Source organism: Stenotrophomonas rhizophila (assembly GCF_000661955.1).
GTDB lineage: Bacteria > Pseudomonadota > Gammaproteobacteria > Xanthomonadales > Xanthomonadaceae > Stenotrophomonas > Stenotrophomonas rhizophila.
Genome location: NZ_CP007597.1, coordinates 3,691,142 through 3,747,207, shown reverse-complemented (window position 1 = coordinate 3,747,207; position 56,066 = coordinate 3,691,142). Strand labels below are relative to the sequence as shown.

Annotated in this window: 52 protein-coding genes (1 of these 52 cut by a window edge); 22 read left to right on the top strand and 30 right to left on the bottom strand. The window is 68.7% G+C overall.

Features of this window, described 5'->3' with window-relative positions:
• Positions 1–438 carry the 3' portion of an alpha/beta hydrolase family protein gene (locus DX03_RS16425; protein WP_038690478.1) on the top strand. The gene continues 2,088 nt to the left of window position 1, outside the view, so 438 of the gene's 2,526 nt are visible here — the last part of the coding sequence; the start codon falls outside the window, past its left edge; its stop codon occupies positions 436–438.
• Between the two features lie 379 nt (positions 439–817).
• Complete coding sequence (gene ppc, locus DX03_RS16420) at positions 818–3,529, top strand: phosphoenolpyruvate carboxylase (RefSeq protein WP_038690476.1); 2,712 nt, start codon at positions 818–820, stop codon at positions 3,527–3,529.
• A gap of 274 nt (positions 3,530–3,803) precedes the next feature.
• Here ppc and DX03_RS16415 read toward each other — a convergent pair whose 3' ends face one another.
• Both DX03_RS16415 and metK read right to left on the bottom strand, forming a co-directional pair.
• Entirely contained in the window at positions 3,804–4,304 is a 501-nt protein-coding gene (locus DX03_RS16415) for an acyl-CoA thioesterase (RefSeq protein WP_038690474.1), read from the bottom strand.
• A 147-nt stretch (positions 4,305–4,451) separates the two neighbouring features.
• Positions 4,452–5,663, bottom strand: coding sequence for a methionine adenosyltransferase (metK, locus tag DX03_RS16410; protein ID WP_038690472.1), 1,212 nt, complete (start codon positions 5,661–5,663; stop codon positions 4,452–4,454).
• A gap of 225 nt (positions 5,664–5,888) precedes the next feature.
• Here metK and DX03_RS16405 point away from each other — a divergent pair, with 225 nt between their 5' ends.
• Positions 5,889–6,971 carry a metal-dependent hydrolase gene (locus DX03_RS16405; protein WP_038690471.1) on the top strand — a complete coding sequence of 361 codons (1,083 nt, stop codon included), beginning with the start codon at positions 5,889–5,891 and terminating at the stop codon, positions 6,969–6,971.
• A gap of 19 nt (positions 6,972–6,990) precedes the next feature.
• Here DX03_RS16405 and DX03_RS16400 read toward each other — a convergent pair whose 3' ends face one another.
• From DX03_RS16400 to DX03_RS16365, 8 genes are all read right to left on the bottom strand, one after another.
• On the bottom strand, positions 6,991–7,977 hold the full coding sequence (locus DX03_RS16400; RefSeq protein ID WP_038690469.1) for a glycosyltransferase: 987 nt from the start codon (positions 7,975–7,977) through the stop codon (positions 6,991–6,993).
• Entirely contained in the window at positions 7,974–9,866 is a 1,893-nt protein-coding gene (locus tag DX03_RS16395) for a DUF7657 domain-containing protein (protein ID WP_051598888.1), read from the bottom strand. The genes DX03_RS16400 and DX03_RS16395 overlap by 4 nt, the downstream gene beginning before the upstream one ends.
• A gap of 151 nt (positions 9,867–10,017) precedes the next feature.
• Positions 10,018–10,845 carry a methyltransferase domain-containing protein gene (locus DX03_RS16390; RefSeq protein ID WP_038690467.1) on the bottom strand — a complete coding sequence of 276 codons (828 nt, stop codon included), beginning with the start codon at positions 10,843–10,845 and terminating at the stop codon, positions 10,018–10,020.
• Positions 10,846–10,884: 39 nt separating this feature from the next.
• Positions 10,885–11,904 carry a tRNA dihydrouridine synthase DusB gene (gene dusB / locus DX03_RS16385; RefSeq protein WP_038690465.1) on the bottom strand — a complete coding sequence of 340 codons (1,020 nt, stop codon included), beginning with the start codon at positions 11,902–11,904 and terminating at the stop codon, positions 10,885–10,887.
• A 172-nt stretch (positions 11,905–12,076) separates the two neighbouring features.
• Entirely contained in the window at positions 12,077–12,823 is a 747-nt protein-coding gene (locus tag DX03_RS16380; RefSeq protein WP_038692489.1) for a SagB/ThcOx family dehydrogenase, read from the bottom strand.
• Between the two features lie 14 nt (positions 12,824–12,837).
• A complete protein-coding gene (locus DX03_RS16375) occupies positions 12,838–14,175 on the bottom strand; it encodes a YcaO-like family protein (RefSeq protein WP_038690463.1) in 1,338 nt (445 codons plus the stop codon).
• Positions 14,172–14,750: a hypothetical protein gene (locus tag DX03_RS16370; RefSeq protein ID WP_038690461.1), complete on the bottom strand. Its 579-nt coding sequence runs from the start codon at positions 14,748–14,750 to the stop codon at positions 14,172–14,174. The genes DX03_RS16375 and DX03_RS16370 overlap by 4 nt, the downstream gene beginning before the upstream one ends.
• Before the next feature lie 51 nt (positions 14,751–14,801).
• Positions 14,802–15,716 (bottom strand): hypothetical protein, encoded by a 915-nt coding sequence (locus DX03_RS16365; RefSeq protein WP_185753372.1) that lies wholly within the window; start codon positions 15,714–15,716, stop codon positions 14,802–14,804.
• 85 nt (positions 15,717–15,801) lie between these two features.
• Between DX03_RS16365 and DX03_RS16360 the strand changes: the two genes are divergently transcribed.
• Positions 15,802–16,377: a phosphatase PAP2 family protein gene (locus DX03_RS16360; protein ID WP_185753371.1), complete on the top strand. Its 576-nt coding sequence runs from the start codon at positions 15,802–15,804 to the stop codon at positions 16,375–16,377.
• A gap of 467 nt (positions 16,378–16,844) precedes the next feature.
• Here DX03_RS16360 and DX03_RS16355 read toward each other — a convergent pair whose 3' ends face one another.
• Both DX03_RS16355 and DX03_RS16350 read right to left on the bottom strand, forming a co-directional pair.
• Positions 16,845–17,810, bottom strand: coding sequence for a ribokinase (locus DX03_RS16355; RefSeq protein WP_038690455.1), 966 nt, complete (start codon positions 17,808–17,810; stop codon positions 16,845–16,847).
• 26 nt (positions 17,811–17,836) lie between these two features.
• Positions 17,837–19,135, bottom strand: coding sequence for a NupC/NupG family nucleoside CNT transporter (locus tag DX03_RS16350; RefSeq protein ID WP_038690453.1), 1,299 nt, complete (start codon positions 19,133–19,135; stop codon positions 17,837–17,839).
• Positions 19,136–19,328: 193 nt separating this feature from the next.
• On the opposite strand from DX03_RS16350, the gene DX03_RS16345 reads away from it, so the two are divergent.
• From DX03_RS16345 to DX03_RS16325, 5 genes are all read left to right on the top strand, one after another.
• Entirely contained in the window at positions 19,329–20,297 is a 969-nt protein-coding gene (locus tag DX03_RS16345; RefSeq protein WP_038690452.1) for a potassium channel beta subunit family protein, read from the top strand.
• 250 nt (positions 20,298–20,547) lie between these two features.
• Positions 20,548–20,745, top strand: a complete 198-nt coding sequence (gene hemP, locus DX03_RS16340) for a hemin uptake protein HemP (RefSeq protein WP_019182448.1) — start codon at positions 20,548–20,550, stop codon at positions 20,743–20,745.
• Positions 20,746–20,963: 218 nt separating this feature from the next.
• A complete protein-coding gene (locus DX03_RS16335) occupies positions 20,964–23,204 on the top strand; it encodes a TonB-dependent hemoglobin/transferrin/lactoferrin family receptor (protein ID WP_425598282.1) in 2,241 nt (746 codons plus the stop codon).
• 5 nt (positions 23,205–23,209) lie between these two features.
• Positions 23,210–23,806, top strand: coding sequence for a ChuX/HutX family heme-like substrate-binding protein (locus tag DX03_RS16330; protein WP_038690450.1), 597 nt, complete (start codon positions 23,210–23,212; stop codon positions 23,804–23,806).
• Between the two features lie 43 nt (positions 23,807–23,849).
• Positions 23,850–24,791, top strand: coding sequence for a DUF6607 family protein (locus DX03_RS16325; protein ID WP_038690448.1), 942 nt, complete (start codon positions 23,850–23,852; stop codon positions 24,789–24,791).
• Between the two features lie 500 nt (positions 24,792–25,291).
• Here the strand turns inward: DX03_RS16325 and DX03_RS16320 are convergent, their stop codons facing one another.
• Entirely contained in the window at positions 25,292–27,778 is a 2,487-nt protein-coding gene (locus DX03_RS16320) for an ABC transporter permease (protein WP_038690446.1), read from the bottom strand.
• Complete coding sequence (locus DX03_RS16315; protein ID WP_038690444.1) at positions 27,775–28,377, bottom strand: ABC transporter ATP-binding protein; 603 nt, start codon at positions 28,375–28,377, stop codon at positions 27,775–27,777. Before DX03_RS16315 ends, DX03_RS16320 begins: the two co-directional genes overlap by 4 nt.
• A gap of 120 nt (positions 28,378–28,497) precedes the next feature.
• On the opposite strand from DX03_RS16315, the gene DX03_RS16310 reads away from it, so the two are divergent.
• From DX03_RS16310 to DX03_RS16300, 3 genes are all read left to right on the top strand, one after another.
• Entirely contained in the window at positions 28,498–29,148 is a 651-nt protein-coding gene (locus DX03_RS16310; protein WP_038690442.1) for an arylesterase, read from the top strand.
• Positions 29,149–29,237: 89 nt separating this feature from the next.
• The gene (locus tag DX03_RS16305) at positions 29,238–29,951 is read left to right on the top strand and encodes a response regulator transcription factor (protein ID WP_019182442.1); all 714 of its coding nucleotides are present in this window, start codon (positions 29,238–29,240) and stop codon (positions 29,949–29,951) included.
• Between the two features lie 153 nt (positions 29,952–30,104).
• The gene (locus tag DX03_RS16300; RefSeq protein ID WP_038690440.1) at positions 30,105–31,376 is read left to right on the top strand and encodes a sensor histidine kinase; all 1,272 of its coding nucleotides are present in this window, start codon (positions 30,105–30,107) and stop codon (positions 31,374–31,376) included.
• A 481-nt stretch (positions 31,377–31,857) separates the two neighbouring features.
• Here the strand turns inward: DX03_RS16300 and DX03_RS16295 are convergent, their stop codons facing one another.
• On the bottom strand, positions 31,858–32,562 hold the full coding sequence (locus DX03_RS16295; protein WP_038690439.1) for an SGNH/GDSL hydrolase family protein: 705 nt from the start codon (positions 32,560–32,562) through the stop codon (positions 31,858–31,860).
• A gap of 287 nt (positions 32,563–32,849) precedes the next feature.
• On the opposite strand from DX03_RS16295, the gene DX03_RS16290 reads away from it, so the two are divergent.
• The 8 genes from DX03_RS16290 (at position 32,850) to DX03_RS16255 (ending at position 38,411) form a co-directional block, all read left to right on the top strand.
• The gene (locus DX03_RS16290) at positions 32,850–33,230 is read left to right on the top strand and encodes a diacylglycerol kinase (protein ID WP_038692485.1); all 381 of its coding nucleotides are present in this window, start codon (positions 32,850–32,852) and stop codon (positions 33,228–33,230) included.
• Between the two features lie 42 nt (positions 33,231–33,272).
• Positions 33,273–34,022 carry a TerC family protein gene (locus tag DX03_RS16285; protein ID WP_038692483.1) on the top strand — a complete coding sequence of 250 codons (750 nt, stop codon included), beginning with the start codon at positions 33,273–33,275 and terminating at the stop codon, positions 34,020–34,022.
• Positions 34,023–34,108: 86 nt separating this feature from the next.
• Positions 34,109–34,750 carry a LemA family protein gene (locus DX03_RS16280; RefSeq protein ID WP_038690437.1) on the top strand — a complete coding sequence of 214 codons (642 nt, stop codon included), beginning with the start codon at positions 34,109–34,111 and terminating at the stop codon, positions 34,748–34,750.
• Between the two features lie 4 nt (positions 34,751–34,754).
• The gene (locus DX03_RS16275) at positions 34,755–35,657 is read left to right on the top strand and encodes a TPM domain-containing protein (RefSeq protein ID WP_038690435.1); all 903 of its coding nucleotides are present in this window, start codon (positions 34,755–34,757) and stop codon (positions 35,655–35,657) included.
• Positions 35,657–36,145, top strand: a complete 489-nt coding sequence (locus DX03_RS16270) for a TPM domain-containing protein (protein ID WP_038690433.1) — start codon at positions 35,657–35,659, stop codon at positions 36,143–36,145. Before DX03_RS16275 ends, DX03_RS16270 begins: the two co-directional genes overlap by 1 nt.
• An 84-nt stretch (positions 36,146–36,229) precedes the next feature.
• A complete protein-coding gene (gene lgt, locus DX03_RS16265) occupies positions 36,230–37,120 on the top strand; it encodes a prolipoprotein diacylglyceryl transferase (protein ID WP_038690431.1) in 891 nt (296 codons plus the stop codon).
• Complete coding sequence (locus DX03_RS16260; RefSeq protein ID WP_038690429.1) at positions 37,117–37,911, top strand: thymidylate synthase; 795 nt, start codon at positions 37,117–37,119, stop codon at positions 37,909–37,911. Before lgt ends, DX03_RS16260 begins: the two co-directional genes overlap by 4 nt.
• 5 nt (positions 37,912–37,916) lie before the next feature.
• Entirely contained in the window at positions 37,917–38,411 is a 495-nt protein-coding gene (locus DX03_RS16255) for a dihydrofolate reductase (protein ID WP_038692481.1), read from the top strand.
• A gap of 192 nt (positions 38,412–38,603) precedes the next feature.
• Here DX03_RS16255 and DX03_RS16250 read toward each other — a convergent pair whose 3' ends face one another.
• The 11 genes from DX03_RS16250 to DX03_RS16200 all read right to left on the bottom strand — a co-directional run bounded on the left by DX03_RS16250 (position 38,604) and on the right by DX03_RS16200 (position 49,245).
• A complete protein-coding gene (locus tag DX03_RS16250) occupies positions 38,604–39,185 on the bottom strand; it encodes a hypothetical protein (RefSeq protein ID WP_185753370.1) in 582 nt (193 codons plus the stop codon).
• 26 nt (positions 39,186–39,211) lie between these two features.
• Entirely contained in the window at positions 39,212–39,877 is a 666-nt protein-coding gene (locus DX03_RS16245) for a DUF1287 domain-containing protein (protein WP_051598887.1), read from the bottom strand.
• A complete protein-coding gene (locus DX03_RS16240; protein WP_081797259.1) occupies positions 39,874–40,884 on the bottom strand; it encodes a symmetrical bis(5'-nucleosyl)-tetraphosphatase in 1,011 nt (336 codons plus the stop codon). The genes DX03_RS16245 and DX03_RS16240 overlap by 4 nt, the downstream gene beginning before the upstream one ends.
• Positions 40,885–40,897: 13 nt before the next feature.
• Positions 40,898–41,281: a Co2+/Mg2+ efflux protein ApaG gene (gene apaG / locus DX03_RS16235; RefSeq protein ID WP_038690425.1), complete on the bottom strand. Its 384-nt coding sequence runs from the start codon at positions 41,279–41,281 to the stop codon at positions 40,898–40,900.
• Between the two features lie 121 nt (positions 41,282–41,402).
• The gene (gene rsmA / locus DX03_RS16230; protein WP_038690423.1) at positions 41,403–42,236 is read right to left on the bottom strand and encodes a 16S rRNA (adenine(1518)-N(6)/adenine(1519)-N(6))-dimethyltransferase RsmA; all 834 of its coding nucleotides are present in this window, start codon (positions 42,234–42,236) and stop codon (positions 41,403–41,405) included.
• Positions 42,233–43,213 carry a 4-hydroxythreonine-4-phosphate dehydrogenase PdxA gene (gene pdxA / locus DX03_RS16225; RefSeq protein WP_038690421.1) on the bottom strand — a complete coding sequence of 327 codons (981 nt, stop codon included), beginning with the start codon at positions 43,211–43,213 and terminating at the stop codon, positions 42,233–42,235. The genes rsmA and pdxA overlap by 4 nt, the downstream gene beginning before the upstream one ends.
• A gap of 10 nt (positions 43,214–43,223) precedes the next feature.
• The gene (locus DX03_RS16220) at positions 43,224–44,573 is read right to left on the bottom strand and encodes a peptidylprolyl isomerase (protein ID WP_038690419.1); all 1,350 of its coding nucleotides are present in this window, start codon (positions 44,571–44,573) and stop codon (positions 43,224–43,226) included.
• On the bottom strand, positions 44,570–47,026 hold the full coding sequence (gene lptD / locus DX03_RS16215) for an LPS-assembly protein LptD (protein ID WP_038690417.1): 2,457 nt from the start codon (positions 47,024–47,026) through the stop codon (positions 44,570–44,572). The genes DX03_RS16220 and lptD overlap by 4 nt, the downstream gene beginning before the upstream one ends.
• A gap of 120 nt (positions 47,027–47,146) precedes the next feature.
• A complete protein-coding gene (locus tag DX03_RS16210) occupies positions 47,147–48,058 on the bottom strand; it encodes a histone deacetylase family protein (protein WP_038690415.1) in 912 nt (303 codons plus the stop codon).
• A 34-nt stretch (positions 48,059–48,092) separates the two neighbouring features.
• Complete coding sequence (locus DX03_RS16205; RefSeq protein ID WP_038690413.1) at positions 48,093–48,647, bottom strand: cob(I)yrinic acid a,c-diamide adenosyltransferase; 555 nt, start codon at positions 48,645–48,647, stop codon at positions 48,093–48,095.
• A gap of 13 nt (positions 48,648–48,660) precedes the next feature.
• On the bottom strand, positions 48,661–49,245 hold the full coding sequence (locus DX03_RS16200) for a hypothetical protein (RefSeq protein WP_038690411.1): 585 nt from the start codon (positions 49,243–49,245) through the stop codon (positions 48,661–48,663).
• A gap of 94 nt (positions 49,246–49,339) precedes the next feature.
• On the opposite strand from DX03_RS16200, the gene ubiH reads away from it, so the two are divergent.
• Positions 49,340–50,545: a 2-octaprenyl-6-methoxyphenyl hydroxylase gene (gene ubiH / locus DX03_RS16195; protein ID WP_038690409.1), complete on the top strand. Its 1,206-nt coding sequence runs from the start codon at positions 49,340–49,342 to the stop codon at positions 50,543–50,545.
• Positions 50,542–51,717, top strand: a complete 1,176-nt coding sequence (locus DX03_RS16190) for a UbiH/UbiF family hydroxylase (protein ID WP_038690407.1) — start codon at positions 50,542–50,544, stop codon at positions 51,715–51,717. The genes ubiH and DX03_RS16190 overlap by 4 nt, the downstream gene beginning before the upstream one ends.
• Positions 51,718–51,817: 100 nt before the next feature.
• On the opposite strand, the gene DX03_RS16185 is transcribed toward DX03_RS16190, so the two are convergent.
• From DX03_RS16185 to DX03_RS16170, 4 genes are all read right to left on the bottom strand, one after another.
• The gene (locus tag DX03_RS16185) at positions 51,818–52,213 is read right to left on the bottom strand and encodes an EF-hand domain-containing protein (RefSeq protein ID WP_038690405.1); all 396 of its coding nucleotides are present in this window, start codon (positions 52,211–52,213) and stop codon (positions 51,818–51,820) included.
• A 61-nt stretch (positions 52,214–52,274) separates the two neighbouring features.
• On the bottom strand, positions 52,275–53,321 hold the full coding sequence (rlmM, locus tag DX03_RS16180; protein WP_038690403.1) for a 23S rRNA (cytidine(2498)-2'-O)-methyltransferase RlmM: 1,047 nt from the start codon (positions 53,319–53,321) through the stop codon (positions 52,275–52,277).
• Positions 53,322–53,345: 24 nt separating this feature from the next.
• Positions 53,346–53,906, bottom strand: coding sequence for a nucleoside deaminase (locus tag DX03_RS16175; RefSeq protein WP_038690401.1), 561 nt, complete (start codon positions 53,904–53,906; stop codon positions 53,346–53,348).
• Between the two features lie 195 nt (positions 53,907–54,101).
• Positions 54,102–55,850, bottom strand: a complete 1,749-nt coding sequence (locus DX03_RS16170) for a glutamine--tRNA ligase/YqeY domain fusion protein (RefSeq protein ID WP_038690399.1) — start codon at positions 55,848–55,850, stop codon at positions 54,102–54,104.
• Positions 55,851–56,066 lie beyond the last annotated feature (216 nt).

Genomic DNA, 56,066 nt, shown 5'->3' with positions numbered 1-56,066 from the left:
ATCGGCGGGCATTCCTACGGCGCGTTCATGACCGCCAACCTGCTCGCGCACACGCGCCTGTTCAAGGCCGGCATCGCCCGCAGCGGTGCGTACAACCGCACGCTGACCCCGTTCGGCTTCCAGGCCGAGGAGCGCAACTACTGGCAGGCCCAGGACGTGTACCAGAAGATGTCGCCGTTCAACTACGCCGACAAGATCAAGGACCCGATCCTCTTCATCCATGGCGTGGACGACAACAACTCCGGCACCTTCCCGATCCAGAGCGAGCGCATGTTCGCCGCGGTCAAGGGCCTGGGTGGAACGGCGCGTCTGGTGATGCTGCCCAACGAATCGCATGCGTACCGCGCACGCGAATCGATCATGACCATGCTGGCCGAAAGCGAGCGCTGGCTGGAGCAGACCGTCGGCCCGGGTACGCCGATCAAGAAGAAGCGCTGAAAAGCACCCGGTAGGTACCGGCCGCTGGCCGGTACCTGAAATGATCGGCACCTACCGGCTGCTGGCCCGTTTCCCGCAATCGGTAATGCCGGCCACTGGCCGGCTCCCCGCAATGCAGGTGACCGGTAGTGCCGGCCGCTGGCCGGCTCCTCGCAATGCTGGACATCACGTGGAGCCGGCCAGCGGCCGGCAATGCACCGGCGCCCGTCAGATATGCATGGAGCCGGCCAGCGGCCGGCAATGCACCGGCGCCTGTCAGATATGCATGGAGCCGGCCAGCGGCCGGCACTACCAGATGTAACTATTTGCGCGACGCAGCATTGACCCGATTGTGGGTTAGGCTTGAGCGGATTCCGTTCCCGAGGCCAGTGCGTCGCAGATGAACGAGTACCGCAGCAGCATCGTCTTTGCCACTCCCGATATTCCCCTGCGCGACGACGTACGCCGACTTGGCGCACTGGTCGGCGACCTGCTTGCCGAGCAGGTGTCCACGCAGTTCTTCGATGACGTGGAACAGGTGCGCACGCGCGCCATCGCCCGCCGCGAAAGCGACGCCCCGTTGTCCGACCTCAACGATGCGCTGACCGGCCTGCCGCCCGAGCGCGCCGAAGCAATGGTGCGTGCGTTCAGCACCTACTTCCAGGTGGTCAACATCGCCGAGCGCGTGCATCGCATCCGCCGTCGCCGCGACTACCAGCGCGCCGGCACCGCCGCGCCGCAGCCCGATGGCCTGCAGGATGCGCTGCTCAACCTCAAGGCGCAGGGCGTGACCCTGGCCGAGCTGGCCGAGTGGCTGCCACGCATCGACATCGAGCCGGTGTTCACCGCGCACCCGACCGAAGCGGTGCGCCGCGCGCTGCTGGAAAAAGAGCAGCTGATGGTCGCCAGCCTGGTCGACAACCTCGACGGCCAACGCACCCCCGGTGAAGCCGCCGCCGACGCCGCGCGCTTCCGCATGGCGCTTACCGCCTCCTGGCAGACCACCGATTCCTCGCCGGTGCGCCCCACCGTGGACGACGAGCGCGAGCATGTCGGCTTCTATCTGGTGCAGGTGCTGTACCGGGTGATTCCGGTGCTGTACGAATCGCTGCAGCAGGCGCTGCTGGATACCTACGGCGAAGACCTGCCGCTGCCGCGCCTGCTGCGCTTCGGCACGTGGGTGGGCGGGGACATGGACGGCAACCCCAACGTCGACGCCGGCACCATCCGGCATACCCTGGACGCGCAGCGCCAGGCGGTGCTGGGCCGTTACCAGAAAGACCTGCTGCAGCTGGCCAGCCTGCTCAGCCAGTCCACCGAGCGGATCGCGGTGAGTGCCGCGCTGCAGGCGCGCGTGGCGCACTACGAACAGCTGCTACCCCAGGTGAAGTCACGGCCACGCCATGCCGACATGCCGTACCGCCTGCTCAACGACCGCATGCGCGCGCGCGTGCAGGCCACCCTGGACGATGCCGACGGCGCCTATGCGTCGCCGGAGGAACTCGAGCACGACATCCAGTTGATCCTGGACAGCCTGCACGCCAACAAGGGCGACCATGCCGGCGGCTTCGCGGTGCGTCGCCTGCTGTGGCGGGTGCGCACCTTCGGCTTCCACCTGGCGCGGCTGGACGTGCGCCAGGAGTCGAGCGTGCACGGCCGCGCACTGGCCAGCGTGCTGGATGGCCAGGACGTTTGGGACGCGGCCGATGCGGTCACCCGCGCGGCCCGGCTGGCGCCGTTCGCCAGCGGCGAGCAGGCGCTGCCGCCGAGCACCGAGGAGGGCGGTCAGCGCCTGGACGCGGTGTTCGCCGCACTGGCCGATGCACGCCGCCGCCACGGTGCCGACGCGCTGGGCAGCTACATCATTTCGATGGCGCACGACCGCAGCGACGTGCTCGCCGTACTGGCCCTGGCCCGTCGGGGCGGGCTGGTCGACGACGCCGGCGCGGTGCCGCTGGATATCGCCCCGCTGTTCGAAACGGTGGACGACCTCAAGCGTGGCACCGACACCCTGCGCGACCTGCTGGCCGACCCGGTCTACCGCACGCACCTGGCCGCGCGCGGGGATGTGCAGATGGTGATGCTGGGCTATTCGGACAGTGGCAAGGACGGCGGCATCGCCGCCTCGCGCTGGGGCCTGCAGCGGGCCCAGGTGGAACTGCTGGAGGTGGCCGCCGAGAACGGCATCCGCCTGACGTTCTTCCATGGCCGCGGCGGCTCGATCAGCCGCGGGGGCGGCAAGACCACCCATGCGGTGGACGCCTCGCCACGCGGCAGCATCGACGGCCGCCTGCGCGTGACCGAGCAGGGCGAAGTGATCCATCGCAAGTACGGCATCCGCGCGCTGGCGCTGCGCTCGCTGGAGCAGTCCACCGGTGCGGTGCTGCGTTCGAGCCTGCGCCCGCGTGCAGCAGAACCGCGCGAGGAACAGTGGCGCCCGGTGATGGATCGGGTGGCGGAGAAAAGCGCCGAGGCTTACCGTGCCTTCGTGGGCCAGAAAGACTTCATGCAGTACTTCCGGCAGGCCACGCCGATCGACGTGATCGAGCGGATGACGCTGGGCTCGCGCCCGTCGCGGCGGTTGGGCGAGGATGCCGCGCTGTCCAACCTGCGCGCCATTCCGTGGGTGTTCGCCTGGAGCCAGGCGCGCGCGGTGATTCCCGGCTGGTATGGCGTGGGCAGCGGCCTGCAGGCCGCGATCGAGGCCGGCCACGCGGACACCCTGAAGGAGATGGCGCGCGACTGGCCGTTCTTCAGCACCTTCCTGGACGACATCGCGATGGTGCTGAGCAAGGGCGACATCACCATTGCCGAGCAGTTCTCGCAGTTGTCCGGACCGTTGCACGGCACGTTCTTCCCGCAGATCCAGCGCGAGCTGGACCTGACCGCCCAGCAGATCCTGGCGCTGACCGGGCAGGACGAACTGCTGCAGCACGACCAGCGCCTGGCGCTGTCGATCCGCCTGCGCAACCCCTACATCGACCCGATCAGCGTGCTGCAGGTGGACCTGCTGCGCCGCTGGCGTGCCAGCGGCGGCGAGGACGACGATGTCCTGCGCGCGCTGGTGGCGTGCGTGAACGGCGTATCGCAGGGCGTGCAGAACACCGGGTGATGGCGGGCAATGCGTACCGACCAACGGTCGGTACCTACCGGGAAATCCATCGCCACGCACGGTAGGCCATGACCGTTGGTCATGGCACGCGATGCCCGACCCCGGTAGGCCATGACCGTTGGTCATGGCACGCGATGCCCGACCCCGGTAGGCCATGACCGTTGGTCATGGCACGCAATGCCCGACCCCGGTAGGCCATGACCGTTGGTCATGGCGCGCAATGCCCGGCAATGAAGGCGGCCCATACCGACCAACAGCCATTACCCGCGGTGGGTTACTCCGGCGACGGCGGGTTGGACGCCAGCAACTCCAGATGGCGCTGCTCCATCTCTTCGCGCAGCTGCCGGCGGATCAGCGCGGCGGCGTGGCGGCGGCGTTCGTCGCTGGTCTCCAGTTGCAGCGGCGGCACCGCGGTGGGTTTGCCATCTTCGTCCACCGCGACCATGGTGAAGAAGCAGCTGTTGGCGTGGCGCACGCTGCGCTTGAGGATGTCCTCGGCCACCACCTTGACCCCGATCTCCATCGACGAGGTGCCGGTGTAGTTGACCGAGGCCAGGAAGGTGACCAGCTCGCCGACCGCGATCGGCTGGCGGAACATCACCTGGTCCACCGAGAGGGTGACCACGTAGCGGCCGGCATAGCGGCTGGCGCAGGCATAGGCGACCTGGTCGAGCAGCCGCAGGATCGCGCCGCCGTGGACCTTGCCGGAGAAATTGGCCATCTCCGGCGACATCAACACCGTCATGGACAGCTGGTTGGATTTGAATTCGGACATGGCGGCAGTGTAGCGCCGGTTGCCCGCCCGGTAGAGCCGACCGTTGGTCGGCTGGGCGGGGTGCCCGAACGACGACGGGCCGCTTTCGCGACCCGTCGTTTTGTTTCGATCAAAGGCAGCCGACCAACGGTCGGCTCTACCGATTGATTATTTCAACTTCGCATCCGCACGCAGGGCGGCGGCGCGATCGGTCTTCTCCCAGGAGAAGGCGGTCGCGTTGACGGTTTCGCCAGCAGCGTTGAGGTAGCTGAAGTCCTTCGGCTTGCGGCCGAAGTGACCGTAGGCGGCAGTCTGCTGGTACATCGGGTGGATCAGGTCCAGCATCTTGATGATGCCGTACGGGCGCAGGTCGAAGTGCTTGCGGATCAGCTTCTCGATCTTGTCATCGCTGATCTTGCCGGTGCCGAAGGTGGTGACCGAGATCGAGGTCGGCTCGGCCACGCCGATGGCGTAGGAGACCTGCACTTCGCAACGGTCGGCCAGACCGGCAGCCACCACGTTCTTGGCGACGTAACGGGCAGCGTAAGCGGCCGAACGGTCGACCTTGGACGGATCCTTGCCCGAGAACGCACCACCACCGTGACGGGCCCAGCCGCCGTAGGTGTCCACGATGATCTTGCGGCCGGTCAGGCCGCAGTCGCCCACCGGGCCACCGATCTCGAACTTGCCGGTCGGGTTGATGTGGAACTTGGTGCCCTTGTGCAGCCACTTGGCCGGCAGCACCGGCTTGATGATCTCTTCGCGGACGGCCTCGATGAGGTCCTTCTGCTTCACGCCCGGGGCGTGCTGGGTGGACAGAACGACCGCGTCGATGGCCGAGACCGCGCCGTTTTCATAGCGCAGGGTGACCTGGCTCTTGGCATCCGGGCGCAGCCAGGACAGCGGCGAGTTCTTCTTCTTGCGGATCTTGGCCTGCTGCTCGACCAGACGGTGCGACAGGTGGATCGCGGCCGGCATGTAGCTGTCGGTCTCGTTGGTGGCATAGCCGAACATCAGGCCCTGGTCGCCAGCGCCCATTTCTTCGGGCTTCTTGCGGTCAACGCCCTGGGCGATGTGCGGGGACTGCTTGCCGATCAGGTTCAGCACGCCGCAGGTCGCGCCGTCGAAGCCGACGTCGGAGCTGTCGTAGCCGATGTCCAGGATCACCTTGCGGGTCAGGGCTTCCAGGTCGATCCAGGCGCTGGTGGTGATTTCACCGGCCACGATCGCCACGCCGGTCTTGACCATGGTCTCGCAGGCCACGCGGGCGCGCTGGTCCTGGGCAAGGATCGCGTCCAGCACCGCATCGGAGATCTGGTCGGCAATCTTGTCCGGATGGCCTTCGGAGACCGATTCGGAGGTGAACAGGTAGCTGGACATCAGGCGTAATATCCTTTGATTCGGATGGAAAGATGGGCGCGAATGATACACGGCAAGTCGCGCCGTTGCATTGTGCGCCACGGGGAGTTGCCGGTGGTTAAGCCCGCGTGCCCGGCGCAGGGGCCGTCAACACGCGATTGGGCCCCAGCGTCGCGGCCCAGTGTTCCACCAGCGTGACAGCCACGAAGCCGCCACGCCGACCTTCACACCCTATACCATCGGCCGATGGACTCCCTAAGCCAGATCGTACTGGGCGGCGCCGTTGCCGCCGTCATCGCCCCCGCCGGCCACCGCCGCGCCGCCCTGCTGGCCGGTGCTGCGCTGGGCACGCTGCCGGACCTGGATTCCCTGCTGCTGGCCTTCACCGCCGCCGACCCGGTGGCGCTGATGACCGAACATCGGAGCTATAGCCATTCGCTGCTGGTGCTGCCCTGGGTGGCCGCGCTGATCTGGTGGCTGTTCAAGCGCTTCGGCCATGGCCGGGTCGCGCAGGCACCGGGGCGCTGGTTCTGGGCGATCCTGCTGGCGCTGGTGACCCACCCGCTGCTGGACGCCTTCACCGTGTACGGCACCCAGCTGTGGTGGCCGTTCACCCCGGCGCCGACCATGTGGTCCAGCGTCTTCATCATCGACCCGCTGTACACCGTGTGGCTGCTGATCGGCTGCGCGGTGGCCTGGTTCGCCCGCGCCCGCCCGGTGGCGCAGAAGGCGCTGGTGGCCGGGCTGGTGCTCAGCTGCGGCTACCTGGGCTGGTCGCTGCTGGCCAAGCACAGCGTCGAGCGGCAGGCCGATCGCGCGCTGGCGGCGATGGGGCTGGGCGATGCGCCCCGCTTCTCGGTGGCCACCCCGTTCAACACGCTGCTCTGGCAGGTGGTGGCGATGACCCCCAGCGGCTACGTCATCGGCGAGCGCTCGCTGGTGGCCGACAACGGCCCGATGCATTTCCAGGGCTATCCCTCCAACGTGCAGGCGCTGCGCCAGGCCGAGGCGGCGGGCATTCCGGCGGTGCAGCGGCTGCAGTGGTTCAACCGGGGCTTCATGCGCGCCCAGGTGGTGGACGGCCGGTTGCTGCTCAGCGACCTGCGCATGGGCCTGGAGCCGGATTACACCTTCACCTTCGCAGTGGCGCGTGCGCAGGGCGGGCAGTGGACCGCCATCGTGCCCGAGCAGCTGCGCCCGGCCTACGAAGGCGAACAGGGCAGGGCGCGGGTGAAGCAGCGGTTCGCGCAGATGTGGGCGCGGATCTGGCAGGCGCCGCATGGTCAGGCGGCGGCCGCCGACAGCGCAGCGGCCAACACCGTGCGCTGATCCGGCGGCGGCCCGCGCGTTAGCGCGGTCGGGCCGCCGGCGGCGCTGCGCGGTTGACCTGGATGGACCGGTGCAGGACCTGGCGCGGCACGTTGGCGATGTCGAAACCGGTGAAGGCCAGCAGGAACTGCAGCCCGGAAATGAGGGCGACCATGACGATCATGATGGTGCCTACCGGGGTGGTGACATCGGCGGATGCCGACGCGATCCAGTGGTACAGGCCGAAGATGCTGCCGAACGCGAGCAGGCCAAGGCCGGCAATCAGCTCCAGTGACGCGATGGACAGGTCGCGCAGGAAGTAGTTGTAGCCGATGCGCTTGAGCGTATTGCGCACATGCTTGAAGGCAAATTCCCCGAGGATGCGGCTCACGCGCAGGTTGCTGGTCTCATCGGCGTAGCGCGCGTCCATGGCGACGTCCTGGACGACGGCCCGGATGGTGTTGAGCCGGAACAGCATGTCGGTCTCGAAGAAGTAGCGGTCGCTGACCGCATCCAGGCGCAGATGGCTGGCCACGCGGGCATGGATGGCGGTGTAGCCGTTGGTGGGGTCGAACACCTGCCAGTAGCCGGACGAGGCCTTGGTCATGAACGACAGCATCAGGTTGCCCACCCGCCGCAGCAGGGGCATGCGCCGGATATGGCTGAGGTTCCAGAAACGGTTGCCCTTGGTGTAGTCGGCCGTGCCGTCGGCAATGGGTGCCACGAAGTCCATCAGCAGCGCCGGATCCATCTGACCGTCGCCGTCGACCTTGACCAGAATGTCCATTCCGTCGGCGATGGCGGCCTGGTAGCCGGTCTTGATCGCCCCGCCGACACCGCGGTTGTGCGGATGGAACAGCACGGTGACGCGCGGGTCAGTGGAAGTGGCCTGGATCAACGCGCCACTGCCATCGGGGCAGGCATCGTCCACGCAGTAGATGGCGGCCACGGCGTCGTCGATTGCCGCCAACACGTCCATGACATGGCGGGTGACCTTGTAGCAGGGGATGACGACAGCGATCTTCACGGCGCATCCCCGACCGGCAACGGCGCCGGCGCGCAGTCGGCCGGCACCTTCCGGGTGCAGGGTTCGGCCAGCATCGCTGCGGCAGGCACTTCCACCAGATCGGCATACATCGACCGGGGCTCGACCACATCGCTGACCATCACGTGGTGGTAGCGGTTGAACGTGGTGTTGAAGGCCTCCTCGGACATCTGCGGGAAGCGTTGGCGGAAGTAGGCCAGCTGCGGGAAGTACAGGGTGTGGTTGACCGCCGGGATGCCGATGCCGGAGAACATCGCCCCGTATCGCCCTTCCACGACCAGCGAACCGTCCGGTGCCCGCTGCCCGCCGCGGGCCTGCATGGACTCGAGCACGGCATCGCGGTCCATGGTGAAGATCGGCTGTGCCGACTGCACCGGGTTGAACAGGCCGTTGATCAGCACGTTGCACAGCATGGCGACCGCCAGCACCAGCGCCGCCGGGTGCGCGGCCAGCCGCGGCCGCCGTGCGGCCAGGGCCAGCACGCCCACGCACAGCAGCGGCCAGGCATCGGCGGTGGCGTGCAGCCGGCTGAAACTGCCGTCCCCGAACGCAAGCTTGGCCAGGCTGCCGACCACCAGCAGTGCGGCCAGCAGCAGCAGGCGGCCGCGGCTCAGGCGCGTGCCGCCCTGTACCAGCACGATCGCACAGCCGATGTTCAAAAGCAGGCCAAACGCCAGCACGGCGCGGCTGGGCGGCACCATGGACAGGCCGGTCACCTTGCCCACGGCCAGCGGCACCGGCAGGAAGACCCAGCAGGCGATCAGCAGCGTGCCACCGACCAGCATTGCCACCGACAGGCGGTTGGCGCGGGCCCAGCGCACCACCTTGGCCCAGTCGGCCAGTACCGCGGTGAACAGTGGCAACAGGCTGCCGAGCACGGCGATTTCGCAGGCGTTGGAATAGTTGAAGGCCGGCAGCGGATAGAAGCCGCGGGTCATCAGGTTGGGGAAGAGGTGGGCCATCAGCGTGATCCAGCTGACGCCACCGCCGGCACTTTCGCGATGCCCGGGGTAGACCGTGTTGCGGATCACCTCGATCGCGTCGTGGAAGTAGCCGACGAACACCGCAAGGGCCAGTGCACCGGCCAGCGCGGCATCGAACAGGCGCGGCAGGGTCAGTGCATCGCGGCGGAATGCCAGCACCAGCACGGCCATGGTCAGCAGGGCAGAAATGATGAAGGGCGGGTAGGCGATGGCCAGCAGCCACACCACCAGCGCGTAGGCACTGGCCAGGATACGCAGCCAGCGGGTGTCGATGCGCAGCCAGGCCACGGCCGCCCACGGTGCCAGCGCGAAGGCGCCGGCGTTGCTGGTCCACCAGACCTGCACATAGGGCGAGAAATACAGCGTGAGCGCGATCAGCACCGCGGCCAGCGGCGGCAGCCGCAGCTGGCGCAGGAACAGGGCCCAGCCGCACAGGAAGGCCATCGACATGAACATGAAGAAGAAGGAATAGGCGTTGGCCGGCGGCAGCACGAAAAACGCCCAGTGGTATGGCTTGAACGGCAGCCCCCAGTCCAGCAGCGGCAACGCCTGGAACGAGCGCAGGGTCTCGTGGTACGGCGAAAACGCGTTGGTCGGACCGAAGTCGTTGGCCACGGCGATCTGCACGTAGGGTGTGTAGACCATCCATTCGTCCATGCGGATGCCGCGCGCCCTGCCCAGCAGCGGCTCGATCGGTGCCAGCCCCAGGTACTCGCTGGCCATCGCGTAGGACGAGGGCGTCAGGGCAAAGACCACATAGAGCACGCACAGCACCGCGATGACCGCCATGCAGATACGCGCCTGGCGCGGATCGAGCCCGCTCAACAGGCCGGTGTCATGGGCGGGCTGTGGGAGCCGGACAGTCCCGGCCAACGTGCGTTCTTTCATGTGGCTTCCCTTCGGGCGCAGAGCTCGGTGCACCACGACTGCAGTGGCAGCACGGCGAGGATCTGGCGCGCGCCTTCCTGGGCACCAACCTGAGGCCGATTCTAACCGGTTGGCTCAAACAGATAGCAGAAGGGAACCACGTAGCGGTGGGTCAGTAAACGGTGGCGCGTGCCTGCACGAACGAGAAGAAGAACACCGCGTTGGGGTCGTTCTGGACCAGGCTGAATTCCCGACGCATGCCGTCCACGGTGTCGCGATCGACCAGCCCGGCCTCCAGCAGCGGGTCGGCCGCCGACAGCAGCAGCTGTTCCCAGAACGCGATCATGGTCTTGCGCCGCGCCGGCTCGCGGTTGTCCAGGTGGATGGTCTTGATCTCGGTGTGCACGTCGCGGAAGCCGCCGGCCAGCAGCAGGTTGCCGAGCTTGGCGCCGACGAACGGGTCGCCCCCGTGGTCGTACTGGAAATCATTGAACGCCATCCAGTAGCGCCAGATGTGCGGCGAGTACGGGTCGAGCAGGAACGAGGCGTTCATCACTTCGGTGATGTACACCGGCGAGCCCGGCGCGAGCACGCGGCGCACTTCGCTGAGCACGCGCGCCGGTGACGGCACATGTTCCAGCACCCAGCACAGGAACGCCGAATCGAACTGGCGCGGGCCGAACGGCAGGTCGCCGGCATCGGCCTGCTGCAGGGTGTACCGCTCGCTGCACCACGGGGTCTTTTCCAGGTTGGCGCGTGCGGTATCCAGCTGCGCCTGGCTCAGGTCCACCCCGGTGACGTGCAGCTCGGGGAAGCGGCGCAGCAGGATCTCGGTCTGCGCGCCGACGCCGCTGCCCACTTCCAGCAGCCGCTGGGCGTTGCTGTAGTCGATGCCGCTGAAGATGCTCGATTCGAACAGACGGGCCTGGGTGACCAGGCGGTGCTGCTCGGTATCGGAAAAACCGTGCAGGTAGGTGGGGGCGGTGATCGGCGGGGTCATGGGAGCAGGGTCACGTAGCGTCGAGCGTGGCTCGGCGGATCAAAGGGCAACGGCAACGTGCGCGTCGGTAGTGGCGTGGGCAAGCGGCAGGCCGGCGGAGAGCGCGTTGAAGTAGTCGGTGGTCAGCGCGATCTGGCTGGCCGCGTCGTCAGCGCGGTTGACCACCGCGCGGAAGGCGGCATTTTCCGGCCGGTCCTTGGCGTACCAGCCCAGGTGCTTGCGCGCGATGCGCACGCCCTGCGGCTCGCCGTAGAAGTCGTGCAGCGCGTGCAGGTGGCCCAGCAGGATGTCGCGCACCTCGTCCAGCGAAGGCGGGGCGAGCAGTTCACCGGTGGCCAGGTAATGCGCCACTTCGCGGAAGATCCAGGGCCGGCCCTGCGCGGCGCGGCCGATCATCACCGCATCCACCCCGGTCACGGCGAGCACGTGGGCCGCCTTCTGCGGCGAATCGATATCGCCGTTGGCCAGCACCGGAATGCGCAGCGCGGCCTTGATCGCGGCGATGGTTTCGTACTCGGCCTGGCCGGTGTAGTGCTGGTCGCGCGTGCGCCCATGCACCGCCAGCGCGGCAATGCCGCTGTCTTCGGCGATATGCGCGATGCGTGGGCCGTTGCGATGGTCGCAGTCCCAGCCGGTGCGGATCTTCAGCGTCACCGGCACGTCCACCGCCTGCACCACGGCAGTGAGGATGCGCGCCACCAGTTCTTCATCGCGCATCAGCGCCGACCCGGCCCACGCGTTGCAGACCTTCTTGGCCGGGCAGCCCATGTTGATGTCGATGATCTGCGCGCCGTGGTCCACGTTGTAGCGCGCCGCGTCGGCCAGCTGCTGCGGCTCGGTGCCGGCGATCTGCACGCTGATCGGGTCCGGCTCGCCGGCATGGTCCATGCGGTGGAGGGACTTGCGGGTGGTCCAGAAGCGCGGGTCGGAGATGGTCATCTCCGAGGCGGCCAAGCCCGCGCCCAGCCGTTTGCACAGCAGGCGGAAGGGCTTGTCGGTGACACCGGCCATCGGCGCCAGCACCACGTTGGGCCGGATGTTGTAGGGGCCAATCTGCATGCGCGCATTGTAGAACGCCCCGGCCGCGCCGGCCGCGCGCGGGGGCTGCCTGTTCAGGCCGATCCGGAAGGGCCTGATGCGCTCCGGTCATGAGCATATGCTTGACCCTTGGTTCCTCCGCCCCCAGTGGACGGGGATGCTGGGGAGTTGGGTGCTGCGACGCCGGCGGTGGTCAAAGCGCCGGACCACACGCATAGGCCAACACGGCCAGATGCCGCTGTGGGTCGAGCCCGAGCAGGGCCAGCACCGCGGCATCCTCAAAGGAGCCGATCGCGCAGCCGGCGGCGTTCATCGCGGCCACTTGCTGCCCGAGCGCGCCCAACCAGACCCCGGCCTCGATCAACACGAAGCGGCCACCGCGCTCGCCGTACTTGGTCAGCGTGCCGGCCGGCTCGGCGATCAGGAACAGCACGGCCGCCGGCCGCTCCGACCAGTCCACCCCAAGCAACCTGGCCAGCGCTGGCCACGCGGGGCAGGGCGCCACCGGCACCAGCGCATGCTGCAGCGGGTCGTACCAGCAGATGCCCTGGTCTGCGGCGATCGCATCGTCGGCGCCGTACAGCGCGGCATAGGCCTGGATCGGATACTTGGCCCCACCGGACGGCAGGCGCCGGGTGTCACTGTCGCCGGGTCGGGCCCGCAGCGGGGCGAGCACGCGGCCCAGCTCCTGCGCGCCCCAGCGTGCGTCACCGAAGCGGCGGCCACTGTGGCGCTGCGCCAGGGCGTCACCGGGATGCACCGGGTCCGGCAGGGCGATGCCGGCGGCCGCATGCATCGGGCGGGGTGGCGACCAGGGGCGTGCGGCATCTTCGGCGATGCGCGTGCGCATCACCTCGGCGCGCGCTGGATTGAGTTCGCCGTTGTGCCAGAACAGATGGAACAGCGGGGCATCGTGCCAGGGGGAGGGCGGTGACGGCATGCGGACCTCGTGCATCAGCCCAACGGATGCGGAAAGGGAGTGGGGAACGCGCCGCTGTGCGGCACGCCGGGGTACCGCCAGGCCACGTCCTGGCACCGGCCGCCGAGGAACGGTGCACGCTCGTCGGCATGCAGGCCACTGAGCTGCGGCGACAGCACCCGCATCACCCGCAGTCCGGCCGCGGCCACATCGGTCGTGGTCAACTCGCGGTAGTACAGCGCAATGCCGGCACTGCCGAGCCGGCGCCGCAGCATGTCCAGCTCGGCAATCGCGCGCGGCGCGGCGGGGCGGACCGCTGCGCCCGGCGGGGGCAGCTTCAAGGTGCTGTCGTCCGCCGCCCGCAGCAGCGGCAGCTGCGGCCACAGCTCCGGGCGCAGGGTGTAGAAGGCGGCATGTTCGTCGAAGCTGCGCAGGGCGGCGGGATCGCGCGGCAGCCGGGCGCTTTCGCGCCCGCACAGATGCGCGGCAAAGGTCAGTGCCTGCTGCCATTCCAGCAGCGCTTTGTGCAGTGCCTCGCCCGGATCGGCGCGGCAGGCGATGCCGAGGACGTAGCGGGGGCGGCCGTCGAACGGCATGCCGCCGGCGACCGCGATCACCGGGTGCGGGTTCCAGTGCTGGGTCAGGTCGAACGCCTGCAGTTCCCCCCCGCGCGCGTCCACATGGGCGTGCCAGTGCGCCGGCAGCGCGATGCGCCGGCCGGCCACGCCATTGAGCCATGTCACTGCCAGCGCATCGCGCTCCAGCAGCTCCTGGGCCGCGCGCAGCAACGCCAGCCACGCGCCATCGCGACCATCACGCCAGGCCGCCAGCCCACTGGACGTTGACGGCACGCGCGCCACGCCACTGCGCGGCCCGAGGCCCACCAGTTCCTGCGGCACCCAGGCCTCGCGGTTGTCATCCAGCGCATGCACCGCGGCGAACAGATCGCCGTCGTGTTCGGGCATCGGCCACGGGAAGCCGGGGGTCGCACGTTGGCGTGTCGAGAACAAGGCGAAGGCCGATTCGTCCAGGCGTTGCGCGGGCGTCAGCGCATCCCGGCGGCGCACCTCGAATCCCGCCTGCGCCGCTGCCAGCCGCTCCAGTGCCTCGGCGACCGCGCCGTCGGCGGCTGCATCGGCATCCAGTGCGACCGCGCCTGACACGCCCTGCCAGGGATTGGCCGGGTCGGCCGGGGTGGCCGCATTGTGTACGCGCCGTCCCTCGAACAGCGGGCCGGTCCAATCGCAGGCGCTGGCGTCGATGGCCTGCGCCGGGCGCACCAGACCGCAGCGCGGACGCGCCGCGCCATGCAGCAGGTGCGAAGACAGCGTGGGCGTTCCGGGCTCCGCCGCATCGACGGCGGAGCGGCTCATTTCATCACGCTCAGCCAGAGCATCATCTCGAGTGCGCCGACGGCGAACAGGCCCAGCAGCAGGCCGATGCCGATGCCGATGCCGCGCCCGAACGACCGCCCCGAGCGCTCGTAGACGAAGGCGTACAGGCCGACGTACAGCCCGACGGCGACGAACAGGCCGAAGATCGGGTTGGCGGTGCCCATGAAAATGCCGCCACCGACAGCTGCCAGCGGCAAGGCGAACAGCCCCAGCAGTATCCGACCCGTGCGGCTCATCCCGACCACCGGCGCGGCCGATGTGGCGGGTGCGGCCAGGTCCGGATCCGGGGCGATGGCCGGTTGCTGCAGCGAGGGCGGTGGCGGGGTGTGGAGGTCGGTGTCCGTTGCGACGGTATCGACCGTGGCGCGTGTTTCGCTGCCGGCGGCGGCGGGCGCGATCGGTTCCAACCCGCCAAGCACCACCGCCGACAGCACCGAGGTGCCGAGCAGGGTCACGATGCAGGAACTGCAGGTGGTCGAGGTTGAGCCCCCGCCTGCGGCGGCAAGGTCCTGGCGCGAGGCACTGGCATCGAACTGGGTCGGCAGGCGATACATACGGTCACTCCATTGACCGAGGCGGAAACGCCCGGCGCGTAAGCCACATTATCACGGGCGCTGGAGGTCCCAGGGCAAGGACAGCGGCGGCGCCATTGCGGCTTCGCCGCCCTGGCAGGCGGGGCACCACGGCAGCCGCAGCACCCGGTCGCGCTCGCCGTGCAGGCGATGCAGGTCGAGCCAGACGCTGCGTTCGAGATAGCCCAGCAACAGGGCGGGCTGATCCAGCAGCGGCGCGACCAGCGCCGCGATGCGCGCCGGCTGCGCTGCGACCGCCGGCATCGCCGGCACGACGGCTTCGCCCCAGCGGCGCAGCACCCGGTTGCCCAGGCAATACACGCAGGCGGTCTGGCCGGGCACCACATAGGGGCCGAGCGCCAGTGTGTGGTGATAACTGATGTCCACCAGCAGATGCGGTTGTGCCGGCATCTGCGCGCGGTAGCGGGCCAAGGCCTGTTCCCAGCCGAGCCCGTGCCGGACCAGCACCCGCAGGTCGGCCTCGGCGGGCGCATCGACGCGCTGCAGATCCGCGCTGGCATGCTGGTCGAAGGCGTCGGTCAACCCGGGCAGGGGCGTGCCGAGCCAATCGAGTGCATAGCGCTGCACCCTGCGCGCGGCCGCCACCGGCACCAGCACACCCAGGCGCATCAACTGGCGGATCGCCGGGCCGCAGTCAGCGTCGTCCTGCACTGCCGCCAGGGTGTCGTTTTCCCAGTGGCCAAGGATCCGTTCGACGACGGTCGGCGTATCGGCCTCATCCACCACGTACACCTCATCGGCGCCACCGGAGACCAGCAGCAGCTGGCGCTGCGCATGGGTCTGCGAAAACAGGGCCCAGGCCGGATTGCGCGTCCAGCGCGGTGCGTCCGCGTGCGGGCCTGCATGTTCCTGACTGCCTGCTGCTGCCACTGCGTACAGTCCCTGTATCGGCGAAAGCGCAAGAATAGCGGCAAACAGGCGGGCCACGTTCTGCTACGGTGCGCGCGTGCCCCTACCGCCTGTTGCCACCGCTCCGGTCCCCCAGCCGCCCTGGCGCGAGGCGATGCTGTGGATGCTGCTGCTCGGCGCGATGTTCATCCATGGCTACAGCTGGACCAACCAATGGGCCGCCAGCCAGCCCCATACCTACAGCCTGCACGGGCGCTGGGATGATGCGATCCCCTTCTGGGCGTGGACGATCTGGCCCTACCTGGCGCTGAATCTGCTGTACCCGCTGACGTTCTTCATCTTCCCGACCCGATCGGCCCTGCGCCGCCATGCGCTGGCCATCGCCCTGGTGCAGGCCGCCTGCATGCTCGCGTTCGTGTGCTGGCCGACCGGCAATGTCCGTGTAGTGCCACAGCCGGATGGCGCGAGCGGGCTGTTGTTCGCACAACTCCGGGCCTTCGAAGCGCCGTTCAACATGGCGCCGTCGCTGCATGCGGCGGTTGGGGTGCTGGTATGGCAGGCATGGCGGCGCTGGTTGCAGGCCGACGCGGCGCCCCTGCGTTGGCTGTGGCACGGTGCCTGTGGCCTGATCCTGGTGTCGACCGTGACCACCTGGCAGCACGATCTGCTGGACGTACTTGCCGGACTGGTGCTTGGGGCGCTGGCGCTGTGGATCACGCGGGCCCCAGTTTTGCGGTAGGCATCGTGCATTCACCGCTCCACGATGAGTACCTGCCGCCTCTCGCGTATGGCCGTGTGTGCAGGCGCCGTTTGGTTCGGCGGGCGTATCCGATCAGGCCGGTCGCGAGCGTGAGGGCCCCGTAGCCGCCGGTAGGCCCCTGGTGCAAATGTCCCCCGGCCGCGGGGCGGCCTCCTCCTTTATTTTGCCCAGGAGCCTACCGGCGGCTACGGGGCTCGGCTTGCGGTGCAAGCGAGAAGCCGTGCTCTTTTGGTGGCCGTTGGCGGGTCGGTCGCTGGGCCCCGATGCCCTTGGAGGCGAAATAAAGGAGGAGGGGGCGGCCGCAGGCCGACGCCGGGGGACATTCGCCGGAAAGGGCATCGGGGCCCAGCGACCGACCCACCAACAACCGCGCCTGCAAAGGGTCAACGCAGGCTTAAAAAAAAGGCCAGCGCGAACGCTGGCCTTGGGATACGCAACCGTGACGCTTACTTGCTTTCGGCATCACCCGGGGTGAAGTGCGGCATCGCCACGGCGGCGCCTTCCTTCTCGGTGGAGCGGCCGGCGAACTGGTTGGCAAAACGCACGTGGCGGATGAAGGCCGCGTCCGGGTCCTGCGCGATCGAGGCGCACAGGGCGCCGTTGAAGGCATCGCCGGCACCGGTGGTGTCCAGTACCTGCACCTGCTCGGCGCCCACCCGGTAGTACGGCTGGGTATCGCCGCGCGGATTGTCTTCGGCGTGGGACACGAACACGCCCACCGAACCCAGCGTCACCACCACGGTGCCGGTGCCGGTGAGCTTGCGGCACAGCGCATGCAGGCTGGCACCGTCGAGCGCGGCCACGTCGTTGGCATCCACACGCTCGCCCACATGGCGGCCGAGCAGGGCGGCGAACTCGGTCTCGTTGGGGGTCAGCACGTCGGCCAGCTTGAGCAGGCCGATGCTGGACGGGGCGTCGGCCGGGGCCGCGTTGAGCACGGTGGTGACACCGGCCTCACGGGCCAGCGCCAGCGCCGCTTCAATGGTTTCCACCGGCGATTCCAGCTGGGCCAACACCACCTTGGCGCCGCCCAGCAGCTCGCGCTGGGCCTGCACGAAGTCCACGCTCAGCGCGGCATTGGCGCCCGGGCCGATCACGATGGTGTTGCGGCCGCGGGCATCCACGTAGATGCCACCGGTGCCGGTCGGCTCGGTGCTGGCCTCGGCGGTCAGCGCGAAGCCGTCCTGCGCGGCCAGGCCACGTGCCATCGCACCGCCGGCATCGTCGCCCAGCGCGCACAGGAAGGTGGTGGCGGCGCCAGCGCGGCACGCGGCCACGGCCTGGTTGAAGCCCTTGCCGCCGGGGCCGGTGCTGTAGCGCCCGGCGATGGTCGCGCCCGGAGCCGGGAGCGACTCGCAACGCCAGACATGATCCACGTTGAAGGAACCGACGACGACGACATTGCTACTCATAAAGACTGTTTCTCAAAGAACGGATATCAGCTGAAATGCGTCAGCACGCCGGCAATGGTCGCCGTCATGAAGGTGGCGATGGTGCCGCCCAGCACCGCACGCAGGCCGAACTTGGCCAGGTCGTGGCGGCGTTCCGGGGCCAGTCCACCAATACCACCGATCTGGATGGCGATGGAGCTGAAGTTGGCAAAACCGCACAGCGCGTAGGTGGCGATCAGGCGGCCTTCGGACGACAGGCTCATGCCCGGCACCTGGCCGTTGACGATCTTGGACAGCTCCGAGTACGCCACGAACTCATTGATGACCACCTTCTGGCCGATCAGCGAGCCTACCGTGGTGGCATCGGCCCAGGGGGTACCGATGACCCAGGCGATCGGGGCCAGCACATAGCCGAAGATGGTCGACAGGTCGGTCGGACGGCCGATCATGGCCTGCAGGCCGCTGATCTCGCCCAGCCAGGTCAGCGGAGCGTTGAGCAGGGCGATCAGGGCGATGAAGGCCAGCAGCATCGCACCGATGTTCAGCGCCAGCTTGAGGCCGTCGCCGGCACCGGCCGCAGCGGCGTCGATGATGTTGCTGGAGGTCTTCTCCACTTCCATCTTGACCGTGCCGCGGGTCAGCGGGGTGCCGGTTTCGGGCACCAGCAGCTTGGCCACCACCAGGGTTGCCGGGGCCGCCATGATGCTGGCCGCCAGCAGGTGCTTGGCGTAGAAGGCCTGCTGCACCGGATCGTTGCCGCCCAGCATGCCCACGTAGGCCGCCAGCACGCCGCCGGCGATGTGCGCCATGCCGCCGATCATCATCGTGATCAGTTCGGACTGGGTCATCTTGGCGATGTACGGGCGCACCGTCAGCGGCGCCTCGGTCTGGCCGATGAAGACGCTGGCGCAGACGCTGGTGGTTTCGGCACCGGACACGCGCATGATCTTGGTGATCGCCCAGGCCATGCCGCGCACGATCGCCTGCATCACGTTGAGGTGGTACATGACCCCCATCAGCGCCGAGAAGAAGATGATCGTCGGCAGCACCTGGAAGGCGAAGATGAAACCGAACTGCTCGGTGTTCATCAGGCTGCCGAAGATGAACTTGGAGCCTTCGTTGACGAAGCTCAGGATCTTGACGAAGCCCTTGCCCAGCGCATCGAACACGTCGCGGCCACCGGGCACCAGCAGCACCACCGCCGCAAAGGCGATCTGCAGCGCGATGCCGGTTACCACCAGACGCCAGTCCACAGCGCGCTTGTTGTTCGAGAACAGCCACGCGATGCCGATCAGCACCGCCAACCCGAACAGGCCGAAGCCAATCCTGCCCAAACCTTCGACCATGAGACTTCCCTTGGGGGTGCCGCGAAAAACGGGAAGCCTATAGCGGCGGCAGGGGCGGGGCAAGGAAAAGCGGCGTCTGCGGGTCGATCGGCCGTGATCGGGCAAGCATCGGCAAGGGTTTGCGGGCGGCGGGCGGCTACACTGGCCGGCACCGTTCCGGCCCGGTTGCGGGCCTGCAGCAGAGGACAATCCCATGCAATACCGACGTCTTGGATCCACCGGCCTGAAGGTGTCGGCCCTGTCCTTCGGGGCCTGGGTCACCTTTGGCGACCAGATCGGCCGCGACGAGGCCCGCAATCTGGTCGCCAGCGCCTGGGACCACGGCATCACCTTCTTCGACAATGCCGAGGGCTATGCGCGCGGCCGGGCCGAACAGGTGATGGGCGATGTGATCGCCGACCTGCGCCTGCCGCGCGACGGCTTCTGCGTGTCCAGCAAGGTGTTCTTCGGCGCCGTGGACGACCCGCGCCCGACCCAGCACGGGCTGTCGCGCAAGCACGTGACCGACGCCTGCCACGCCGCACTCAAGCGGCTGCGGGTGGACTACCTGGACCTGTATTACTGCCACCGCCCGGACCCGGACACCCCCATTGCCGAGACCGTGCTGGCCATGGACACCCTGATCCGCCAGGGCAAGGTGCTGTACTGGGGCACCTCGGAGTGGTCGGCGGCCCAGCTGCAGGAGGCCGTGGCCGTGGCGCGCGCGCAGAACCTGCACCTGCCCTCGATGGAGCAGCCGCAGTACAACCTGCTGCACCGCGAGCGCGTGGAACAGGAGTACGCCCCGCTGTACGCCGACCCGGGCCTGGGCACCACGATCTGGTCGCCGCTGGCCTCGGGCCTGCTGACCGGCAAGTACAACGACGGCGTGGACGCGCAGTCGCGGCTGGGCCAGGAACAGATGGGCTGGCTCAAGGACATGGTGCTGGACCCGGCCGGCAACCGGCTGGACAAGGTCCGCCGCTACACCGCGCTGGCCGACGGCCTGGGCCTGTCGCCGGCGCAGCTGGCCATTGCCTGGTGCCTGCGCAACCCGAACGTCTCCAGCGTGATCCTCGGCGCCAGCCGGGTCAGCCAGCTGGAAGAGAACCTGGGCGCGCTGGACCTGCTGGCGCAGGTGGACGAGGCCACCTGGCAGCAGGTAGAGGCGATCTTCGCCTGATACGCGTCCCGGCGCGCCCCCCGTAGAGCCGGGCTCTGCCCGGCTGGATTGGCCGATCAACCGGACATCCCGGTGGCCCAGCCGAGCAACGCTCGGCTCTAACGCGCGGTTCGTGCGCACCTTGCGATTGATGCGATCAATCGAAAACAGCAAATCAATCATCAATGCCATCAATCAAAGTGAGAATGGTTGTTGATTGTCAACTGAGAATCATTATCATTTGACTCGCCCCTCGCACGAGTCCAGACGAATGAACACTCAAGCTGCTGTACTGCTGCGCCCCGAAACGCTGACCCTCCGCGACCGTCCGGTGCGCGTGGTCCCGCCCGAAGAAGTGATCGACAGCGAAGCCCTGCTCAAGGGACGCCGCGAAATCCTGATCCAGCACGGCGACCGCTTCTACCGCCTGCGCCATACCAGCAACGACAAGCTGATCCTGACCAAATAGAGCCGGGTAGAGCCGACCGTTGGTCGGCTGTCTACCGCCAGGCAGCCCAGCTGCACCGCTACCCGCCCGCGCATGGCCCATCGGGTCCGCACCTCCCCCCGGACCCGGCGGGCACGCCATGCACCACCGCTCTCTCCCCCTCGATTCTTCGTCAGCGGCTTGGGTCGCTGGCGTCGGTCGGGGGTCTCCTTCCGCGTCACGCCAATCGCCCGCCCTCCATGAAGAACCGTCCGACTGCCCTGAGCGCCGCCTTGTGGCTGGCCTTGCCGATGGCCGCGCATGCGGCTGCCGATGCTGATGCTGCACCCGACGCGCGCCAGTTCGATCCCGTGCAGGTCACCGCCACGCGCACCGCACGCGCGCTGAGCGACGTGCCGGCCACTGTCGATGTGATCGACCGCGAGCAGCTGGACAACCACCTGGTGCGCGACCTCAAAGACCTGGTGCGCTACGAACCGGGCCTGTCGGTAACCAGCAGCCCGGCGCGGTTCGGCCTGGGCGGTATCCGCATCCGTGGCCTGGACGGCAACCGCGTACTGATCCAGACCGACGGCATCGCCATGCCCAAGGCCTTCGCGATCGGCAGCTTCTCCGATGCCAACCGCAACTTCACCGATCTGGAAACGCTCAAGCGCGTGGAAATCGTGCGCGGACCCGCCAGCGCGCTGTACGGGTCGGACGCCCTGGGCGGCGTGGTCGCCTTTGTCACCAAGGACCCGGCCGATTATCTGAAGGACGGCAAAAACAGCTACGTCGGCCTGAAGTTTGGCTACGACGGGCAGTGGGACGGGCTGCTGGGCAGCGTCACCACCGCCTTCGGCGGCGACCGCTGGAGCGGCATGGTCAACGTCAACCACCGCCAGGGCCAGGAAACCCAAAGCATGGGCGACCGGCGCAGCAATGACAGCACCCGCACCGCGGCCAACCCGCAGGACCGCGACGGTCGCAGCGTGCTGGGCAAGCTGGTGTTTGCGCCCAGCCAAGACCAGCGCTTCAAGCTGACCGTGGAAGGCAACGAAGACAGCGTGGACACCAACGTGTTGTCGTCGGTGGCGCCCCCTGCGCCGGTGATCGCCGCCGCGACCACCACCGCGATGAAGGCGCGCGACCACCAGACCCGGGCCCGCGTGTCGTTCGGCCACGAGATGGACAACCTGGGCCAGGGCTTCGCCGATGACCTGTCCTGGCAGGTGTACCGGCAGGACAGCGAAACCACCCAGCGCACCTATGAAAACCGGGGCAGCGGCGACAACGCCAGCCGCCGCGAGCGCGAATTCAATTTCGACCAGCGCGTGTACGGCCTGCAGGCGGTGTTCCACAAGGGCCTGCAGACCGGGTCGGTCGAGCATGCACTGACCTACGGGCTGGAAGGCACCTGGACGGAGACCCACCAGAAGCGCGACGGCTTCCAGGTCAACGCCAAGGGCGTGGTGAACACCACGATCCTGCCCGACACCTTCCCGGTGCGCGACTTCCCGATCAGCAAGACCACCGAGCTGGGCCTGTACGTGCAGGATGAAATGCGCTTCGCCGATGGACGCCTGTCGCTGGTGCCCGGCGTGCGCGTGGACCATTACGAACTGCGCCCGGAAGCCGATGGCATCTTCAGCACCGACAACCCCGGCGTGGCCGTGTCGGACCTGACCAAGACCAGTGTGTCGCCGAAACTGGGCCTGGTCTGGCGCTTTGCCGACCAGTGGTCGCTGTTTGCCGGGTACGCGCATGGCTTCCGCTCGCCGCCGTTCAATGACGTCAACCTGGGCTTCACCAATGTGCAGTTCGGCTACACCGCCATTCCCAACCCGGACCTCAAGCCGGAAACCAGCGATGGCCTGGAACTGGGCGTGCGCTTCATCGGCGCGGCCGCGTATGCCAGCGTCAGCGGCTACTACAACCGCTACAAGGATTTCATCGAGTCGCAGGGTTTTGTCGGGTTCAACAACCAGGGCCTGCAGGTCTTCCAGTCGCGCAACGTGGCCGACGCGGACATCTACGGCGCCGAGCTGAAGGCCGGGATCGAGTTCGGCCAGCTCAGCAGCGCGCTGGACGGCTGGTCGTTGAACGGTTCGGTGGCGTGGGCACACGGCCAGAACAAGACCGAAGACGTGCCGTTGTCAACCATCGACCCGTTGCGTGGCACCGTGGGCCTGGCCTTCGACCGCGACCGCTGGGGCGTGGAACTGGTGGGCACCTTCGCCCGGCGCAAGGACCGCCTGCCGCCGGCCGCCGTGGCCAACACCACGCCGTTCGCCCCGGCCGGTTACGGCGTGCTGGACCTGATGGCGCACTGGGACTTCGCGCCGGGCGCGAAGATCAACGTCGGGGTGTTCAACCTCGGCGACCGCCGCTACATCGACTATTCCGGGATCACCTCGTCGCTGGTGTCCACCAGCAGCGTGGCCGATCGTTTCACCAACCCTGGCCGCACCGTGTCGGCCAGCCTAGCCGTGAGCTGGTAGCCGCCATGAGCCGAGCCCTGTCTGCCGTACGTTCGTTCGCCGGTGCACGCAGTACGGCACCGTTGCCATCGCCAACGCAGCTGGCGGCGTTGGGCACCGTGCTGTGCCTGTACCGGCCCGACAGCAGCGAGCTGGGCGGCTGGAAGCACGCGGTGTCGGCCCATGCCTGCCAGGGCATGGACAGCGAGGGCATCCGCGAAAGCCTGTGCTTCGCCGATGCGCGCGGACGCTGCTGCTGGCGGCTGTACCTGCTGCCCGACAGCGATTTCCTGGCCTGGGACCGGCTGGTGACGGCCTTCCCGGCGCGCCCGGAGCCGGTCAACGATGGCGGCGTGGCCGAGCGCCTGTGGCGCCGGCTGGCCACGCGCCTGGGCGGCGAGCCATGGCGGATGTGCGCGCTGCGCCTGCATGCCAACGACGGCCAGGGGCTGTCGGCCAGCCTGGCCTCGCTGTCGGCACTGGGTGCGACGGCGGCGCGGCGGATTGCACGGGTGGAAGGCGCAGACGGTGAGCTGTGGGTCGACGACTGCTGCTGCGCCACGGCGGCGCGCCAGGCGCCGACGCCACTGGACCGCAGTGCGCCGCCGCTGGTGCGGCTGTAACCAACACGATGCGACGCAAGCCAACCTTGAAGGAACTCCTTGGATGAAACACCAGATAGCCAGTGCGTGCCTGCTGCTTGCCGGCAGTGGTATGGCCCACGCCCAGCCCTCGAACCTGCAGCGCGACCACGACAGCATCGTGGCGATGAAGGGCGAATACGTGGTCGATTTCGCCTTCGACGAGACGGTGCTGTTGAAGCCGGGTTACGAGCGCGCGCCGGCCGTGCGCAGCGGCGGCAACGAGGTGGTGATCGTGGTGGAGGACAGCCCGACGCGGGTGGTCCTGCAGCACCTGCTGGTGGATCCCAAGAGCGGCCATGTGACCAAGCACTGGCGGCAGGATTGGGGGTACGAAGCACCGCACCGGTTCGAGTTCAGTGCCGACCAGACCTGGCAGGTGCGCACCATCCCGGCCGCGGTCAACGCCGGTGCCTGGACCCAGTGCGTGTACGAAGTGAGCGATGCGCCGCGCTACTGCGGCACGGGCACCTGGGTCTACGACAACGGCGTGGCGACGTGGACCAGCGACCTGAGCTGGCGCCCGCTGCCGCGCCGTGAGTACACCCGCCGCAGCGACTACAACGCGCTGGCGGTGGTCAACCGGCACACGCTGACGCCGAACGGATGGACGCACGAGCAGTTCAACACCAAGGTCCTGCGCAACGCCGACGGCAGCCAGCAGGAGATCGCACGCGAGTTCGGCTTCAACGACTACACCAAAACCACCGAGGTCGACTTCAAACCGGCCTACGACTACTGGACCGCCACCGCCGGCTACTGGGCCAAGGTCCGCCAGCGTTGGGACGGGTTCCTGGGCCAGGCGCCGGGCGTGCACCTGAAAACGAAGCTGGACGGGATGGCGATGATCATTCCGCTGTTCACCCAGGCCCAGGATCTGCAGGACGGCAAGAAAGTGAAGGACGCGCAGATCGACGCGGTGTTCAAGCAGTGGGTGGAAAAGGCACCGGCCGACGCCGCCCGCTGAGTTCGTCCACCCGCTTAGCCAAAAAGAGGTTCTTCGCTCATCTGAGGGGCAGGCAGAAACGTGCATTGGCGCTTTCCCGGCGCAGCCGGCGGCGGGTCGGGCGCTGGGCCCCCATGCCCTTTCCGGCGACGCCCCCGGCGTCGGCCTGCGGCCGCCACCTCCTCCTTTATTTCGCCTCCAAGGGCATGGCAGCCCAGCGCCCGACCCACCGACGGCGCCAGAGAATTCTGCTTGGTTCTTCCGCAAGCCGAGCCCCGTAGCAGCCGGTAGGCCCCTGGGCAAAATAAAGGAGGAGGCCGCCCAGCGGCCGGGGGACATTTGCGCCAGGGGCCTAGCGGCTGCTACGGGGCCCTGACGCTCGCGACCGGCCCGATCGGAGACGCTTCTTTTTTCTGGAGTGCAGTCGGCCAACCCCGGCAGAACCACGCCATGCGTGGCTGCGCTTCAAACGCCAACCGACCCACGGTCGGTCGCGACGCGGCCTGAGCGCCGCGCCCGCCTCACACCTCGCGCAATGCCAGCGCCGGCGGGGTGTGCAGGATCCGCCGCGTGCCCCACCAGCCGGCCAGCATGCTCAGGCCCACCCCGATCACGCCGCCAACCAGCAGCGGTCCCCACGGCGGGCTCAGGGTCAGTTCGAACACCTGCCGCGCCACCACGCTGCCCAGCAGCGCCGCCGCGCCCACCGCCAGCAGCGCCGACAACAGCCCCAGCGCGCCGAATTCCACCAGCACCGCCCCGCGCAGCTGGGTGCGCGTGGCGCCCAGCGTGCGCAGCACCGCGCTGTCGTAACGGCGCTCGCCGGCCGTGGCCTGCAGCGCCGCCAGCAGCACCAGCAGCCCGGCCAGCAGACTGAAGCCCATCACCAGCTGCACCGCCTGGGTCACCCGGTCCACCACCTCGCGTACCCGCTGCAGGATCCCGTCGATATCCAGCAGCGAGATGTTCGGGTAATCGCGGGTCAGCGCGGCCAGCTGCGTGGCCTGCGCCCGTGGCAGGTGGAAGGCGGTGATCAGGTTGTAGGGCGCATCGCCCACCGCACCTTCGTTGAGCAGCAGGAAGAAGTTGACCCGGAACGAATCCCAGTCGGCCTTGCGGATGCTGGTTACGGTGAAGCTGCGTTGCTGCTCGCCCATCTGCAGCGTCACCGTGTCGCCCAGCTTCATCCCGTAGCGCTCGGCCCAGCCCTGTTCGATGGAGGCCTCCGCCGCCGTGCTGCCGACGGCCCAGTAGCGCCCACTCAGCAGCGTGTTGGCCGGCGGGAAATCATGCCGCCAGGAGAAGTTGACCGGGCGGTTGGCATCATCGTCGTCGTTGCTGTTGTCCTGCCGTTCCTGCCGCTGCGGCGGCCGGTCGTTGACCGCCAGCAGGCGACCGGTACTGAACGGCTCGATCCCCGGCGCGGCCACGCCCAGCCCCTGCAGGGTGGTCAGCACGGCGTCGCGCTGCTCGGGCTGGATGTTCATCAGGAAGTAGTTGGGCGTGTCCACCGGCAGGCGGTCGCGCCACTGCGCCAGCAGCCCTGGCCCGATCACCGACAGCAGCAACAGCGCGCACAGCGACAGCGACAGCCCCACCAGCTGCAGCACCGCCAGACCACGGCGGCGGGTGAGGGCGGCCAGGCCCAGCTTCCAGCGCCCGCGCAGGCGCGGCTGCAGGCCACGCAGCAGCCACAGCAGAAACGCGCCCAGCGCGCCGGCCAGGGCGGCCAGGGCGGCCAATCCACCCAGCACCCAGGCGGCCAGCTTCACATCGCCGGTGGCCTGCACGGTCAGCGCCACCGTGGCTGCCAGTGCGGCCACGTAAACCAGCAGCGAACTCGGCGGCAGGGCGGCGAAGCTGCGGTTGAGCACGCGCATCGGCGGCACCCGGCGCAGCCGCAGCAGCGGCGGCAGGCCGAAGCCCAGCAGCAGCACCAGGCCGATACCCGCGCCACTCAGCGCCGGGGTGGCCTGCGGCAGCGGCAAGCGGTTGGGAATCAACCCGCCCAGCGCCTGCACCAGCCCGGCCTGCGCGGCCATGCCCAAGCCGATCCCGACCAGGCACGCCGGCACCGCCAGCATCACCAGCTGCAGCGCCATGGCGCTGAGAATGTCGCGTTGGCGCGCGCCCAGGCAGCGCAGGATGGCCACCTGGTCGATCCGGCGCAGTGCGAACCGGTTGGCCGCCAGCGCGGTGGCCACGCCGGCCAGCAGCACCGCCAGCAGGGCGGCCAACGACAGGAAGCGGCCGGCCAGGTCGAACGCACCGCGCACGCCGCGCTGCGTGTCGGCGATGCCGACGATGCGGTAGCCCTTGGCCTGCGGCGCCAGCCACGCGCGGAAGTCGGCGATGGCCTCCGGTGCGCCGGCGAACATCATCCGGTACGAGGCGCGGCTGCCGGGGCCGAGCAGGCCGGCCGCGTCGACGTCGGCGCGGTTGACCAGCAGCGGCGGAGAGAGCTGCATCAGCTCGCCGGAGGTATCCGGTTCGGCCTGCAGCACGCGGGTAACGGTGAGGCTGCCCGCGCCGAATTCCAGCGCGTCACCCACCGTCAGGCCCAGCGCCTGCATCAGCCGCGGATCGGCGTAGGCCTGCCCGGCGGGCGGCGCGCCGGCCGGCTCGGGAGAGGTGCCCTGCAGGCCGCGGCTGACCAGCAGTTGCCCGCGCAGCGGGTAGCCGTCGCTGACCGCCTTGATGTTGGCCATCTGGCTGGCCTCGCCATGGAACAGCACGGTGGGGAAGCTGACCATGCGGGTGTTGGCCAGCCCGCGCGCGCGGGCGGCTTCGGCAAACGCCTGCGGGATGTCGTCGCGGGCGTTCAGGCCCAGGTCGCCGCCCAGCATCTCCGCGGCGCTGCCGGTCAGGGCCAGTGTGACCCGGTTGACCAGCGTGCCCACCGCGGTCATCACCGCCACACCGAGTACCAGCGCGGCGAAGACGGTGAGCAGGTCACCGGCAAGGAATTCGCGGCGCAGGGCGCGCGCGGCATGCGTGACCACGTTCATGCGGACACGCCGGCCGCGTTGTCCACCAAGCGGCCGCCATCAAGCCGGTAGATGCGCTGGCAGCGCTGGGCCAGCCGCAGGTCATGGGTGACCAGCACCAGCGTGGTGTCGCTGGTGGCATTGAGGGCGAACAGCAGGTCGCTGATCTGCTGGCCGGTGGCCTGGTCCAGGCTACCGGTGGGCTCATCGGCAAACAGGATGCGCGGCTTGGCCACGAATGCCCGTGCCAGCGCCACGCGCTGCTGTTCGCCGCCGGACAGCTGGCGCGGGTAGTGGCGGGCGCGATGGGTAAGCCCCACCTGCGCCAGCACCTCGCGCACGCGCGTGGGATCTTCGCGCCCGGCCAGCTCCAGCGGCAGTGCGATGTTCTCTTCGGCGGTCAGCGCCGGCAGCAGGTGGAAGCTCTGGAACACAAAGCCCACTTCGCGGGCGCGCAGCTGCGCGCGGTCTTCCTCGTCCAGGGCATTGAGGTCCGACCCGGCCAGCGTGACCCGCCCGCGGCTGGGCAGGTCCAGTCCGGCCAGCAGGCCGAGCAGGGTGGTCTTGCCGGAACCTGAAGCGCCGACGATGGCGATGCTCTCGCCTTCATGGACGGTCATGCCAATGTTGTCCAGTATGTGGACTTCACCCTCCGGGCCACGCGCGGATTTGCCCACGTCATGGGCGGCGATGGCGACGGACGCGCTGCGGGGGGACAGGCTGTCGATGAGGATTCTCCAATGTACCGAGCGATGTGGAAGGGCCGCGCGGCCCTGATGGTCTGGATGCTGGCAGCATTGCTGCTGGCGCCGTTGCTGGCGTGTGCCAAAGGTGCCGCCCCGGCCAACGCGGTGCTGGTGGTCGGCGACAGCCTCAGTGCTGCCCACAATATCCCGGCCGAATCGGGCTGGGTGAACCTGCTTCAGCAGCGGGTCAAACAACAGGTGAAGCCGGCCCCGGCGATCATCAACGCCAGCATCAGCGGCGAGACCACCGCCGGCGCGCTCACCCGCCTGCCGGGCCTGCTGGCCAAGCACCGCCCGGCGGTGGTGGTGATCGAGCTGGGGGGCAACGACGCGCTGCGCGGGCTCACCCCGGTGCAGCTGCGCGGCAACCTGGAGAAGATGATCGTGGCCAGCCAGACGGCTGGCGCGAAGGTGCTGCTGCTGGGCATCGATGTGCCGCCCAACTACGGCCCGGCCTACCGCCAGCGCCTCAAGGACGTGTATGCCGGGCTGGCCAGCCAGTACAAGGTGCCGCTGCTGCCGTTCCTGCTGGACGGGGTGGCGCTGCAGCCGGGGCTGATGCAGGCCGACGGCCTGCATCCCACCGCCGCGGCCCAGCCGCGGGTGCTGGACAACGTCTGGCCGCACCTCAAACCCCTGCTCTGACAACGATTTCGATTCCGGTGTGAGCGACTTCACACCGCCTCCACTGCCGATGCGGCATGTTTCACAAAGCTGAAGAAAGAGGGAATCCCATGCGTCAGACAAAGGAGACCTCCGGCCTGGTGCTGGTGGTCGAGGACAACCGCAATATTTCCGAGATGATCGGTGAGTATCTGGAAGGCCGCGGGTTCGAAGTCGACTATGCCCAGGACGGGCTGGACGGCTATCGCCTTGCGGCGGAGAACAGTTATGACGTGGTGGTGCTGGACCTGATGCTGCCGCGCCTGGACGGCATTGAAGTCTGCCGCCGGCTGCGCAACGACGCCCGCAAGTCGACCCCGGTGCTGATGCTGACCGCGCGCGATACGCTGGACGACAAGCTGACTGGCCTGGGCTTTGGCGCCGACGATTACCTGACCAAGCCGTTCGCGATCCAGGAACTGGAGGCACGCCTGCGTGCCCTGATCCGTCGCGAACGTCGCCAGGTGGGCTCGGAAGTGCTCAAGGTGGCCGACCTGGTGCTGGATCCGGTGAGCATGCGGGCCACCCGCGCGGGCACCGAACTGCAGCTGTCGCCGATCGGTCTGCGCCTGTTGACCATCCTGATGCGCGAATCGCCCCGCGTGGTGACCCGCCAGGAAATCGAGCGCGAGATCTGGGGCAATGGCCTGCCGGACTCGGACACCCTGCGCAGCCATCTGTACAACCTGCGCAAGATCATCGACAAGCCGTTCGACCGCCCCCTGCTGCACACCGTGCAGAGCGCGGGTTACCGCATCGCCGACATCGCCCAGCCGATGAGCTGATGCACATCGCAGTGGCTGGCGCATGACCGGAGGGGCCGTGAACGGCCCCGATCGAGACAACGACCCGCGTGTTTGCGGGTCGTTGTCGTTTCTTGCACGACGGAATCACGGCGCGCTTCCCTATAATCGCGGCGAACCGCCCTGGACCCCGTAATGCCGCACGGTCTGCCGCGCAAGATACGCATCGTCTTCATTCTTCAAGCCGTGCTGGCCAGCCTGGGCATCCTGCTGGGCGCATGGCTGGTGTCGCTGGTGATCAAGCACAGCCTGGTCAGCAGCGCGCTGAAGGAGGAGGCGACGTACTACTGGCAGCTCTACGACGCCTCGCCGATGCAGCCGCCGCCGAACACGCAGAACATCCGCGGCTACCTGCTCGAAACCGGGCGTTCGCCGTTGAGCCTGCCGGCCAACCTGCGCGCGCTGCCGCCGGGCTTCCACGAACTGAAAGCAGACGACCAGCTGGTGCTGGTGGACGCGCGCCCGGAAGGGCGGCTGTACCTGGTGTTCCTGCGCTCGCGCGCGGAGATGCTGGCGTTCTGGTTCGGCATCGTGCCGGTGCTGCTGACGTTGCTGGCGGTGTATGGCGCCTCGTGGGTGACCTATCGGGCGTCCAAGCGCCTGGTGTCGCCGGTGAACTGGCTGGCGCGGCGGGTGTCGCGCTGGGACCCGGGGCATCCCGAAGCGGCCGATCTGGCACCGGACAAGTTGCCGGCGGACATGCAGGGCGAAACGCGCCAGCTGGCAGCGGCCCTGCATTCGCTGGCCACGCGGGTCACCGCGCATGTGGCACGCGAGCGCAACTTCACCCGCGATGCGAGCCATGAGCTGCGCACGCCGTTGACCGTGATCCGGGTCGCCAGCGATATCGCCCTGGGTGACCAGGAGCTGACGCCGCGCCTGCGCCGCGGACTCAACCGCATCCAGCGGGCAGGCCGCGACATGGAGGCGGTGATCGACGCCTTCCTGATCCTGGCCCGCGAGGCGGACGTGGAGCCGCAGGTGGAGCTGTTCGATGTCAACGAGATCGTGCGCTACGAGGTGGACAACGCGCGCGAGCTGATGGCGGGTCGACCGGTGGAGATTTTCCTGCACAGTGCAGGCCCGGTGCAGCTGCACGCACCGCCGCGGGTGCTGCAGGTGGTGGTGAGCAACCTGTTGCGCAACGCCTGCAGTTACACCGACGAGGGGCGCATCGATGTGGATGTGCTGGACGATCGGGTGGTGGTGCGCGACACCGGGATCGGGATGTCGGCCGAGGCGTTGGGACGGGCGTTCGAGCCGTTCTACCGGGCCGAGCCGACGCGGCCGCAGGGCACGGGGCTGGGGCTGTCGATCGTGCGGCGGTTGTGCGACCGGTTCGGGTGGGAGGTGCGTCTGGACAGCGAGTTGGGGCAGGGCACGCAGGCGGCTGTTTTGTACCGGTAGGGAGTTTCAGGGCAACGGCTGCTGGTTCTGTTTTTCTGCGTGTGGGTCGGGCCGGGTGGGGAGGGCAGAAGCAGCCGAGCATGGCTCGGCTCTACCGGTGTTGTTCAGAGGGTGTCTTTTTCGCGTGTTGATCATTGCCGCGCCGCGCGCGGCCAGCGGACCAACGGTCCGCTCTACCGATCCAGGCAGCGGACCAACGGTCCGCTCTACCGGGTGTGTTTCCGGATGGTTCCCAGCAAACGCGTTCGCGGATTGCCTCCGACAACGCACACCCGCCGTGGTAGGTGCCGACCGTTGGTCGGCACGCTCTTCCTCTTTTCCCAAACGCGCCGACCTACTGTCGAGGGTCGGGGTGGGTGAGGTGGCGGGACCGTTGGGCGCCATGGATGGCGCCCACGAGCCTCCAGGGATGGATTTACGGCGTGTCCCGCCACCTCACCCACCCCGGCCACCCCTCAGCAAACCGGCTTCAGCCGTTGCTTCAATCGCATGACACCTTAGGCGCCAACGCCGCCCGCCAGATCGCATACCCGTCCGGCGTCATGTGCAGCATGTCCTCGCGGAACAACGCCGCGCGCGGCTGCCCATCCCTGCCCAGCATCGGCGTGTAGATGTCGGTGTAGCCCGTGTTCGGCAGCTTGGCCAGCGCCGCCTTGATCATCGCGTTGGCCTCGATGATCGCCGGCAACAGGTTCGCCCGCGACGGGCTCGGCTTGATCGAGATGTACTCCACCGTCGTCTTCGGCAGATCGCGGTGCACCCGCTGCACGAAGGCCAGCACATCGTCGCGCACCTGCACCGCGCTGCGGCCGCTGTTGAGGTCGTTGTCGCCGGCGTAGAAGAACACCTTGCACGGCGCGTACGGCACCACCACCTGCCCGGCGTACCACGTGCTGTCGCGCACTTCCGAACCGCCGAAGCCGCGGTTGAACACCGGCTGGCCCGGGAAGTCGGCGGCCAGGGTGTCCCACATCCGGATCGAACTGCTGCCGATGAACTCGATGCCCCCGCGCGGCGGCGGGGTGGTGGCGTCTGCCTTGGCGAAAGCGGCCATGTCCTGGGCCCAGGCCACGTTGGACACCTGCGCCGGCACCTGCGGCGGCTTGGCCGGGGACAGGGCAAACGCGGGCAGGGCGGCGCCAAGCGCCAGGGCGAGCAACAGGGGGCGGGTGCAGCGGTAACGCATCGGCAGACTCCTCGGCATGGCGCCCCATCGAGCGCCCGGTTCGGTTGAAACCCCATCATAGAAGCTGGTGACCGGCACCGCTTTACCCGCCGTGGCGGGGCTGTGCGCCACGCGTTGCCGGCGCCGGGCCCGTCACTAGCACGCCCCGGCCCCGGCCGCCTCCGACGAAGGTGCGACAGGCTTGTGGCAAAATGACGGATTGCCTGCCCATTCAGCCCTGCCCATGACCCCTTGCTGCGCGCTGTTCCCCGTGTCCCGGCCCGCCCTGCGTGATGGAGCGTGCCCCCGTGGCTGACGAAATCGGGCACATGCCGCGCGGCCCCCGGCGCATCTTCAAGGCGGCGGTGTGGTCCTGGCAGGGTCTGCGGGCCGCCTGGCTGCACGAGTCCTCGTTCCGCCTGGAGGTCTACCTGCTGGTGGTGCTGGCCCCGCTGGCCCTGTGGCTGGGCCAGACCCCGGTGGAGCGCGCGCTGATGATCGGCTCGATGCTGCTGGTGCTGTCCATGGAACTGGCCAACTCGGCCATCGAAGCGGTGATCGAACGCTACGGCGCCGAATTCCACGAACTGGCCGGGCGCGCCAAGGACATGGGCTCGGCGGCCGTGTTCGTGCTGATGATGAACGTACTGCTGTGCTGGGGCCTGGTCCTGCTGCCCCGCTTCTTCTGAGCTGCCCCCACGGCGCATTCCCCCTTGTAAGGATCCATGTCCATGTTTCTTGAGTTGCTGTCCGACCCCAACGTCTGGTTGACCCTGTTCACGCTGAGCGCCCTGGAAATCGTGCTCGGCATCGACAACCTGGTCTTCATCTCCATCGCCGTGAGCAAGCTGCCCGAGTCGCGCCGTCCGTTCGCGCGCAAGCTCGGCATCGCGGTGGCCTGCATCACCCGCATCCTGCTGCTGGTGTCGCTGGCCTACCTGGCGCACATGGAAGCCAACCTGTTCACCGTGGCCGGTATCGGCATCTCCATCCGCGACCTGGTGCTGATCCTCGGCGGCCTGTTCCTGATCATCAAGGGCGGCATGGAAATCCGCGAGCTGATCACCGGCGGCGAAGACGAAGACCCCACCACCACCAAGGCCTCGGCCGTGTTCGGCATGGTCATCGCGCAGATCGCGGTGATCGACATCGTGTTCTCGCTGGACTCGGTCATCACCGCCGTCGGCATCGCCGACCACGTGCCGGTGATGGTGGCCGCGATCCTGCTGTCGGTGGCGGTCATGCTGCTGGCGGCCAACCCGCTGGGCCGCTTCATCGACGCCAACCCGACCGTGAAGATGCTGGCCCTGGCCTTCATCCTGCTGATCGGTGCGGTGCTGATCCTGGACGGTCTGGGCGTGCACGTGCCCAAGCCCTACATCTACGCGGCGATGGGCTTCTCGGTGCTGGTCGAATGGCTGAACCTGTTGATGCGCCGCCGTGCCGTGGCCCATAACGTGCCGGGCGCCGGCAACTGGTAGATACCGACCAACCGCCGTTACCCACATCGGCTTTACCGCAAACGTGGCATGCTCCGGGTCCCGTTCATCGAGATCCGGAGCCGGCCATGCGATCGTTCTCCCGCCTGTTGCTGTTGGCCGTGCTGGCCGCCCTGTTGTCCGGTTGCGGCTACAACGCCATCCAGCAGAAGGATGAGCAGGTCAAGGCCGGTTGGGCCGAAGTGCTCAACCAGTACAAGCGCCGCGCCGACCTGATTCCCAACCTGGTGCAGACCGTGGAAGGCTATGCCAACCAGGAACGCCAGGTGCTCACCGACGTGACCAATGCGCGTTCGCGGGTGGGCCAGATCAACGTCAACGCCGACGATGCGGACTCGCTGAAGCAGTTCCAGCAGGCCCAGGGCGAACTGAGCGGCGCGCTGTCGCGGCTGCTGGTGGTCACCGAAAACTACCCGAACCTCAAGTCCGACCAGGGCTTCCGCGACCTGCAGGCGCAGCTGGAAGGCACCGAGAACCGCATCACCGTGGCGCGTGGCCGCTACATCCAGATGGTGCAGGACTACAACACCTTCCTGCGCCAGTTCCCGCAGTTGATCACCGCCAAGTTGTTCGGCTACCAGGTCAAGCCGAACTTCACCGTGGACAACGAAGCGCAGATCTCCCAGCCGCCGGCGGTCAAGTTCGGTTCGCAGGCGCCGGCTCCGGCTCCGGCCCCCGCGCCGCAGCCGCAGCAGGCCCCGGCGCAGTAACCCGATGAACCTCCTTCGCCTGCTGCGCGGCCTGGTGCTGGCCGGGCTTTGCCTGGCCGGGCCGGCGGTTGCCCAGGCCGACGCGGTGATCCCGCCGCTGTCCTCGCCGGTGGTCGATACCACCGGCACCCTGGACGCCGCCCAGGTCCAGGCGCTGCAGGCACAGGCCCTGGCCCTGCAGCAGCGCAAGGGCAGCCAGTTGCAGATCCTGATGGTGCCCAGCACCGCGCCCGAGTCGATCGAGCAGTACACCCAGCGGGTGTTCGAGCAGTGGCAGATCGGCCGCAAGGGCGTGGACGACGGCGTGCTGCTGGTGGTGGCCAAGGACGACCGCCGGGTCCGCATCGAACCCGGTTACGGGCTGGAAGGGGCGATCCCCGACGCCATCGCCAACCGCGTCATCCAGGAGTACCTGGCCCCGCGCTTCCGCGCCAACGACTACGCCGGCGGCCTGGCCGATGCCAGCGCCGCGCTGGTCAAACTGATCGACGGCGAGGCACTGCCGGCGCCGGTCAGCACCCACCGCGCCAGCCCCAACCCCGACGGCGGCGGCTGGACCTTCGCGCTGGTGATCGGCTTCTTCGTCGGCAGCTTCCTGCGCGCCATCCTCGGCTGGCTGCCGCGCCCGGTGCGCGCGCTGCTGGGCGGCGGCGGCGCGGCGGTGGTCGCCTTCCTGTTCACCTCGTTGTGGCTGGCCAGTGGTTTGGCCGGCCTGATCGGCCTGTTCGTCGGCCTGTCCTCGGGCCGGGCCGGCGCGTTCGCGCGCAATGGCGGCTGGGGCGGTGGCGGAGGCTGGGGCAGTGGCGGCGGTGGTTGGGGCGGCGGTGGTGGCTTCGGCGGCGGTGGCGGCGGCTGGGGCGGCGGCGGTGGACGTTCAGGGGGCGGTGGCGCCTCGGGAGGCTGGTGATGCGCTGGCTTCGGCACGTGTTTTCCCCCTCGGTGCGGCGCGCGTTTCCGCCAGGACGCCTGCAGGCGATCACCGACGCGATCACCGCCGGCGAGCGTCGGCACGGTGGCCAGGTCATGTTCGCGGTGGAGGCGGACCTGCCACTGCTGGCGCTGTGGCAGCGGGTCAGCCCCCGCCAGCGCGCCGAGCATGCCTTCGCGCAGCTGCGCACCTGGGATACCGAACACAACAACGGCGTGCTGGTGTACCTGCTGCTGGCCGACCACGCCATCGAGCTGGTCGCCGACCGCGGCCTGCGCGGCAAGGTGGGCGAGGCGCAATGGGCGGCGATCTGCGCCCACATGCAGCAGCGCCTGCGCGACGGTGCGTTGCAGGACGCGGTACTGCTGGCCATCGAGGAGGTATCAGACCTGCTGGCCGGGCACTATCCGCCGGTTCCGGGGTCACAGGATGACGGCCTGCCGAACACGCCGCAGATTCTGGGCTGAAGCCCGGCAATCGCGCGATCGGGGCCGCCGCGAGGCCGCTCCCGGGCGGCGCTAGAATATCTGCATCCCTGCAAGGCGTCCTTCATGATCTATTTCCACGACATCGACCCCATCGCCATCTCGCTTGGGCCGGTCAAAGTGCATTGGTACGGCATCATGTACCTGCTCGGCTTCACCGCCGCCTGGTGGCTGGGGCGCAAGCGGATCGCGGCCGGGCGCCTGCCGGGGGTGAATGCCGACGGTTTCTCCGACCTGCTGTTCTACGCCATGCTCGGCGTGGTGGTGGGCGGGCGCGTGGGCTACATGCTGTTCTATGCGCTGGGCGATTTCCTGCACAACCCGCTGCTGCTGTTCAAGGTGTGGGACGGCGGCATGAGTTTCCACGGCGGCCTGCTGGGCGTGCTGTTCGCCGCGTGGTGGTGGTCGCGCAAGCACCGCCTGCACCTGTTCGATACCCTGGATTTCGTGGCCCCGCTGGTTCCGTTGGGCCTGGGCTTCGGCCGCGTCGGCAACTTCATCGGTGCCGAGCTGTGGGGCAAGTACACCGGCGGCAACTGGGGCGTGGTGTTTCCCAGTGGCCTGCCGGCGCCGTTGAACGCGCTGGACCTGGCCACGCTGAAGGAGCAGTTCGCCACCGGCGCGCTCAACCCATACGCCCGCCATCCCTCGCAGCTGTATGAAGCGCTGCTGGAGGGCCTGGTGATGTTCCTGGTGCTGTGGGCGGTGTCGGCCACGCCGCGCCACCGCTACGTCATCGCCGGCCTGTTCGCGCTTCTGTACGGCATCTTCCGCTTCGCAGTGGAGTTCGTGCGCATGCCCGACAACGGCGTGTACGTCGCCTTCGGCTGGCTGACCAAGGGCCAGATCCTGTGCGTGCCGCTGATCGCCTTCGGCCTGGTGCTGCTGGCGTTGTCGCGCCGCGCCCCGGTGCTGCAGCCGCAGCTGCCGGTGCAGGCCGCGGGGGCGAAGGCATGAAGCCGTACCTGGACCTGCTGCAGCACGTGCTGGACCACGGCACCGAGAAGTCCGACCGCACCGGCACCGGCACGCGCAGCGTGTTCGGCTGGCAGATGCGCTTCAACCTGGGCGACGGCTTTCCGCTGGTCACCACCAAGAAGCTGCACCTGCGGTCGATCATCCATGAGCTGCTGTGGTTCCTGAAGGGCGACACCAACATCGGCTACCTCACCGACAACCAGGTGCGCATCTGGGACGAGTGGGCCGATGCCAACGGCGACCTGGGTCCGATCTACGGCAAGCAGTGGCGCAGCTGGGCCACCGCTGATGGCGGCAGCATCGACCAGATGCAGTGGCTGGTGGAGGAGATCAAGCGCAACCCTGATTCGCGGCGGCTGGTGGTCAGCGCCTGGAACGTGGGCGAGCTGTCGCAGATGGCGTTGATGCCGTGCCACAACCTGTTCCAGTTCTACGTGGTGGACGGCAAGCTCAGCTGCCAGCTGTACCAGCGCAGCGGCGACATTTTCCTGGGCGTGCCGTTCAACATTGCCAGCTACGCGCTGCTCACCCACATGGTGGCGCAGGCCACCGGGTTGGGCGTGGGCGACTTCGTGCATACCCTGGGCGACGCGCACCTGTATTCCAACCACGTCGAGCAGGCGCGCGAGCAGCTGTCGCGCACGCCGCGCGCGCTGCCGCAGCTGTGGTTGAACCCGGCGGTCACCGACCTGTTCGGCTTCCAGTTCGATGACATCCGCATCGACGGTTACGACCCGCACCCGGCGATCAAGGCGCCGGTGGCGGTATGACGGCGATCCGGCTGTCGCTGATCGCCGCGCTGGACCGCAGCCACGGCATTGGCCACGACAACCAGTTGCCGTGGCAGCTGCCCGATGACCTCAAACGCTTCAAGGCGCTGACCCTGGGCAAGCCGATCCTGATGGGGCGCAAGACCGCGCAGTCGCTGGGTCGCGCGCTGCCGGGGCGTCCCAACCTGGTGCTCACCCGCAGCGGCCAGGTGCCGTTCGAGGGCATGCAGGCGGTGGCCTCGGTGGACGACGCGCTGGCCTTCGCCGCGGCCAGCGGTGCCGACGAACTGTGCGTGATCGGCGGGGGCGAGGTGTATCGCCTGACGATGGCCCAGGCCACCGACCTGCACCTGACCTGGGTGGACACCACAGTGACCGCCGACACCTACTTCCCGCCGGTCGACCCGGCGCTGTGGGTGGAAGTGGCACGCGAGCACCACCCGGCCGACGCACGGCATTCGACCGCGTTCGACTTCGTGGATTACACGCGTCACCCGTAGAGCCGGGTTCTACCCGGCTGGTATCAGCAGCGCGCGCACCCACCGAACGGCAGCCGGGCAGAGCCCGGCGCTACGTGGCTTGTGCCAGACGCCCGTGCACCCATCGAAGGGAAGCGCCGTAGAGCCGGGCTCTGCCCGGCTTCGTTCAGCAGCCTGTGCACTTACAGAAGCGCAGCCGGGCAGTGCCCGACGTCATGCGCGCGTTTTGATCCCCAGCAACGTCAACGATGCGGCCATCCGCGCCGGGTCGGCGCCGTGCTGCAGCGCATGTTGCAGGCAGGCCTTGTCGTCGTCATTCAACGCGGCATCGCGTTGCAGGCCGGCGGCCGGTACGAACGACGGTGCCGCCAGCAATGCCTCCGGTGCGGCGAAACGCGCGAACCACGGAAGCAGCACGTCGGCGGTGTAGCGCTCAAGATCGGCCAGGCAGCGCTCACGGCCATGCCCCGATGCCAGGTTGAAGCGCAGGTGGAAGCGCGACTCACGCAGTGCCAGCAACGCGTCCTGGCTGTCCGGCCCGTTCAGGGCCAGCGCCGGAAAATCGCTGTCGAGCACGCGGACGCCGGCCTGCAGACGTAGCGCAAGCGAGGTGTCGATGCTTGCCCGGCCGGCGCCTTCGCGCTGCAGGAACACGAAGCTGGCGGTATGCGCATGGCGCTGCACCCACAGCATCTTGCGCGTGCGTTGGAACCCGATGGGCGCCAGCAGCGCGTCGAACGCGGCCTGCATGCCTGCCAATGATGCCGTGGGAGTGGCGGGAGACGGTTCGGGCATGGGCGCGTCCTTGCGGTGGCCAGCGCTCAGGCGGGCGGCCGGTAATGGCCAATGATGGTGTGGGCGAACAGCAGGTCTTCTTCCTGCGTGCCGCGCGCGATGTTGTGCAGGATCAACGGGGTGCCGTCGCTGCGCCGACGGTCGGAGACGATGCCCACGTGCAGCAGCCCGTTGCCGTTGAGCTTCCAGGCCACGATGTCGCCGGCGGCAAAGTCGGCCGCCTGGCGCGAGGCCGGTTGCTGCCAGCCCTGCCGCTCGAACCAGCGCATCAGGTTCGGTACGCGGCGATGGTCGATGTTGCGGTCCGGCCGCGACAGCCCCCACAGCGCCGGGTAGGCGTTGAACGCACCGCGCATGTCCTCGTGGATACGTTGCTGCAGGTCCAGGCCCTGGGTGCGCAGGGCGCGCACGATCACGTCCGTGCACACGCCGCCGTCGAGGGGGACGTCGCCACCGGGATAGCCCAGTACGGCATAGGCCGAGTCGTAGCGCACGGTCTGCCCGATCTGACTACGCGCAGCGGCCACCAGTGGCGGCGAGGGCAGCGTGGGTGGCCGTGCCGCGGGGGCGGGCGTGGCGACCGGCGCGCCGGTGTCAGCGTCGGCCGGCGTCGGACTGCGCTGGCAGGCCACACCGGCCAGGGCCAGCAGTGCTGCCAGACCCACCCGCAGCCGCCGCCTCGTGCCGATCATGCCGGGGTCGGGGTGCTTCCGCCGGTGTCGCCGGCCGGTTCAGGGTTGCGGCGCGGCGACGACGGGCCGCGCGGGCCGCGTTCGCGACGCTGGCCCTGCGGTTGCCGCGGTGGACGGCCGTTGCCCTGCGGCTCGGCATCGCCGGCCGGGCGCCGTGCCGGCGGACGCGGCGGCGACACCGGCCGGGGCACATCGCGGCCCGGGACCTGCACCACGCGCAGCTCGTCGGTATCCAGCTGCAACGCGGTGAGCTTGCCGCCCCATACCGCGCCGGTATCGATGGCATGCACGCCCTGGGTGATGGTCAGGCCCAGGGCCGACCAGTGCCCGCACACGATCTTCAGGTCACGCTCGGCGCGCCCGGGCACTTCAAACCACGGGTACAGGCCCTGTTCCTGCGTGCCCGGGGTGCCCTTGTCCTCGATCCCGATGCGCCCACGCGGCGTGCAGTAGCGCATGCGCGTGAACAGGTTGATGATCGCGCGGGAGCGGTCGTACCCGGCCAGGCCGGGCGACCAGCTGGGCTTGTCGCCATACATGTTGCGGAACAGCTTGCGGTAGCCGCTGCCGTGCAGCTGCACCTCCACTTCGCGGGCATGTTTTTCGGCCAGCTGGGTGGTCCATTTCGGGGCCAGCCCGGCGTGGATCATCATCCAGCCCAGTTCGCGGTCCACGTGCGCCAGCTTCTGCAGGCGCAGCCAGTCCAGCAGCACGTCGCGGTCGTCGGCCTGCACGATGCGCAGCAGGTCCGGGTTGACCTTGCGCTGCTCTTCCTCGGTGCGGGCACCCACGGCCAACAGGCTCAGGTCATGGTTGCCCAGCACCACCACGCTGCTGTCGCGCAGCGAATGGACCAGGCGCAGGGTTTCCAGCGACTGCCCACCGCGGTTGACCAGGTCGCCGCAGAACCACAGGGTATCCACCGCCGGGTCGAAGCGGATCTTCTCCAGCAACCGTTGGGTGACGTCGTAGCAGCCCTGCAGGTCGCCGATGGCCCATACACTCATGCGCGCGCCTCCATCAGTGCAGTGTGCGCGGAACGGTCAACACGAACGGCGCGATGGCGGCGGCGAACTCGGTGCCATCGTCGGCCACCATGTCGTAATGCCCCTGCATCGTGCCGTGTTCCGTTTCCAGCATGACACCGGAGGTGTAACGGAAGTCTTCACCCGGGCGCAGCCGCGGCTGCTCGCCGATCACCCCGTCGCCATCCACGTGCTCGATGCGGCCGTTGGCATCGGTGATGCGCCAGTGGCGCGCCACCAGACGGGCGGCCACACGGCCGTGGTTGTGGATGCGGATCGTATAGGCGAACGCGTAGCGCCCGTCCTCCGGCGTGGACTGGTCGTCGAGGAAGCGCGGAGCGACCTCGACCGAGATCGCATAGTGTGCAGCGTCGTTCATGCAGGCAGTTTAGAGAATGTCGTGCAGTTTGAGGTGAGCGCGCCATGGGATGGCGCGCTCCTTCAGGGAATTCAAGCGGTTTTACGTGCCTGCGCCCGGTCAGCGGCGCAGGGCGGGGCGATCATCCCTGCGGCGCGTCGTCGGCCGCCACCTGCGGAACGTTGGCCAAGGCGATGAACTGCGCCACTTCCAGCTGCTCGGCACGGGCATCGCTGCGTACGCCCGCGGCCTCGAACTGCTCGGGCGTGACCACCCCGTTCAGGGCGTTGCGCAGGGTCTTGCGGCGCTGCCCGAAGGCGGCCCGGACCACATCGGCGAAGCGCTTGCGGTCAATGATGCCGACGGTGTCCGGATCACGCGGCACCAGCCGCACCACGGCCGAGTCCACCTTCGGCGGCGGCCGGAAGGCACCGGGCGGCACCACGAACAGCGCCGTCACCTTGCACCACGCCTGCAGCATCACGCTCAGGCGGCCGTAGACCTTGCTGCCGGGGCCGGCAGCCATGCGGTCCACCACTTCCTTCTGCAGCATGAAGTGCATGTCGCGGATCACCGCCGCATGCTCCATGGCGTGGAACAGGATCGGCGAGGAGATGTTGTAGGGCAGGTTGCCCACCAGCCGGATCTGGCCGTCGCCGGCGAGCTCGGTGAAATTCACCTGCAGCACGTCGCGGTGCACGATGGTCAGCTCGCCCAGCGGTTCAGCGGCGGCGGTCAGCGGCGCGATCAGGTCGCGATCGAACTCGATCACGGTCAGGCGCGGATGGCGGCGCAGCAGCGGCAGGGTGATGGCACCCTGGCCCGGGCCGATCTCGACCAGGCGGTCGTCGTCCTTCGGGTTGACCGCCAGCACGATCTTGTCGATGTAGCTGCGATCGGCCAGGAAGTGCTGGCCAAGCTGCTTTTTGGGCGGCGCGGTGAACCCGCCGGCCGAGGAGGAATACGAGGAAGTCATGGCACCATCTTACGTTGCCGCGCCAGCCGGGCACACAGCGCGGTGGCAGCGAGGAGGCTGGAAGGGTCGGCGATGCCCCGGCCGGCCATGTCCAGCGCGGTGCCGTGGTCAACGGCCACCCGCGGATAGGGCAGGCCCAGGGTGATGTTGACGGCCTGTTCAAAGCCGCTGTACTTGAGCACCGGCAGGCCCTGGTCGTGGTACATCGCCAGCACCGCGTCGAAGCCGGCCAGCTTGGCCGGCAGGAACGCGGTGTCGGCGGGCAGCGGCCCGATCAGGTCCATGCCCTGGTCGCGCAGGCGCTGCAGCAGCGGAATGATCAGGTCCAGCTCTTCACGCCCCAGGTGGCCGTCTTCCCCCGCATGCGGGTTCAGGCCAAGCACCGCGATGCGCGGCGCGGCGATGCCGAAGTCGCGGTGCAGGGCGGCATGCACGGTGTGCAGGGTGCGCGCCAGCCCATCGGCGGTGATGGCATCGGCCACCGCGCGCAGCGGCAGGTGGGTGGTGGCCAGGGCCACGCGCACGATGTTGTTGGCCAGCATCATCACCACCTCCACGCCGGCCTGGTCGGCCAGCAGTTCGGTGGTGCCGCTGTAGGCAATGCCGCCCTGGTTGATCACCGCCTTGTGCACCGGGCCGGTTACCACGCCCTCCAGTTCACCGGACAGGCAGGCCTGGCCGGCCTGCAGCAACGCACCGATCACCGCGCCGGCATTGGCCGGGTCGGCGTGGCCGAAGCGCGAGGGGACGGCATTGCGCACTGCGCGCACACGCAGATCGCCCGGCTGGCGGGCGATGGCATCTTCAGGCAGGAGCTGCAGGGGCAGCGACAGCGCCGCGGCGGCGGCGTGCAGGGTGTCCGGGTCGGCGAAGGCCAGCAGCCGGCACTCGGTGCGCGGCTGCTGGGCAAGGCGGATGCAGAGTTCCGGACCGATCCCGGCGGGCTCGCCCGGTACCAGAGCGAGCTGCGGGATCATCGGGGCAACCTCAGGACTGCGGCGGCGTGGTGGTGCCGGTGCCGGTGGCGTCCGCGCCGGTACGCAGGTTGACGTAGGCTTCGCCACGCAGTTCCTGCAGGTAGCGGTTGTACTCTTCTTCCAGCTTGCGGCGACCGATGGTCTCGCGGATCTGGGCACGCTGGTTGTCGGTGGTCGCATCGGTCTGGCGCGTGGCAACGCGCTGCACGATGTGCCAGCCGGCATCGGTGCGGAAGGCCGGGCTCACGCCGCCGTCTTCCACGCCCGCCACCTGCTTGCCGAAGTCCGGGCCGAAGGCATCGGCCGGGAACCAGCCCAGATCGCCGCCCTGGCCCTTGCTGTTGTTGTCCTCCGACGCTTCCTTGGCCACCACCTGGAAATCGGCGCCGCCGGCGATGCGTGCACGCAGCGTTTCGATCTTGGCCTTGGCCGCGGCATTGTCCTGCTGGTCGGTGATGCGCACCAGGATATGGCGGGCATGGTACTCGGTGATGGTCTGGCCGCTGGCGGCGGCGCTGGCATCGCGCACTTCCACCAGCTTGAGCAGCTGGAAGCCGCTCGGGCCGCGGATCGGGCCGACCACGTCGCCCGCCTTCATCTGCGCCATCATCTGCGCGAATGCGTTGGGAATTTCATCCAGCGAACGCCAGCCCAGGTCGCCGCCTTCCAGCGCGTTGGGGCTGTCCGAATAGCGGACGGCCGCCGCGTTGAAGTCCAGTTCGCCCTTGTCCAGCAGCGCCTTGACGCCATCGGCCTTCTTCTGGCCGGTGCTGATCTGATCGGCGGTGGCGCCTTCCGGCAGGCCGATCAGGATGTGGGCCAGATGGTACTGGGTGCCCACCGAGGCCTGCTGCTTCAGCGCGGCATCCACTTCACCCTCGCTGACGCTGATGCGGCTCTGCGCGAAGCTCTGGCGCAGGCGCTGCACGGTGATTTCATCGCGGACCGAGTTGCGGAAATCGTTGAAATCGATGCCGTCATGGGCCAGGCGCTGGCGCAGGGCGTCCAGGTTGGAACCGTTCTGCTGGGCGATCGCGTTCAGGGCCTGGTTGAGCTCCTGGTCGCCGATCTTGATCCCGCTGCTCTGGGCGCGCGCCACCTGCAGCTTGACCAGCACCAGGCGTTCAAGCACCTGGCGGCTCAGCACGTCTTCCGGCGGCAGCTGGTTCTCACGACCGGCGTACTGCGCCTTGATGTTCTGGATCGCACGGTCCAGTTCGCTCTGCAGCACCACGTCTTCATCGACGATGGCGGCAATGCGGTCCAGCGGCTGGCTCTGCTGGGCCAGCACCTGCAGCGGTGCTGAGACGGTGGATACCGCCAGCAGGGAAGCGAGTAGAACGGGAAGGGTCTTGGTCATGGGATCTGATTCGGATCGTAGTCGTCGCGGTCGGCCCCGGTGTTGCTGGGCGGCACGAGATAGAGGTCGTCTCGGTAGTACCCGAGAATAGCACGGCGCAAGGTGCGGTCCGTGTTCTGGCCGATGGAGCTCAAGCCCTTGAGCACGAACTCGATCTGGAAGGAATTGTTCAGCTCGCCCTCGCGGTTGCGCACGTAGCGGCGGGCGATGGCGCGAACCGCCAGGCAGCAGCTGTCCCACTGCACGCCACCGATGATTTCCAGCGGCTTCTTGTCTTCGAGGGAGTAGTAGTAGCGCCCCACCAGGCTCCAGCGCGGGCTGATCGGGTACAGGAACGACAGGTCGACCTGTTCAAGCAGCGTGCGTTCTTCCTTGGTCGCGGTGATCGGCGCTGCCGCGTTGATGCGGTAGCGGTAGGTCAGGTTGACGACGCCGTCGTTGGACATCAGATACCGCGCCCGCAGGCTGGCCAGGTCCTCCCGCTTGTACTTGGGATCCCACTGGTAGGTGGCCCCGAGCGTCCAGCGGTCGTTGACGGCGTAATTGGCATCGGCGATCCACGCCGACTTGCCCTGCTCGACCTGGGCCTGCTGGCCCGGCAGGGTGACCCGCGAGTCATCGAAGTACAGGATCTGGCCGATGCTGCCGGAGAAGCGCTCGCGCCCGGTGGTCTGGTCGATGAAGCGGGTGCTCAGCGCCATGGTCAGCTGGTTGGCATCGTTCTGGCGGTCGGCGCCGGTATAGCGCGAGTCGCGGAACAGCTGGCCCCAGCTGAAGGTGAAGTCGCGGGTGTCGAAGATCGGCAGCTCGCTCTGGTCGCGGTACGGCGTACGCAGGTAGAACAGGCGCGGCTCCAGGGTGTGCAGGAACGACTTGCCGCCGATGGTGGTCTCGCGGTCGAAGAACATGCCCGCATCCAGGCTGGCCACCGGCAGGCTGCGGCTGGGCGAGGTATTGCCACGTAGCTGGTCCGGGGTGGCCGTGGTCGGATCGATGCCCGCGTCGAAAAGCGCCTGGCGGCGGACCTGGTCGGCCAGACCCTGCTCGAGGTCGTAGGCGGTGTAGCGGTAGGCCAGCGTCGGGGTCACGTACCACGACGGCCCGCTGAAGGGCAGCGACACGTAGGGTTTGATGTCCAGGCGCGAGCCGTTGAAGCGCGGATCAACCACGCCGGAGCGGAGGTACTCGCCGTCTCCATCGACGATCTTGCGGCGGTTGTCGTCGTGGGTGAAGCGCACGGCTTCGGTATACACGCCCGCTTCCAGCCACGGCAGCAGCGGCTTGTCCCAGTTGAAGAACGCGCGCGGCTGGCGCGCATACGGCAGCGAATCTTCGGTCAGGGTGTAGTCGGTGAGCTGCCAGTAATCGGCCATCAGGCCGCCGGTCCAGTTCTCGCCGGTGCCGTAGATGCCCACCTGGCTCTGCAGGTTGGACGCGGTCACGCCCAGCAGCTTGCTGGAGAAGTCCTCGGTGTACCGCTCATCGCTGACCCAGGCGATATTGGCGCGCGCCTGCCAGTTGGCATTGATGTTGTGGTAGCCCTCGAACTCGACCCGGCCGCGATCCTTGTCACGCAGCTTGTCGTTGGGCAGGTAGGCGGTCAGCAACGTGCCGCGGCCCCCGTCGTAGAGGTAGCGGAACTCGTTGTCCAGCATCAGGCCGCGCTTGCTCATGTAGCGCGGGGTCAGGGTGTCGTCGTAGTTCGGCGCCAGATTGAAGTAGATCGGCTGGGCGTAATCGAAGCCGTTGCGCCCGGACAGGCCCAGCTGCGGATACAGCAGGCCGGTCTGGCGACGGTCGTCGATCGGGAACTTGAAGTACGGGGCCCACAGCACCGGGACCTTGCCGATCCGCAGCACGGCGTTGCGCGCGGTGCCGAAGCCTTCGTCGTTGTCCACTTCGATCTGCGGTGCCGACAGCTTCCAGACCGGCTGGGACGGGTCGCAGGTGGTGTAGGTGGAGCGGTGCATCTGCCCGACCGCACCCTGCAGGTCCACCGATTCGGCGCCACCGTTGCCACGGCGATCCACCAGCTGGTACTGGATGTCGCTGATCTTGTGGGTGTCCGCTTCCTGGTTGCCTTCGGCGCGCTTGGCCACCATCCGGATCGAGGAGTCCTGGTAGCGGACGTTGCCCTCGGCGATGTAGTTGCCGCTTTCGGTGTCGAAGCTCAGGTGGTCGGTACCCAGGAACTGGTCGCCGCGCTTGAGCGCGACGTTGCCCTGGTACTGCGGCACCGTGGACGTGCCAAACAGCTGGTCGCCCTCGATGTCGGTGTCCTGCTGGTCGCGCGTGGCGGCCGCGGCCTTGTCGGCTTTGGGCGCATCGTCGAACACGGGCAGCACGTCAGTGGCCGGGCACAGGCCCCAGTTCACCGGTTTGTCGTCGGCCATGGCCGGCAGGCAGATGGCGATGCTCAGGGGGAGAGGCAGCAGGCGGAGGGCTCGGCGCACGCGGGAGTCGGATTCGGGGGAAAACGGATCGTAGCTTGCCCCATCCCTTGCATAGGGGCAATGAAGGCCTTGCCCGGCCAAGGGTTCAGGTTCATGCGCGGGCTCGACCCGCGCAGCTGCTCAGCGCAGCTGGCCGACGTGGGCCACGCTGCATTCGGCCAAGGCCTGCAGGTCGTATCCGCCCTCCAGCATGGACACCACCCGGCCACCGCCATGACGCCGGGCCAGCCCGCGCAGCTCGGCGGTGATCCAGGCGAAATCGTCGGTCTCCAGCATCAGGTCGGCCTGCGGATCGCGCAGATGCGCATCGAAACCGGCCGAGATCAGCAGCAGCTGCGGGCGGAAATCGTCGATGGCCGGCAGCATTTCATCGGCCCAGGTGTTGCGGAAGCGGAACCCGCCGCTGCCCGGCGGCAGCAGGATGTTCATCAGGTTGCCGGCACCGCGGTCGCGGCGCAGCCCGGAGTTGGGAAACAGCCCGGCCTGGTGGGTGCTGTAGTAGGCCACGCCGGGGTCGGCGATGAAGATGTCCTGGGTGCCGTTGCCGTGGTGCACGTCGAAATCGACGATGGCGATGCGTTCCAGGCCGTAGCGGTCGCGCGCATAGGCGGCGGCCACGGCGATGTTGTTGAGCAGGCAGAACCCCATCGCGGTGCTGGCGGTGGCATGGTGGCCGGGCGGTCGCACCGCGCAGAACGCGACCGGGTCATCGCCCAGCATCACCGCGTCCACGGCGGCCACTCCGGCACCGGCGGCATGCAGGGCCGCGCTGGCCGAACCGGGCGAGGTCAGGGTGTCCATGTCGATCTGGCGCAGCGGCTCGGTCTGCGCCTTGAGCACCAGGTCGATCAGCTCGCTGTCGTGCACACGCGCCAGCTCGCCGAGCTTGGCCGGCGGCGCCTGGCGCCAGTCCAGCTGGTCGGGGAAGGCGGCGAGCAGGGCATCGAGCACCACCTGCAGGCGTTGCGGGGATTCAGGGTGGCCGCGGCCGGGATCGTGTTGCAGACAGGCAGGGTGGGTAAAGACCAGCATGCGGGCAGGGGTTCCGGTGGGGCGGAAGGAGGGCTCAGGCGTGGCGGCGTTCGTGGCGCCACACCACCTCGCCGTGCCCGTCGGCGCGGGCCAGCACCCGGGCCAGCACGAACAGCAGGTCGGAAAGGCGGTTGAGGTAGCCGATGGCTTCGGCGCGCACCGGCTCCAGCCGCGCCAGGGTCACCGTTTCGCGCTCGGCCCGGCGCACGATGGTACGGGCCAGGTGGCAGCGCGCGGCCGCCTCGCCGCCGGCCGGCAGGATGAAGTCCTTCAGGGCGGGCAGGTCGGCGTTGTAATGGTCGAGCTGCTGCTCCAGGGCGTCGATGTCGGCCGCCTGGATGGCCGCGTGGCCGGGAATGCAGAGCTCCCCGCCCAGGTCGAACAGCTGGTGCTGCACGGTGGTCAGCAGCGCCCGGACGTCGTCGGGCAGGGCGACCGCCAGCAGCACGCCCAGCGCCGAGTTGGCCTCGTCGACGGTGCCGTAGGCGTTGACCCGCTGGGCATCCTTGGGCACCCGGCTGCCGTCGCCGAGCCCGGTGCTGCCGTCATCGCCAGTGCGGGTATAGATGCGTGAAAGCCGGTTGCCCATGCGTGCCGACCGCTCAGCGCAGGACGTCGTGGCGCGCCTGCAGCAGCTTGCCGACCTGTTCGGTGGTCAGCTGCAGCGCGGCGGCCAGGCCGACATAGATCGCGGCAGTGCGCAGGTAGGGCACGAACCAGTCGGCGTAGTTCTTCAGCCAGCCGGCGGCAGTCGGTTCGGCCACCATGTCGCTGCTCCAGTAGAACCCGCCCTGCGCGAATAGGTGGCAGACCCCCACCGCGCCCACCAGCAGCAGGGCCGCCTTGCCCAGCGTGAGCCACTGCGCGCCGTGGTACCCCTGGCGCAGCAGCATGCCGCCGGCCCACATCGAGAAGTACGCCGGCAGCAGCATCCAGGTGCCAGGCGAGACGCAGTAATGCTGCAGGTACTGCTGGCCGCTGCTGCGGATCACCAGGATGTCGATCACGATGGCCAGCGCCATCAGCAGCGGGAACGCCCAGCGGGTCCAGCTGCGCAGGTAGAACCCGCCGATGAAGAACACGGCCCAGGAGGCATCCGGGATCGCCATGAAGTGATTGACCCGGGTGGCGGCCATCAGCAGTACGAGCACGGACAGGACGAAGGCGCGTTGGGCGGTGGTGGACATGGCAGCCACGGGAAAGGGTCAGGCATTCATTCTAGCGCCTGCTGCGGCAGGCCGCCGCACGCGCCGGGAACGGCCCAGCGCTTATCATGGCGGCATGAGTGAACGACATGACGTAGTGATCGTGGGCGGCGGGCTGGTCGGTGCCAGCCTGGCCATTGCGCTGGACCGCGCCGGGCGCGACGTCGGGCTGGTGGAAGCCACCCCGGCTGGCACCCTGCCGACGGTGTTCGACCAGCGCAACCTCAGCTTCGCCGCCGCCACGGTCAACGCGCTCACCGCGTTGGGCGTGATGCAGCGGCTGGGCACCGCGCCCGGTGCGATCACCCGCATCCATGTCAGCCGCGCCGGCGATTTCGGCCGGGTGCAGATGGACGCCGCGCAGTACCAGCGGCCGTGGTTCGGCCAGGTGGTGGTGGCGCGTGATTTCGGCACCGCGCTGGAAACCTGCCTGCAGGCGCTGTCGCACCTTACCCGCTACCGCCCGGCGCGCTTCGTGCGGCTGGGCGCCACGGTCGACGGCTACCGCCAGGTATTCATCGCCGACGACAGCGGCGAGCGCTGCCTGCTGGCGCGGCTGGTGGTCGGCGCCGACGGCACCCGCAGTGGCGTGCGCGAGGGGCTGGGCATCGGCGTGGACGAACACGATTTCGAACAGACCCTGTTCGTGTCGCGGGTGCGTGGCGCGCGTGCGCCCGATGGTACGGCCTATGAGCGGTTCACCGACACCGGCCCCACCGCGCTGTTGCCGCGTGGCGATCGCCACTTTGGCGCCGTGCACGGCGTGGCCCGCGACCAGGCCGAGGCGGTCCACGCGCTGGACGATGCGGCGTGGCTGCAGCGGCTGCAGGACGCGATCGGCTGGCGCGCCGGGCGGTTGCTGGAAAGCGGTCCGCGCAGCGCCTACCCGCTGATCCAGGTGCTGGCGCAGGCGTTGGTGGGCGAGCGCGCGGTGCTGCTGGGCAATGCCGCGCAGACGATTCATCCGTTGGGTGCGCAGGGCTTCAACCTGGGCCTGCGTGACGCGCTCACTCTCGCCGAGCTGGTGGCCGATGCGCAGGACCCCGGCAGCGACGCATTGCTGCAGGCGCACGTGGCGCGCCGTGCCGAAGACCGCGCGCAGACCATCGCCTTCTCCGGCGGGCTGGCCCGCCTGACCAGCAATCCGGCGCCGTTGATGCGGCCGCTGCGCAGCCTGGGCCTGCTGGCCGCGCAGGCCACCCCGATGCAGTCGATGCTGGTCGGCGGGGCGATGGGCTTCCGGGGCGAAGTGCCGGCGCTGTGCCGTGGAGCGGGCGTATGAGCCGGCGCGCGCGCGATGTGATCGTGGTGGGCGGCGGCGTGGTGGGCGCGGCCTGTGCGCTGGCGCTGGCCGACACGGGGCTGCAGGTCACCCTGGTGGAAGGCCGCGAGCCGGCGCCGTGGCAGCCGCAGCAGCCGGACCTGCGCGTCTATGCGTTTGCGCCGGACAACGCGGCCCTGCTGGCCGCGCTCGGGGTATGGCCGGCCGTCACCGCGGCGCGTGCCTGTGCCTACCGGCGCATGCGCGTGTGGGACGCCGGCGGCGGCGATGAACTGCGCTTCGATGCCGACCACCTTGGCCGCGAGCAATTGGGCTGGATCGTGGAGAACGACCTGCTGGTGGACCGCCTGTGGGCGGCGCTGCCGGCGGCCGGCGTGCAGGTCTGCTGCCCGGCGCGCGTGGAAGCGCTGGAACAGGAGGCCGACGGCGTGCGCCTGCGGTTGGAGGATGGCCGCCGGCTGGAAGCATCGCTGGCCATTGCTGCCGACGGTGCCGAATCCACCCTGCGTCGTCTGGCCGGGCTGGAGGTCAGCCGCCAGGACTATGGCCAGCGCGGCGTGGTCGCCTACGTGGACAGCGAAAACGACAACGAAGCCACCGCGTGGCAGCGCTTCCTGGTGACCGGGCCGCTGGCGGTGCTGCCCATTGCCGGGAAGCGCAGCTCGATTGTCTGGACTCTGCCCGATGCCGAGGCCGAGCGGGTGCTTGCGCTGGACGAGGCCGCCTTCGGGCGTGAGCTCACCCAGGCCTTCGCCGGGCGGCTGGGGGCGATGACGCTGGCATCGCGGCGGGCGGCCTTCCCCTTGCGTCGCCAGCTGGCCACCGGCTACGTGGCCGGGCGCGTGCTGGCGTTGGGCGATGCGGCGCACGTGGTGCACCCGCTGGCGGGGCAGGGCGTCAACCTGGGCCTGCGCGACGTGGCCGCGCTGCGCACGCTGGTCCTGCAGGCGCAGCAGCGCCGCCAGGACTGGATGTCACCGCACCGGCTGCAGCGCTGGGCGCGTGAACGGCGCAGCGAGAACACCGTGGCCGCCTACAGTTTCGATGCGATCAACACCGTGTTCTCCAACGACGAGCTGCACCTCACCCTGGCCCGCGGCCGCGTACTGGGCTGCGCCGGCAAACTGCCGCCGCTGGTGTCGATGTTCTGGAAGCGCGCCGCCGGCGTGTAAGGCCGCGCAGCCGGGCAGCGCCCGGCACTACGTGGCGGTGGCGGTGCGTTGGGCCGTAGCGCCGGGCTCTGCCCGGCTGCACGATGGTGGCGCGCCCGCCTCAGTCGGTCAGCCAGCCGGCCAGGTCGGCACGGTCCAGCTTGCCACGCCGCTTCACATCCAGGGCGCCGAATTCATCGGCCAACGCCGGGTTGGCCTGTGCTTCGGCGCGGCTGATGAAGCCATCCCCATCGGTGTCCAGCGTCGCGAACGCGAACCGGTACTGGCCCACCACACTCACCGGCTGCACCGACCGCACCGTCACCGCCGCCTCGCCCGCCGGGGCGGCCAAGGTCACCTGGTGGGTCACCCGGCCCTCGGACAGCGACTGCGTACGTACGCTGGCGGGGACCTCGCGCAGCGGTTCGCTGATCGCCGGCGACGGCGTGTAGGCCTGCGCCAAAGCGAGCGAAGGCAGCAGGCACAGCAGCAGGATCAGGGTGGGGCGAGGTCGCATGCAGACTCCGTGAGTTACGTGGGCAGGGAGAGCCGGGCCATGCCCGGCTGTACCGCGTTGATCACCGCAGCGGCGAGGCCAGCACCGTGATTTCCTCACGGTCGTGGTACAGCTGCTTGGCCCGCACCACCAGCGGCTTGCCGGCCTGTTCCTGGAACAGGTCCAGGCACAGGCGGGTTTCGTCCCAGCGCTTCTTCATCGGCAGCTTGAGGTTGAAGATCGCATGCCTGCACCAGCCTTCGCGGAACCAGGTGGCCATGCGCTCGGCCACCCGGCGCGGCTGTTCCACCATGTCGCAGACCATCCAGTCCAGCGGCGTGTCGGGCTGCCAATGGAAGCCGTCGGCCCGCAGGTGTTCCACCAGCCCGGTCTCCAGCACGTGCTCGCGCAGCGGGCCGTTGTCCACGCTGATCACTTTGACGTGCTGGCGGGTCAGCACCCAGGTCCAGCCGCCGGGCGCGGCGCCCAGGTCGGCCGCGCGCATGCCCGGCTTGACCAGCTGTTCGCGTTCTTCCGGGGTGAGCAGGGTGAGCAGGGCTTCGTCCAGCTTCAACGCCGACCGCGACGGGGCATCGGGCAGCAGCTTCAGGCGCGGAATGCCCAGCGCCCACGGCGCGCTGTCGCGGGTGTCGCTTACGCAGACGAACGCATGGCGGCCATCGACGAACACGACGTGCACGCGCGGCAGCGCGGTGTTGGCCTTGTCGGTGAGCAGGCCGGCCTTGCGCAGCGCCGGACGCAGCGCATTGCCGAACGCGCGGGCCAGGCCGGCCAGCGGCTTGCCTTCGTCCGAGTCGGGATGTTCCACCCACATGTCGCCGAAGCGCTGCTGCCCCTGCAGGGCGGCGATGATCGGGGTGATGCGGTCGCTGGGGTCCAGCTCGCGCAGTTCGGCCAGCACCACCAGCTTCTGGCGCGCGAAGATCAGCGACCGCCACGGCAGCGCCTTGGACAGCGCGGCGCCTTCGTCGGTGGCGAACAGCACATAGCCGTCGTTGCGCTGGGTGCGCGCATAGCCGGCAATGCCGGCATAGGCGGCGCGCTCGGACAGTTCACCGGCCAGTTCCGGCTCGAAGCCCTGGCGGCACAGACACAGCAGGCCGCTCATCGCAGCGCGCCCGAGGCGCGGCGGTCAGTAATGCGCACCGTTGATCTCCCCATACTGGCGCAGCACGGCGCGCGCGGCGTCGCGTTCAATGTCGCGCACCACTTCGATGCCGCGCTTGTTGAGTTCACCGACCCAGTCGGCCGGCAGCGGGCCTTCATCGAACGGTGTGAGTTCTTCCACGTCCTGCGCACTGGCACCGATCAGCAGTCGGTCGATGCCGGCCCAGATGGTGGCGCCGTAGCACTGGCAGCACGGCTGCGACGAGGTGGCCAGGGTGATCGGGCTCAGCACGTCGTTCAGGCGCGGGGTCTGCAGGCGCTGCTGGGCCAGCATGTAGGCCATGTTCTCGGCATGGGCCAGCGAGGTGCTGTGCGGCACCACGCGGTTGACGCCGGCGGCGATGACGCGGTGGTCCGGGCCGAACACCACCGCGCCGAACGGGCCGCCGGTTTCCGCCTCGACATTCAGGCGCGACAGCTCGATCGCCAGGGCGACCTTGGCGGCATCGTCGGGATACACACGGGCCAGGTCGATCTGGTCGTGGATCCAGGCGGGCAGGGTGAGGTGGACTTGCGCGTACAGCATCGGGGCGTGGGCCTCTTCAAATATGGAGCAGCGGCAGTGTATCGGGCCGCGCGTAGGGATGCCGTGTCCGCGCTGAACGCGGCCACGGGGCTGGGGGCGCAGGGGATGCGCCGCTGGCGTGGGGAGTGGCGGCGCGGCGCCGCCGGTGCGGGGCCGCGCAGCAGGGTGGCCGGTGCATGGCACCGGCCTGCAGGCTTACGCCGACCAGGTGTCGCGCAGGGTCACGCTGCGGTTGAACACCGGCGTGGCGGCGGTGTGGTCGCGACGGTCCGCGACGAAATAGCCGGTGCGCTCGAACTGGAACGACTGCTCCGGCGTGGCGCTGGCCGCGGCCGGCTCGACGTAGCCGGTGACGGTGCGGCGCGATTCGGGGTTGAGGTAATCGCGGTAGGTCTTGCCGTCGGTTTCATCGTCCGGGTTGGGCACCGAGAACAGGCGGTCGTACAGGCGGATCTCGGCCGCCACGGCATGCACCGCGCTGACCCAGTGGATGGTGCCCTTGACCTTGCGGTTGGCGCCTTCCATGCCCGGGCGCGATTCCGGGTCCAGCCAGCCACGCAGCTCGGTGATGGTGCCCTCGGCGTCCTTGATGACCTCATCGCAGCGGATGATGCCGGCGCCGCGCAGGCGCACTTCGCCGCCCGGCACCAGGCGCTTCCAGCCCTTGGGCGGGATCTCGGCGAAGTCCTCGCGCTCGATCCACAGTTCGCGTGCGAACGGCACCTCGCGGGTTCCAAACGCCTCGTCCTTGGGGTGGTTGGAGAAGGTCAGCGTTTCGGCGTGGCCTTCCGGCAGGTTGGTCAGCACCAGCTTGACCGGGTCGACCACGGCCATGCGGCGCGGCGCGGCGCTGTCCAGGTCTTCGCGCAGCGCGCCTTCCAATACGCTGAAATCGATCATCGAATTCTGCTTGCTGATGCCTACGCGCTCGGCGAACAGGCGCATCGCGGCCGGGGTGTAGCCGCGGCGACGCAGGCCCTGCAGGGTCGGCATGCGCGGGTCTTCCCAGCCGTCCACCAGCTGTTCGGTGACCAGCGCCATCAGCTTGCGCTTGCTCATCACCGTGTAGTTGATGTTCAACCGCGAGAACTCGATCTGGCGCGGCTTGGCCGCCTCACGCGGCAGGCCGCGCTCGACCAGCGGTGCGGTCAGCGCATCGTCGTGGGCGAAGTCGACGTTGTCCACGCACCAGTCGTACAGCGGGCGGTGGTCTTCGAATTCCAGCGTGCACAACGAATGGGTGATGCCTTCAAGCGCGTCACCCAACGCGTGCGCGAAGTCGTACATCGGGTAGATCGGCCAGGCGTTGCCGGTGTTCTGGTGCTCGACGTGCTTGATGCGGTACAGCGCCGGGTCGCGCAGGTTGATGTTGCCGCTGGCCATGTCCATCTTCGCGCGCACGGTGCGGGCACCGTCCGGGAACTCGCCGGCGCGCATGCGCGCGAACAGGTCCAGATTCTCGTCCACGCTGCGCTCGCGGTACGGCGAGGGGCGGCCCGGCTCGGTCAGGGTGCCGCGGTAGGCGCGCACTTCCTCGGCCGACAGGTCGCACACGTAGGCCTTGCCGTCGCGGATCAGCTTCTGGGCGGCCAGGTAATAGGCGTCGAAGTAGTCCGAGGCGTGGCGCAGCTCGTTCCACTCAAAGCCCAGCCAGCGCACGTCGTCCTGGATGGCAGCCACGTACTCGGGGTCTTCCTTGGCCGGGTTGGTGTCGTCGAAGCGCAGGTTGCACACGCCGCCGAACTCGCCGGCAATGCCGAAGTTCAGGCAGATCGACTTGGCATGGCCGATGTGCAGGTAGCCGTTGGGCTCGGGCGGGAAGCGGGTCTTGATCGCGGCATGTTTGCCCGCGGCCAGGTCCTCACGGACGATCTGACGGATGAAATCCCGCTTTTCGTGGGCTTCCGGAAGGGCGTCGGTGGGGGCGGCAGTAGGCTCGGACATGGTGCGCGGTCGCAGTCTAAAAGGCAGAAAGACCAACAGTTTAGCCTGTCGCAAGGCGACAGGCTAAACGGGTAGGTGCCGACCGTTGGTCGGCACGCCTTTTGCTGGCCGGCTCCTCATGACCCAGGAAAGAACCGGTAGTGCCGGCCGCTGGCCGGCTCCTCATGACCCAGGAAAGAACCGGTAGTGCCGGCCGCTGGCCGGCTCCTCGTGCTG

What these genes read in the sequence shown, in the direction of transcription:
- DX03_RS16315 (WP_038690444.1), bottom strand. Translation starts at nt 28,377, where the DNA reads ATGACCGTCCATGAAGGCGAGAGCATCGCCATCGTCGGCGCTTCAGGT.
- DX03_RS16305 (WP_019182442.1), top strand. Translation starts at nt 29,238, where the DNA reads ATGCGTCAGACAAAGGAGACCTCCGGCCTGGTGCTGGTGGTCGAGGAC.
- ppc (WP_038690476.1), top strand. Translation starts at nt 818, where the DNA reads ATGAACGAGTACCGCAGCAGCATCGTCTTTGCCACTCCCGATATTCCC.
- DX03_RS16175 (WP_038690401.1), bottom strand. Translation starts at nt 53,906, where the DNA reads ATGCTGTACGCGCAAGTCCACCTCACCCTGCCCGCCTGGATCCACGAC.
- rsmA (WP_038690423.1), bottom strand. Translation starts at nt 42,236, where the DNA reads ATGACTTCCTCGTATTCCTCCTCGGCCGGCGGGTTCACCGCGCCGCCC.
- DX03_RS16310 (WP_038690442.1), top strand. Translation starts at nt 28,498, where the DNA reads ATGTACCGAGCGATGTGGAAGGGCCGCGCGGCCCTGATGGTCTGGATG.
- DX03_RS16260 (WP_038690429.1), top strand. Translation starts at nt 37,117, where the DNA reads ATGAAGCCGTACCTGGACCTGCTGCAGCACGTGCTGGACCACGGCACC.
- DX03_RS16405 (WP_038690471.1), top strand. Translation starts at nt 5,889, where the DNA reads ATGGACTCCCTAAGCCAGATCGTACTGGGCGGCGCCGTTGCCGCCGTC.
- DX03_RS16250 (WP_185753370.1), bottom strand. Translation starts at nt 39,185, where the DNA reads ATGCCCGAACCGTCTCCCGCCACTCCCACGGCATCATTGGCAGGCATG.
- DX03_RS16275 (WP_038690435.1), top strand. Translation starts at nt 34,755, where the DNA reads ATGAACCTCCTTCGCCTGCTGCGCGGCCTGGTGCTGGCCGGGCTTTGC.
- DX03_RS16170 (WP_038690399.1), bottom strand. Translation starts at nt 55,850, where the DNA reads ATGTCCGAGCCTACTGCCGCCCCCACCGACGCCCTTCCGGAAGCCCAC.
- DX03_RS16325 (WP_038690448.1), top strand. Translation starts at nt 23,850, where the DNA reads ATGAAACACCAGATAGCCAGTGCGTGCCTGCTGCTTGCCGGCAGTGGT.
- DX03_RS16380 (WP_038692489.1), bottom strand. Translation starts at nt 12,823, where the DNA reads ATGCCGTCACCGCCCTCCCCCTGGCACGATGCCCCGCTGTTCCATCTG.
- DX03_RS16295 (WP_038690439.1), bottom strand. Translation starts at nt 32,562, where the DNA reads ATGCGTTACCGCTGCACCCGCCCCCTGTTGCTCGCCCTGGCGCTTGGC.
- DX03_RS16240 (WP_081797259.1), bottom strand. Translation starts at nt 40,884, where the DNA reads ATGAGTGTATGGGCCATCGGCGACCTGCAGGGCTGCTACGACGTCACC.
- DX03_RS16210 (WP_038690415.1), bottom strand. Translation starts at nt 48,058, where the DNA reads ATGCTGGTCTTTACCCACCCTGCCTGTCTGCAACACGATCCCGGCCGC.
- ubiH (WP_038690409.1), top strand. Translation starts at nt 49,340, where the DNA reads ATGAGTGAACGACATGACGTAGTGATCGTGGGCGGCGGGCTGGTCGGT.
- metK (WP_038690472.1), bottom strand. Translation starts at nt 5,663, where the DNA reads ATGTCCAGCTACCTGTTCACCTCCGAATCGGTCTCCGAAGGCCATCCG.
- DX03_RS16280 (WP_038690437.1), top strand. Translation starts at nt 34,109, where the DNA reads ATGCGATCGTTCTCCCGCCTGTTGCTGTTGGCCGTGCTGGCCGCCCTG.
- DX03_RS16415 (WP_038690474.1), bottom strand. Translation starts at nt 4,304, where the DNA reads ATGTCCGAATTCAAATCCAACCAGCTGTCCATGACGGTGTTGATGTCG.
- DX03_RS16200 (WP_038690411.1), bottom strand. Translation starts at nt 49,245, where the DNA reads ATGTCCACCACCGCCCAACGCGCCTTCGTCCTGTCCGTGCTCGTACTG.
- DX03_RS16395 (WP_051598888.1), bottom strand. Translation starts at nt 9,866, where the DNA reads ATGAAAGAACGCACGTTGGCCGGGACTGTCCGGCTCCCACAGCCCGCC.
- hemP (WP_019182448.1), top strand. Translation starts at nt 20,548, where the DNA reads ATGAACACTCAAGCTGCTGTACTGCTGCGCCCCGAAACGCTGACCCTC.
- DX03_RS16350 (WP_038690453.1), bottom strand. Translation starts at nt 19,135, where the DNA reads ATGGTCGAAGGTTTGGGCAGGATTGGCTTCGGCCTGTTCGGGTTGGCG.
- DX03_RS16245 (WP_051598887.1), bottom strand. Translation starts at nt 39,877, where the DNA reads ATGATCGGCACGAGGCGGCGGCTGCGGGTGGGTCTGGCAGCACTGCTG.
- DX03_RS16335 (WP_425598282.1), top strand. Translation starts at nt 20,964, where the DNA reads ATGAAGAACCGTCCGACTGCCCTGAGCGCCGCCTTGTGGCTGGCCTTG.
- rlmM (WP_038690403.1), bottom strand. Translation starts at nt 53,321, where the DNA reads ATGAGCGGCCTGCTGTGTCTGTGCCGCCAGGGCTTCGAGCCGGAACTG.
- DX03_RS16355 (WP_038690455.1), bottom strand. Translation starts at nt 17,810, where the DNA reads ATGAGTAGCAATGTCGTCGTCGTCGGTTCCTTCAACGTGGATCATGTC.
- dusB (WP_038690465.1), bottom strand. Translation starts at nt 11,904, where the DNA reads ATGCAGATTGGCCCCTACAACATCCGGCCCAACGTGGTGCTGGCGCCG.
- pdxA (WP_038690421.1), bottom strand. Translation starts at nt 43,213, where the DNA reads ATGATCCCGCAGCTCGCTCTGGTACCGGGCGAGCCCGCCGGGATCGGT.
- DX03_RS16330 (WP_038690450.1), top strand. Translation starts at nt 23,210, where the DNA reads ATGAGCCGAGCCCTGTCTGCCGTACGTTCGTTCGCCGGTGCACGCAGT.
- DX03_RS16190 (WP_038690407.1), top strand. Translation starts at nt 50,542, where the DNA reads ATGAGCCGGCGCGCGCGCGATGTGATCGTGGTGGGCGGCGGCGTGGTG.
- DX03_RS16320 (WP_038690446.1), bottom strand. Translation starts at nt 27,778, where the DNA reads ATGAACGTGGTCACGCATGCCGCGCGCGCCCTGCGCCGCGAATTCCTT.
- DX03_RS16345 (WP_038690452.1), top strand. Translation starts at nt 19,329, where the DNA reads ATGCAATACCGACGTCTTGGATCCACCGGCCTGAAGGTGTCGGCCCTG.
- DX03_RS16285 (WP_038692483.1), top strand. Translation starts at nt 33,273, where the DNA reads ATGTTTCTTGAGTTGCTGTCCGACCCCAACGTCTGGTTGACCCTGTTC.
- DX03_RS16375 (WP_038690463.1), bottom strand. Translation starts at nt 14,175, where the DNA reads ATGAGCCGCTCCGCCGTCGATGCGGCGGAGCCCGGAACGCCCACGCTG.
- DX03_RS16390 (WP_038690467.1), bottom strand. Translation starts at nt 10,845, where the DNA reads ATGACCCCGCCGATCACCGCCCCCACCTACCTGCACGGTTTTTCCGAT.
- DX03_RS16360 (WP_185753371.1), top strand. Translation starts at nt 15,802, where the DNA reads ATGCTGCTGCTCGGCGCGATGTTCATCCATGGCTACAGCTGGACCAAC.
- DX03_RS16220 (WP_038690419.1), bottom strand. Translation starts at nt 44,573, where the DNA reads ATGACCAAGACCCTTCCCGTTCTACTCGCTTCCCTGCTGGCGGTATCC.
- lgt (WP_038690431.1), top strand. Translation starts at nt 36,230, where the DNA reads ATGATCTATTTCCACGACATCGACCCCATCGCCATCTCGCTTGGGCCG.
- DX03_RS16300 (WP_038690440.1), top strand. Translation starts at nt 30,105, where the DNA reads ATGCCGCACGGTCTGCCGCGCAAGATACGCATCGTCTTCATTCTTCAA.
- apaG (WP_038690425.1), bottom strand. Translation starts at nt 41,281, where the DNA reads ATGAACGACGCTGCACACTATGCGATCTCGGTCGAGGTCGCTCCGCGC.
- DX03_RS16185 (WP_038690405.1), bottom strand. Translation starts at nt 52,213, where the DNA reads ATGCGACCTCGCCCCACCCTGATCCTGCTGCTGTGCCTGCTGCCTTCG.
- DX03_RS16270 (WP_038690433.1), top strand. Translation starts at nt 35,657, where the DNA reads ATGCGCTGGCTTCGGCACGTGTTTTCCCCCTCGGTGCGGCGCGCGTTT.
- DX03_RS16205 (WP_038690413.1), bottom strand. Translation starts at nt 48,647, where the DNA reads ATGGGCAACCGGCTTTCACGCATCTATACCCGCACTGGCGATGACGGC.
- DX03_RS16370 (WP_038690461.1), bottom strand. Translation starts at nt 14,750, where the DNA reads ATGTATCGCCTGCCGACCCAGTTCGATGCCAGTGCCTCGCGCCAGGAC.